A 57,671-nucleotide genomic window follows, 5' to 3' on the forward strand; every position below is an offset into this window, starting at 1 on the left:
AACATCGGCGCCGGTGCCAACGGCCTCACCCTCAACTTCCAGGCGCTCGATCTGCGCTCCTGTGAGCTGAGTAACGTGACCAGCACTACCTTCTAAGCAAGCGGAAAATTAGGCGGCATCGGGGCCCGTCCCCGGTGTCGCCTATCGTCTAATCCACCCAGACGTCCTGCTACTGTCGTGTAGGCCGGTTGCCGCGACGGTGAACGCTACCGTCACCCCCCTTTGCGGTCGAACTCGGCGTGGGCCAAACGGCTGAGGCCTCAGAAAGAAGTCCGTTGGCACGCAGAAGCCCTCGGTTCCACTTCTCAGTCTCCTTCAGTCGATACCTCTCATCTGTCGGCGGCCCAACGCGAGCACCATGCTCTCGCTTCGTGCCGCTACACCCAGCTGCTCAGTGTCTGTACGGAGTAGCACCTTAGAACCCGGGACGGTTCGCAGCAGATGGCGAGAACATCAGAACAAGACTACGAAAGGGTGGAATCACTCGTTGAAGACCTACTCGCTTGCAGCGGCGAGTTGCGCGCAGAGCGACTCAGATCAATTGAGACTGAAACGCCCCACTTGATCGATCGTGTCAAGGCACTGCTGACTGCAGACAAGCGCATAGAGCAACAGGGGGTTTATGGCTGAACCCGCGTCCAACGAGTGGTCGGACGTCGGTGCGGAGCAGGGTGCCTCGACGACGCCAATTCCCGACAAGACCGGTCGCTACCGGATTCTGTGTCACCTGGGGAGCGGCGGCATGGGCAGCGTCTACCTGGCGGAGCAAACTGAACCGGTGCATCGGCGGGTGGCGCTGAAGGTAACCCACGCTTTCGAGTCCGAGCCCGACCGCGCCCGCTTCGCCGTGGAAGCGTAGGCGTTGGCGAGCATGCAACACGTGAACATCGCGACGCCCTACGACAGCGGCACAACATCCACAGGCACGCCCTTCGTGGTGATGGAACTCGTGGCCGACGCAACGAACATCATCCAGTGGTGTGATCAAATCAATGCCACGATCGAGCAACGCCTGCCGCTGTTTGGCCAGGTGTGTTCTGGCATCGCTCACGCTCATCAACGGGGGCTGCTGCATCGGGACATCAAACCCGGGAGCATTCTCGTCACACTGGTGGACGAGCAGCCAGCGGTCAAGGTGATCGACTTCGGCATCGCGCGCAGTTTCACTGCGACCAGCGGCGGCGGCGTAGCGGATGCCTCTGTCGCAGGCTCGCCAACGTTCATGAGCCCCGAAGCACTCGGAGCCGACGGTAACGTTGATCTCGATACGCGCAGCGACATCTACTCGCTCGGCTTGCTGTTGCGCGAACTACTTACCGGCGATCTTCCGTTTCTACCGGATCCATCTCTTGGCGCGTTGTTCGAGCGCCTGCGTAGCGGGCGTAGCATCGGCCCCGCGCAGTGGCTAGCTGGTCAGGATGAGGTGCGCCTGAAGCAGGTTGCCGCGCACCGGCAAATCTCGCCGATCACCCTGCAACGGACGATCGCCGGCGACCTCGACGCCATCGTGCGTAAAGCCATGGCGTACGAGCGACAGCAAAGGTACGGCTAGGTACGCGATTTGGCGAAGGACATCGAACGGCATCCGCAACACAAGCCGATCGAAGCACGCGCGCCGGAGTGGCCGTACCTAGCGCGGCGCATCGTACGCAGGCACCGCGCCGGTGGCGGCGGCCACGCTCGCGCTCGCCACGCTGATGACCTTCGCCGTGAGCATGACGCTGCAAGCAGGTCGTATCGCCGCGCAGCGAGACCGCGCGAACCAGGAGGCCGCTGCGAAGGACATCGTGGCCGACTTCCTCACCGACTTGTTTGCAGAGGCAGAGAGATTTCCGAGCAGGCCGTCGCCCTGAATCACCAACTGTATGGTGATGAGCACGTGGAAACGGCAAGGGCACAGAATGCCCTCGGTTCGCTGTACCATCGCGACGGCAACAGCAGGGAGGCGGAGTCGCTATTACGCCAATCCGTGCGGATACTTCGCGCTCAACTCGGAAACGAGCATCTGGAAACACTGCGCGCGGAGCGCGCGCTGGCGGCCCTGCTGAGTCGCGCGGGTCAGTACGATGAGGGAGAGGAGATTCTGCTGCGGGTAGTGGCAGGGTTCGAACGCCTGCTGGGCGTTGAGGCGAAGGAAACGCTCACTAGCAAGCGCAACCTTGCCGTGCTGCTTGCCCGTCGGGGTCGACTGGAAGAGGCGAGACCGCTCCCTCTCGAGGCCTTGACCGGACTGCAGCGTGTCGTGGGCGAGGACCATCCGCTCACACTGGACGTCCTCTCCATCGTGGCGATTGTCTATGCAAGGCAGGGTGAGTTAACGGAAGCGCAGGCCTACTTCGATCGGGCGTTGGCGGGGTATGGGCGCGCGGCCGGGGTCGACCATCCCTCCACCCTGAGCGCCAAGGCCAACGTGGCGGCCACGCTGATTCAGCAAGGACGGGTCAGTGAAGCGGAACCTCTGCTGCAGGAAACCCTCTCCGAGCGCCGGCGGGTACAGGGGGACGAGCACCCGCAGACGATCACGACATGGCTAAATCTCACCGCGGCTTATCATCACCTGGGTCGCGCGGACAAGGCGCTGAGCGCTTATGTCGATGCGCTTGCGCTGCAAAGACGGGTCATTGGTGAGGGGCATCCCAACACGATAAGGGCCGGCATTGGTCTCGCGGACGTGTATTTGGAGCAAGAGCGCCACGCCGATGCACAAGAGTGGTATCGCGCCGCTACGATAGACCTACCACCACTGATCGGTGAGGATACCCACTCGTGGTGCACTCGCAGTATCGCCTCGCTGTTACGCTCACCAGGCAGGGCCGCCACGCCGACGCTGTTCCGCTCTACGCACAAGCAGCGCAACGATCCAGTCGGGTGCATGGGGGGCGGCACTACTACACGACGCGCATGATGTACGATCAGGCATGTGGCCTGGCAGCGCTAGGTGAAGCCACCGCCGCGATGGAGCGGCTGGCGGCCGCAGTAGCGGCAGGCTTTGCCGATGCGCAGCTGATGCGGGACGAGCCCGGGCTCAGCTCCCTGTACGGTCCGGACTTCGAGGCGCTCGCGCAGCGGGCGGGCCCCAACCCAGACAAAATGCCCGACGATCTCGCCGCCGGCCTCATTCTGGTGCGACGGGAGCACTAAGGAAAGCGCTGCATAAGTCTGGTCGCCAACCCCCGAGAGGATGATTTCAACGCGCGGTACCTGGGATCCACAGGCGCGCTGTTGGGCTTGGATTGGTCTCTCGCGACGGAGCCGACCAACGTGACCGAGGCACAAGAGTTCGGCGGCGGGTTTGTCTTCGGCGCGACGGCCACGGCGGAGCCGGCATCCCTTGGCTTGTTCGGTGTCGGTTTGTTCTCCCTGTACGCGCGCCGCGGGCCGGGGGCGACGTGCGCTTGCGTAGGGCGCGCCAGATCAGGGCAGCGACTCTGACGAGACGGGCTGCTCGGCTGCTTGGGGCACGCACCCCTGGGCAACCGCCATCCCGAGGCCGAGCGACCGCGAAGTTCGCCTACCGGCGCGGCTGTCAACTTCTCTGGCAACCCAATAAGGGGGCGAGCGCGCCTGCCCATGCGCGCGGCACGGCCAATTGGCGCGAGCTGATTCACGCAAATAGACGACGTGCCGGTTGTCATCACTGAACGGAGGGGTGTCGTGGGCGGTGCGACTGCCACCTGGGCGGTCAATTGAGATCCTACTGCGCCGATGACGACTCACATGTACGGTGCCGCGCTTCCGGGCTTGGTCCCACGACAACACAGCCAATATGAATACGGCAGTGGTGGTCTCGTCCGCAAAACGCGATGTGCGGGGTCATTTCCCCTCCACTGCAGTAGACTGCTCGCAAACGCGATTGAAGGGAGATCGACATTATGGGTGGTAACGGATTAGACGGCGAACGGGCTGCCTCAGGGAAGATGGCGAGCATCTGGCATCGAATGCTGCCCGCGGTGGTACTTGGCGCAACACTCCTCGCGCTCGTCCCGTCAGCACGCGCACAGAGTGATGTCTTCATTGACGCCGGGCGCGGCCTAGTAGCCCTGCGACTTCCCACCGCTTTTGACGGCGTGACCCCGTTGCCCCTGGTGCTGAGCCTGCACGGCTACGGCAACGATGGCGATGAGCAGCAGGCGTTGTTCGACCTCTTGCCTCAAACCGACACCCAGGGGCTCATGGTCGCCACTCCCGACGGCGAGGCAGATCTCTTTGGCCAACGCTTTTGGAACGCGACGGATGCCTGCTGTGACCTCTTCCGTCGCAACCCAGACGATTCCGGTTACCTGCGCGGCCTGATCGAGGCGATTGCCGATGTCTACCCAGTAGATGATCTGCGCGTTTACGTCGTTGGTTACTCCAACGGTGGTTTTATGTCCCATCGCATGGCATGCGACCACGCCGACCGGATCGCGGCGATCGCGACCTTTGCCGGCGCGCAGTGGGAAGACCCCAATCAGTGTTTGCCTAGCGAGCCGGTTAGTGTCGCGCAAGTTCACGGCACCGCAGACCAGGTGATCCGCTATAACGGCGGTTGCATCCCCGGCAATGGCTGTTATCCCGCTGCCCGCCAGACCGTACTCACCTGGGTGGATATCAACGGTTGCAGCCTGCAGCCAACACTACGCCGACCTGTCCTGGACCTGGTTCAGGCGCGCCCCGGCAGAGACACATTTGTACAGGAGTACACCGATTGCCTAGGCGGTGCCGCCGAGCTGTGGACGGTGCTGGGTCAGGATCACTTCCCTGACTTTGAGGTGAACTTCGCAGAGGAACTGGTGGGCTTTCTGCTCAGCCATCCCAAGGCCGGCAGCTGACCGGTGGGTCGAAGAACGCGCCCCTAGGAGCACCGACATGACCCCACCAGCCTGCGCCGGCCCTAAAGCACCACGGCACCAGGGTCTGGTGCCGTGGCGCCGGGACCCGCCTCCACGGCACGCCGGCTGCCACGTGATCTGCTTTGACAGACGGCCCACGCTGATCAGCCTAGGCCAGCGCACGGTGGACGTGGCGCTCCACAAAGCCTGACGAAACAAGTCGCCTCCGATCACAGGCAGACGCCAGCATGACCGAGCAGAATTAATAGCTGCCTAGAGAACGTGCGGCGCCCGCCGGGTCAGCGCCAACCCGAAAGTGAGCTTGCCCGCACCGACACCGGGGCAAACGATGGGTGTGCGGCGTAAACGCTCAGCCCTGCGCATGGCACTCATCGCAAAGCGCGGTGACCTCGATCTGGCGATTCGAGGCGAAGCCGCGCGCCGCCGCAGCCTCACCGACCGACCGGCCCAAACGCTCGTCGTCCAGCTCATCCACTCGACCACAATCCGGGCAGATCAAGAACTGCCCAGAGTGCTTGTGCCCCGGCTCCGCGCAAGCGACGAACGCCTGGATTGAGGCGATACGATGGACGAAGCCTTGCGCTTGAAGGAACTCCAAGGCCCGATACACGGTGGGTGGCGCCGTCTTCGGGGCACCGTCGACAGCCTTCTCATCGAGCGCCTGCATAATGTCGTAAGCGCCGACAGGGCCTCCCGCTTCGCACAGGGCCAGAAACACGCGGCGACGCTGCGCCGTGAATCGGACGCCACGCGCCAGACATGACGCTTCGATTCGGTCGAGGGTGGCCTTGCTCATCGCTGACTGATCTCGCGGAGAAAACGCCTGGACCCGACAGCGTAACAGTACGCGTTCAAACGTCCCAAGCGCCCCCCGCGCAGTTACGCAGCCGGGGCGCCGCGGAGCAGCCGCCAGTTGAGCACATGCGCCCCAGCCAGGATGATGGCGCCAAAGACGCTGAAGAGCACCTCGCTGGATCTCCCCTCTGCCCACAGGGCCCCGGCGAGCAATCCCAGCAGGCCCAGCCCGGCGAGGCCAGCAACCCCGACGTGACGATGTTGCAACACACCGCGCGAAACACCGAGGATCGAGATCGGCAGCGCCAGCATCACCGCCCACAGATGAAAGCGCTCATCCGCTACCATGCTCGGGATGAGCCAGGGGGCGACAGAGAGCACCAGCGGCAGGGCGATACAGTGCACGAGACAGATGGCAGACAAACAAACCGCTGCTCCGTCGATCGCGGATTGGCCTGCGGGGGAACTAGACATGGGCACTCACGGTCTCTTGGTAACAGCGGCGATGTTATAATGTTGCAATTCCACTGGCTAGTACTAACGTCGCCTTGCGCAACACCATAGGCTTTTTGGAGAGTTACAGGGATGTCGAATCGCCATCACAAGCCCGCGCGCGCAAGCATTGGGTGTAGCAGCTCTAAGGCATGCGGCAGTACCTTGCGGTGGACAGCCGCGGCGATCGGGGCACTGGCTGCCGCCTGCGCCGCAGCTCAAGGCGCCGGGGAGCGGCATGTGCACGGCGAGGGTGAGCTCACCATCGTGCGTGAGGGGCAGGAGCTAACGGCGACCCTGCGCACCCCAACCTTCAACCTGATCGGATTCGAGCATGCGCCCAGTACCGAGTCTGAGCACGCAGCCTGGGACGCCGCGCTAGCGCGCTTCGCGGCACCGACAGCAGCGGTGCAGCCTGGCCGGCGTGCGCGCTGCACGCTCGAAGCGGTTCAGCTCGAGGACCCGTTTGTCGACGCTCACGAGCACGACGAACACGACGAACACGACGAACACGACGAACACGACGAACACGACGACCATGACGAACGCGGTGACCACGACGAGCACGGTGGCCATGACGAACACGGTGGCCACGACGAGCACGGTGGCCATGACGAAGGCGCGCACGATGACCGTGCGCACGCAGACTTAGAGGTTACGTACCGTTTTAGCTGCGAACGCCCGGAGCAACTCGAGCAGGTGGCCGTCACCGTGTTCGAAGACTACCCCGACCTGATCCGTCTCAATGCAGTGTATCTAGACGACCGAAATCAGGTCGGCGGCACGCTAACCGGCGCCAAGCCCACGCTACGCTGGTAATCACAGGAGCCCCCATGCGACGAAACCTAGTATTCCCGATAGGACCCGCACAACAGGTATGTCTTGCGAGCGCTATCGTATCCGCGAACTTGCTGCTAGGTATCGCAACTGCCCAGGAACCCGAAGCGAACACCCAACCCGCCGACGGACTTTCCGCTGCCGAATTGGCCGAGCCTGCGCCGGACCGCGAGGCCCCCTCCAAAGAGGATGCTCAAGCGGCGAAAGAGACCGCGCCTACGATGGCCGATCAGGCGCCCTTAGATATCTCTTGGGACGATCTCCTGCCGGAAGGCGAACTCGACCGGCTTGAGGAGCTCTACCGGATGTTCTACGAGTCCCAGGGCTACGGCGGTCCAGCGGCTATCCTCGAGGGAGGGCCAGGCGACTCAATGGAGCAAATCGGCACCTTCACCACGGTTGGCGAGCTCGATGCGACGATGGTCCGCATACCGGGCTACATGGTCCCCCTGGACTTCTCTCAAGATCGCAAACTGTCGCGCTTTCTGCTGGTGCCGTACTTCGGTGCATGCATCCATACGCCGCCTCCGCCGCCGAACCAAATCGTGTTCGTTACCGCTGACCCCGCCGTTCGCTTGGACAGCCTCTGGGAACCTGTATCCGCCGTCGGGCTACTGCGAACGACCGCGGCCTACACGGACACCGCGAACGCCGCGTACACGCTCAAGTTGAGTAAGCTCGAAGCGTATGAGTACTGACGGCGGCGACGACGCTGTCGTCGCCCTCGAACGAGTTCGCTTTGGTTACGACCGGGGTAGCGCTCCCGTCTTGACCCTCGACTTCCTGCGGATTCAGCGCGGCGAACGCATCTTCCTGCGTGGCCCGAGTGGCTGCGGCAAGAGCACACTGCTCTCGCTACTATCAGGCGTTGTTGTGCCCTGGTCAGGGGAGATTCGCTTGCTCGGCCACGAGTTGCACACCCTGCGCGGGGGAGCCCGTGACGCCCTTCGTGCCAGCCACATCGGGGTCATCTTCCAGCTCTTCAACCTCGTGCCCTACCTGTCCGTCGTCGCCAACGTCACCCTGCCGTGCCGCTTCTCGGCAGCACGACGCCAGCGGGTGCTCGAAGACGGCGCCACCCTGCAGGAGGAGGCGCGCCGCCTGCTCGCTCGTCTCGGGCTGGGCGAGGACTTGCAGCGCCAGCCGCCCACGGCCCTGAGCGTGGGCCAGCAACAACGGGTTGCAGCGGCGCGGGCCCTGATCGGACGGCCCGAATTGGTGCTAGCCGACGAACCCACCTCTGCTCTGGATGCCCACGCCCGCGATCGTTTCATCACCCTTCTCTCCGAAGAGTGTGCCCGCGGCAACTCGAGCCTCCTGTTTGTGAGCCACGACGGAGCCCTCGCCCACCATTTCGATCGCACCCAAGATCTGGCCACCCTCAACCAGATAGCAACCGAATGAATCTGATAGTTGCAGATTTGGCTTTGCGCAGCGCCTTGAATCGCCGCGCGACCCTGCTGCTCACGGTTCTCGCGATCGCGATCGGCGTTGGCGCGTTCCTGGCTGTGGAGAAGGTGCGCTCGGGGGCGCGCGACGCCTTCGAACGCACAATTTCCGGCACGGATCTGATCGTGGGCACGCGTACCGGTTCGATCAATCTCATGCTGTTCACCGTCTTCCACATCGGCGAAGTGCCCGCCAACATGACGTGGGAGAGCTTCGAGCGCATCGCCGGATACCCCGAGGTGGATTGGGCGGTGCCGATCTCCCTAGGCGACAGCTTCCGCAACTACCGTGTGGTGGGCACCACGCCCGCGTTTCTCGACCACTACCGCTACGGCGATGACCGCCCCCTAGCCCTCGCCGACGGTGTCTGGCCGCAGGACACCTTTGGCGCAGTCCTCGGTGCCGACGTTGCCGCCACCCTAGACCTCGGACTCGACGCGCCGCTCACCCTGTCGCACGGCTTGCGCTCGGCGGATTTCTCCGCCCACGAGAACACCCCTTTTAGGGTCAGCGGCGTCTTGCGCGCCACGGGCACTCCGGTGGATCGCACCGTCTTCGTAGGCCTCGATGGCATCGAGGCCATGCACTTCGGCTGGCGCAGCGGCGCGCCCACGCCGATGGCGCGCCTCGCCACCCCCGAGCGCATCGCGCAAATGGACCTTAGCCCCGATTCGATCACTGCGGCCTACCTTGGCTTGACCTCGCCAATAAGCGTCCTCCAGGTACAACGACGCATCAACACGGACCCGCAGGAGCCCCTGATGGCCGCTCTGCCGGGGGTGAGTCTGTCGCGCCTGTGGGAGGTGGTCGGCGCCACGGAGCGGGTGATGATCGTGATGACCGTGCTCATCGTGGTCGTTGGCCTTGTCTCCATTCTCGTCAGCCTGTTAGCTACCTTAGGTGAGCGCCGGCGCGAGATCGCGGTGCTGCGCGCCGTGGGTGCCAAGCCACGCGACGTGTTCCTGCTCTTAATGGGTGAGGCCGGCATAGTGGCCCTGGCCGGCGCCCTGGTCGGCGTGGTGCTGGTGCAGTTGGCCACCAGCGTGATCTCGCCCCTGATGGCCACACGCTTCGGCCTCACGCTCACGGCCCAGGCGCCCGGCTTGAAGGATCTCTACACGGTCGTGGCCGTGGCCCTGATCGGGGTTGGCCTTGGCACCTTGCCCGGCGCCCTCGCCTATCGGCGGGCCCTGTCCGAAGGCCTCACGGTGCGTATCTAGGGCCCTATCCCCATGATCATCGGCGTACCTGTCAATGTGATTTGCGGCCCGCTCGGGGTCGGCAAGACAACGCTCATCAACCAGCTGCTGGCCCAGCGACCGGCCGCCGAACAGTGGGCCGTGCTCGTCAACGAATACGGCCTCGTTGGTCTGGATGCGGCCTTGATGGAGAGCGCGGGCGGCACGGCATCGGTGGCCGTGAAGGAGGTTGCCGGGGGATGTATCTGCTGCAGCGCCGGCCCCGTCTTCGAAGTGACCCTGATTCAGCTCCTACGGCGCAAGCCTGATCGTCTGCTGATCGAGCCGACGGGTCTCGCCACCCTGTCGGGCATTCTCGATACGCTCAACAAGGAGGGGATTCGCGACGCGGTCGACCTGCGGTCAATCGTCTGCTTGCTCAACCCCGCCACGCTGGAACACGATTTGGCACGGGAGGAAGTGCGCGATCAGGTGGATGCTGCCGATGCGCTGATCGCCAGCCGCGCCGACTTGGCGAGCACGGACGAACTGCAGCACTTTCGACGCTGGGCATCGGCACTGTTCCCCGCGCGATCCCATATCGCCGAGACAGCTCATGGGCGCCTGCCCGCGGCGGTTCTCAACCTTAGGCATCGGATCGGCGGCGCCACCGCCGCGCCCGGGGATGATCACCACCACCATGATCATGGTCACCACGATGATCAGCACACACACACGATCGATCACGGTGTCGATCGCAGCGCCACGGGGCCACAGACGATCGCCTGCGAGCAGACACCGATCGTCCCTCACCTGCACCGTTCCGCGCAGACTACGACGTTCGGTTGGATATGCTGGGCAGGCCTGGTCTTCGACGCCGAACGGGCTGCCAAGTGGATGGAATCGCTCACCGACATCGAGGGCCTCAGGCGGCTGAAGGCCGTGCTCCACACGAGCCGAGGATGGCGCGCGTTCAACGTCACCGAAGACCTCAGCGAGAGCAGAGGCTCAGCCTATCGCCGCGATTCGCGCGTAGAGCTCATCATCGAAGGCGATAGGCCACCCGACCCCGCTGCCCTGGAGGCGTCGCTACGCGGCTGCCTGCATCAGGCGGCCGGGTAGACGGACTCCTCGAACACGCCGCAGCGGCTCGCGCGCGTTCAGCCGTTATCGCGCAGCTTCACCCGCGCCGGCGGACGCCCCGGCACGCTCGGCTGCTCCGCCTCGAGACGCTTCATCACCTCGGCGATTCCGCGTTCGAGCTGCGCATCGCCATCGCTGGTGGGATCGTTGCTCACCTCGATGTCCGGCGACACGCCCTCGCCCTCGATAATCCAGCCCTTGTCCTTCTGCGACATGCCAAACTCCGGCACGAACACGTTGCCGCCATCGATAAGCGGCCCGTGGCTGGTGATGCCAACCACGCCACCCCAGCTGCGCTTACCGATCAGAGGCCCTAGCTTCGCTTCACGGAAGAAGTACGGAAAGATATCGCCGTCCGACGCAGAGTTCTCACTGACCAGCGCCACCATGGGTCCGGTAAACGCCGTGGAGGGATAGGTGTTGGTCCATTCGCTGTGAGCCTGGTGACCGTACGCCAACGGTCGCTGCATCAAGCGCCGCAGGATCATCTGTGAGACGTTGCCGCCGCCGTTACCGCGCACATCGACGATTAGGCCGCGCCTGCGCATCTGCGGGTAGAACCACTTCACGAACTCGTAGATACCGGCCGCACCCATGTCGGGAATGTGCAGGTAGCCGACCTCCCCATTGGTCTTCTCCGCTACGTAGCGCCGGTTCTTCTCCACCCACTCGAGATAGACGAGTGAGGTCTCATCGGCGACCGGGTCGACCAGCACCCGGCGCGTCTCCTGCCCCGTCGGTGTGCTGCTTACGGTGAGCTCCACGGGCTGTGTGCCGCGGTCCGTGAGCAGGTCGTAGGGGTTGTCCGTTAGGGTCAATTCACGACCGTCGATCGCGATCACGTAGTCCCCAGCTTCCACGCCCACACCCACCTCCGTGAGCGGCGAGCGATACTTCGCCTCTGCGTTGTGGCCCGCGTAGATATGACCGATACGGTAGCGTGCCGATTTCTCATCGGCCTCGAAGCGAGCCCCGAGCAAAGCCGCTGACGAGCGCTTCGGTGCCTGCAGATCACCGCCCGCCACGTAGGCGTGGCCCACATTCAGCTCGGCGATCATCTCGCCGATAAGCGTGTTCAGATCCTCTCGCGTAGACACGTGTTGCACCAGCGGGCGGTAGCGCTCGCGCAGGGCATCCCAGTCGTAGCCGTGCATGTTGCGCACGTAGAAGTAGTCTCGGAACCGTCGCCAGACCTCATCGAAGGCGACCAGCCACTCGTCCGTCGGGGCTCGGTAGACAATCAGATTGGCGGTGCTGATCGCCTCCGCTTCGCCAGGCTTGGCGAGCGCGATGCGCTTCAGCCCAGCCGGGGTTCGTACCACTACGACCTTGCCGTCGGCGGATCGCACGACCGCAGAGATGTCGGCCACAATGTCCTTGCTCTTGCGCGTCTTGAAGTCGAGCGCCCGCAAGGTCGTCTTCACGTCCGGGGATCGGCCGTAGTAGAAAGCCCCAGTTGTCACATAGAGGAGCTGATCGGCGAGAGGCATCAGGGCGGCAATGTTGTCCGACTCGACGGGCACGCGGATGACCCGCTGCGACAACCCGTCAAACTCGATCGCCACGCGCACCCCCTCTGACGCCTCGGCGTCTTCGTCTTCCTTCTCGCCGTCGCCCTCCTTTTCAGCCTCGTCCTGGTCGCCATCGCTGTCCGCGGCAGCTACTTCATCGTTGCGCGGTCCGAAGGGATTGCCCGATTCGCCGGTGAGAGCCAGGGCGAAGATGCCGGTCTCGCGGTCGCCAACATAATTCCATTCGAACGCGCCGATCTGCGGCGCGAACTGCCGATCGCTCAGGAAGAACAGGTGCTTGCCATCTTGGCTGAAGGCCGGTCCGAAGGCGTAGAACAACGGCTCACTGACCTGGCGGGTCTCACCGTCTTCACGAGACCAGACGTACACCGCGTCCATGCCCAGATCGGTCTGCCGCGAGTAGGTGATCCAACGCGAGTCAGGCGCCCACCGGTAGTCGTCGATGATGCCGTACGGCGAACTGGCGACGATCTTGTGCTTGCCTTGCAAATCTATCAGGTGAACGTGTCCCTCATGATCGTGAAAGGCCAGCGACTTGCTGTCGGGCGCCCATTGCGGTCCGTACAGGCGCAAGGGCTCCAGGGTGGTGAGAGCACGCGCTTCGCCGCCGCCCCCGCTGTCGATGACGTAGACCTGCTCCTCGCCGCTGCGATCGCTGATGAACGCGATGTGAGCGCCATCCGGCGACCAGGCGACTTCGCGATCATGGGCATTGGCGTTGCGCGTGAGGTTGCGGGTGATGCCGTGTTTGGCGGGAACGCTAAACACATCGCCCCTCGCGGTGATCGCGATGCGCTCGGCCGCTGGCGAGACTGAGTAGTCCTCGATCTGCTTCTGCACATCGATTCGGCGTGCGGTGCGCCGCACGCGATCGTCCGGGACCTCGATGCTGAGCAGCTGCTCTTGGCGGGCAGTTGTATCGTAGAGGCCGATCACTCCCTGGACCTCGTAGACAATGCGCGAGACCCCATCGCCACTGGCCCACTTTACATCCCAGGTATCGTGCGAGGTGAGTTGATCTGCACTGCCATTGTCACCGGCGGCGTAGAGGTTCAATACGCCATCGCGGTCGGAGACGTAGAAGATGCCCGTGGGCAGCCAAACGGGGTCGCGCTCCGTGCGCCGGTCCGTGGCAAGTGGTGCGGCCTTGTCGTTCTTCAGGTCGTATACGTACAGGTCTTGCGCCCAACCGCCCTGATAGCGCTTCCAGGTGCGAAAGTCCCTGAACAGGGGCGAGTAGAGCACCTGGGTGCCATCCGGTGAAAACACGCCGGAGCCCGCTCGGGGCATCGGCAACACGGACGGTAGACCACCACTGATCGCTACCTCGTACAAGCGCGGGTCGTTGAAGTCCTCACGCATGGAGCGAAACAGGACCTTGGCGCCGTCCGGCGTCCAGCCGTACACCTGATGGTCGGTGCCCCAGCGTGCCGGCAGCGGTCCCGGAGTCGGGTAATAGGTGAGCTGCACGGGCTCACCACCAGCGACGTCGATGACGTAGACCTGCTCATCGCCCCGGTACTGCCCCGTGAAGGCAATTTTGGAGCCGTCCGGGGAGAAGCGCGGATAGAGCTCGAGGCCAGGATGGGAAGTTAGACGCCGCGCTTGAGCCCCCCCGTCTACGGGCGCCAGCCACAGATCGCCGGCATAGCCGAACACCACCTGATCGGCGTGCAGATCGGGGAAGCGCAGCATGCGCGTGCCATCTTGTGCCAGGGTGGCGCCGGCGATGAGGCTGGAAAGTAGCAGAGCTGGGGCAGTCAGACGCACTGGTGGATCCTTCTGTTCGTTCGCGCCGGCGGCACGGTCGCGTGGGACCAGGCCCAAGCGCCGTCAGGCGGCATCTCTTCCGTGATAGGCGAGCTATCGGGGCCCACATGCTAACGCCCCCGTAGCGCTCTTGAACATCCTTGGTGCTAGCGCACCAAGTGGATGCGAGATAGGACCGGCCGCAACGAGGAGAGTTCGCCCCAGGAGGCGTGCGACGTGAGCGGCGAGGTGCTAGTTGCGGAACAGCGGGTCGAAGGTGAGGAGCAGGCGTGCGTCGTAGGCGTGGGGCGAGCGATGCACCACCCCTTGGAAATGGTGATCCCAGCGCCCGCCCTTCAGCAGGGACCAGGCACCTGAGTTGAACGTACGTACGTGACCTCCCGTACGCAGGGGGACTTCTCGCGAGTCTCGATCGGCCAGGAGATCGAAGTCCACCTCCTCGTGGGCAATCCACTCGGTGGCCGGGCCACCAAGCGTGATCAGCATCCGACAGCGCACCCTATCGGTATGGAAACGTGGGCACATCGGGCCGCTTAGAGTGGCGGCACGAAGGCCGACGGTGGCGCAGTCGAGCAGGTCCGTGAGTAGGTCGACGCCCTGGGAGATCTCATCACATAGAGAAGATCGCAAGGCTTGGTCGCGAATGGGTGCCAGTGCAATGCCCGCGGCTTCTGGTTCGCTGGCCGATTGCTTCCACTGCGCCTCGATCTTCCCGCCTTGCGCCATCCAGGCGCCAGCCGATGTCGTCGTGACCGAAGTCGGACGGTCCACGCTCACCAACTCCACATCTTCGTACACAGCTGCAAAGTCACCTAACTTATCGCTGAATACCCTGCGCATCACGACGCTAGATCCTCATCTACGCTGTCCGCAGTCCATTGGGGGAAGGGGTCGGAATAGGTGGCCCAGACGCTCGGGCCCGTGGCAAGCTCCGCGTCGTCGAGCAGGCAGGCGTCGAGGGTCCTACGCGCAGAGTCTTCATCGAGGGTCTGGCCGATGAACACGATCTCTTGACGACGATCGCCGAAGGGCGCTTCGAACTGCGAGCGGATCGAGGCGCGTGTTTCCGCGTCCTCCGGCCAAGCCTGCTCTGGCATCGCATCCCAGAACATGCCGGCGAAACCGTGGTTCATGATACCGCCGGCTTGCGACCAGGAGCCGGCCTCGTCGAAGCGCGTGGCCAGCCAGAAGTAGCCCTTGGAGCGCACCAGGTTGCCATAGCGCCACCCGGCGACCAGGAACTCGTACAGGCGTTGGGGGTGGAAAGGCCGACGAGCCCGGTAGACGAAGCTGCCGATCCCGTACTGTTCGGTTTCCGGCACGTGCTCTCCGCGCATCTGCGCGAGCCAGCCCGGGGCACGCTCCGCCTCCTCCATACAGAAGCGCCGGGTGCCGAGGATCGCTTCAGTCGGCAGCCTTCCCTGCTCGGCGGTGATTACCTGCGCGCTCGGGTTGAGGCGGCGCAGGGTAGCGATCAAGGCGTCCGCCGTCTCCTTGGCGACGAGATCAGTCTTAGTCACCACGATCACATTGCTAAACTCAACCTGATCGATGAGTAGATCGGCCACGTTGCGCTCGTCCTCGTCGACCACCTCCATGCCCTTCTGCTTTAGGGTCTGTGCTTCCTCCATAAGGCGGGGAAAGTTGAAGGCATCAACAACCGTGACCATCGTGTCCAGGCGCGCCAGGGACGATAGGGATCGGCCCTGCTCATCCTCGAAGGTGAAGGTCTCAGCTACCGGCAGGGGCTCGGAGACCCCTGTCGACTCGACGAGCAAGTAGTCGAAACGCTGCTCCTGCGCTAGGCGAGCCACCTCTTCGAGCAGGTCTTCGCGCAGGGTGCAGCAGATACAGCCGTTAGTGAGCTCAACCAACTTCTCGTCTACCTGCTGCAGGGAGACGCCACTGCGCAGCAACGAGGCGTCGATGTTTACCTCTCCCATATCATTGACGATAACGGCGACGCGCCGTCCTTCGCGGTTGTTCAATACGTGGTTCATCAAGGTGGTCTTTCCAGCACCTAAAAAGCCAGAAAGCACAGTGACCGGTAGCTGGGCCGCCAATGGTCTCTCCTGTCCGCAGCGTAATGTTATATCGTAACACTATCGTCGCCAGCGCCAGCTAGCCGCCGCCGGGGGTTCCAAGTCTCCCGTGTTGTTCGCGATCAGGGCCCTAGACTTCTAGTGTCCTGGGTTAGAAGTTAGTTGATGAATTCGCGGCCCCTTTTCGCCCCAGAACACGTTGCTCCTCCTCCCGTGGGACCTGCCACGCTCGTCCTCGCGCCGCGCTCAGGCCAACAACTCGCCTGCGAATTCATCAACGAACTTCTAACTCAGGACACTAGCGTCACCCGTGTTTCGCGCAACCAATGACTTGTTGATGCACAGGTCGCACGTCCCGTGCCCCCCCCCTGCGGCTCTATCGCCTAGGCCCCCCCGCACCGGCCAGCTCCTTCTCCGCCCGAGCGAAGAGCCGGTTCGATGCGCGCCAAAGCAGCGCCCCGACTAGTGCCAGCAATAGCACTGGCCAAGCGATGGCTCTCATCAGCTCGCTCACCGTGCGCTCTTGGAAAGTGAAGGGCTCCAAGGCGTCAAACTGCGCCAACGACAGCCGGTTACGCGAGACGATGGCAGGGCCTGCGACCTCAGCAAGGTGGTCGAGGGCGTCGCTCGCCTGGCGCTGGAATCGATGCTGGCGATCGATATCATCGCCGGCCACGATGCTGAACGCCCGCTGGGCGACGATCGCCGGCGATAGGAGCTGAGCAAACTGCAGCGTTCGCGCCCTACCAGACCAGGCCCGCTCGTACGCCTCGACGATCGGTGCAGCACGCTCACGTGCCATCTCGTTGGCGAGGAACGACGCCCGTATGTAGGCAGGCAAGCCCTCGTCCCCCACGGTCAGCTCGGGATGATCCACAAGGAATTCGCCGGTCAGCTCGTCCAGCGCCCGGTTGGTCTGCACCTGACCCCGACGGATCTCCGACAGGTAAGCGAGCCTTGACGGCGTGGGATAAGCGGCCTCTGCAACCGTGTCGACGCTGGCCGGCAGCGCGATGACGAGCAGCAACCACAGCGCGACCAGCGCTGCGGCAGTGCCCGTGGGACCACGAAAGCGCGCGACGCAGCAGGCGATCAACCCTACCCACACTGCCCAGTAGGCGACGAGCACTCCAGCCCATAACGCGAAGCGGCCGTAGCGATCACCTCCTCCGTGGAAAGCGATGAGCACTACGATCATCCCCAGCAACGCGGCCGCCAGGAGCAGGCCATTGCGCAACAGCAGGCGCAGCCAGACCAGGCGCGCGAGCGAGACGGGGTGAGACATGATCATGGCGAGCGTGCCGCGCGCCCGATCTCGCGCCAGCACCTCAAAGGAGACCGCGATCATCAGCACCGGCAGGAGTAGTACGGCAATCAGCGCCAAATCGAAGCGCCCGGCGGCGAGCATGGTCGGGTTGTCGAATTGGTACCTACGGAAGATCGTGCCCGCGTTGCGCCACGGCGAGATCTCCCCGTTTGCAGGCTGCAGCTCGCTATGCCCCACGGCGAAGTCCCCCAGGGAGGAAGGCCGCAGGACCGCGGGAAACGCGATGCTCACGGGTCGAGCGTCGTAGGTCTCTGCCTCCTTTGCGCCGCTTTCGATATCGGCAAGGGCCTGGCGCCACTGCCCCAGCGACTCGAGTCCCTCAGCCTCGACGGCATCCAGGCTCGCTACCCGTGCATCGCGCCAAAGCGCCCCACTCCAGCCGGCAAGCAAGACGGCGACGAATAGGACGCCGATCATCACCATGCCGTTGCCGCGGGTTAGGAAGATCTTTCTCTCCAGGGCAAGGACGGCGCTATCTATCTTCATGGCGCCACCGCCTCACCGCTGGCGGCCCGCCGCACGAACGCCCGTGAGGTGGTCACTGCCGCCGCAAGCCAACCGAGCAGTAGGAGCACATCGAAGGCGTAGCGCCCCAACATCGAGGGAAAAGATGGTGCGCGATACGCGAAGTCACCGAACCGCTCCCATAGGTCACGGCCTGCCGTATAGCCATAGCCAGCCTCCCCGGCGTGGACCATGAAGTCCTCGTTGAGCATCTTAATCATCTGACGCCGGCGCGTCTCTGCAGCCTCGGTAAAGGCCTCGTGGTGAGCGCGATCCGTGCCGGCTAGGGCCCTGGATAAGGAGGTCGTGGGAAGTGATGGTGAAAGCAGGGAGAAGCTGCGCACGACCGACTCCTGTGCGCGGTAGCGCGCCACTAGATCTGCGTAGATGCGGTCGAACACCGGGTTGGAGACCTCTTCGCTCGCCTGCAGAGTGTAGGCCTCGTAGTTGAAGGGCAGCTTTGCCACGTCGTCTACCCCATGCTGCGCCAGTGCGTCCTCGCGCGTGCGCGCCTGCATTTGCTCATCGCCCCACCATAGGTAGGAGGCTTCGCCCAGGCGCGTCTCGGTCGCCCGAGCATCGGGCTGCGGATGCAAGGTCGTGGCGACTCCCGCGCCCAAGCGCGGCACGAGCACTGCCATCAGCACCCAGAGTCCAGCCAGCGTGGACAACGCCGTCAGGCGCCCCCGACAGAGTGCCGACACCCCGATTGCCATCGCCACGAAAATGCTTAGGTAAACTGCGTACGTGACGTACAGAAGGGCCAATCGTAAAAGCACGTCGCCGGCCTGACCGCTCGATGCCCCGCCCACGGCCACGATCGAGATTGGGAGGAACACCAGCGTGTACACGCGCAAGACGATCCATAGGCCGGCCTGGAGCTTGCCTAGGTAGATCTCATCCGCGCCAACGCCGCTCGCCAGCAGCTGGCGCATGGTGCCGTCTTCGCGCTCCCCCGCGATGCTGGCGTAGAGCATGACGAAGATGAGCAGCGGCGCAGCCGTCAGCAGCAGGAAGGCCGGCGAGAGCTGCGCGAACCGACTCAGCTGCGATGCATCCTCCGCGCGGCGAAAGTCAGCAGGGTCCTGGAAGTGCGCCTCCATCCACACGGCGAGCCCCGCGAAGTCGCTCACGCCCGGATCGAGCAACGCCAGGGGCGCTACAGGACGGAACGCGTAGCGCGAAAAGTGCGCTGCCGAGTGCGGATTTCGCTCGCCCTGCTCGAGCCAAACCTCATGATCGGCCGCCTGTGCCGCGGTCCGCTCTTGCGCAAACTGCGCCCCGCGTTGCGCGCCCGAGAACAGGGCCACCAGGAGCAGCACAAGCACGGCGATCAGCAGTGCCCGAAGCAGCGGCTCGCGCTGCATGAGGGCGGCGTCCTTGGCCATCAATACGCCGCTCATGAGACCGCCTCGCTGTCACTCGCTACTGCTGTCGCCTCGCGCAGGTGGGAGAGATAGATCTGCTCGATCTCTCGCGCGTCGAGGTGGCTCGGGCGGAGCGTGTCGAGCAGTCGACCGTGAGCCATGATGCCAATCCGATCGCCGACCTCCTTGGCCCGAAAGATGTCGTGCGTGGCCATCAGCACCGCGCAGCCCTCACCACGCAATCGGGTGATGAGCTCCCCGAGTCCATTGGCAGCCTCTGGATCCAAACCAGACAAGGGCTCATCGAGCAATAGAGCGCGGGCGCCTCGGGCGACGGCGATCGCGATACCCACCTTCTGGCGCATACCCTTCGAGTAGGTGCTGGCGCGTCGGTCGTGCACCTGCGGCGCCAGACCAACGTCCGTTAGGATCTGGCGCAGCTGCTCCTGCGACCCGGGGGACTCGTTGCCTAGAGAATCGAAGAAGGTGAGGTTCTCTAGGCCAGTCAGCATGGGGTATAGGGCCACCGATTCCGGCAGGTAGGCCAGGCGCCGCCGTGCCCCTATGGGATCTACGGCCACCTCGATGCCCTCGACCAGGGCTTTGCCTTCGTCGGGATGAAGGAAGCCGAGGAACAGATTGATGGTAGTGGTCTTGCCAGCGCCATTGGCACCGAGCAGGCACACCACCTCGCCTGAGTCGACGCTGAGATCAAGGGCCAAGAGCGCGGCTTGCTCGGCAAATCGCTTCGTCAGTTTCTCCGCACGCAACAACGCTTGCGACATCGGTTCTCCCCTTAAGGCTGAACGGAGGCTTAGGTTCGATGAGATCTCTGCATGAGCTCATCGCAGGGCTCGCCAATGGGAACACCCCATGAACGCACGGTCGCACCGCACAGCGATGGACGGACATACCGCGCCTCATCGCGCATGGGCACGCAGTCCCCTGAGGGCGCGCCTAGCGGCGATGACGAGCAACCGGTCAGTGCGGTTTAGGGGTGATCCCTTTGCCGTGGCGGGGCGCGGGAGAGATAGGGCAGCGAGCCGACGGCGGCGGTGCGTGAGAAGAGCGTGTAGGTCACGCTCACCGCCGGCATTCGCGCCACGAGAAACGTGGGCGCTTGCGGTGCCACGCAATCGAGCTGGGCCAGGAAAAGGCAGCTGGCGCACTGCTGCTCCTCGCAGTGCTCATGGTCGTGACCGCTCGCGTGGAGAGTGGCCGAGATGCCCCCAATCAGCACAAGAAAGCTGAGCAGCCACACCGCCGAACGATGCCGTGCCCGCCTCATCAGGCTGGAGGATGGCGTCATCATGGCCAAGCGTCCTTGCGTGCTCGCGGCCCCGTACAAGCGCATGATGCCGTCAGCGCACACACGGTCGTAAGGCGACCTGTTGCCGACCAACCCAACGCGCCCAAGTTCCGGAACCCTTCTGCAGTCCCTTGCGATGGCCAGAGCTGTCGCCTGAGCGAGCCCTCTTCGACGGGGAGGGGCTGCCGTCGCAGGAAGTCAATGCGCTCTCCCACGGCACGCCTTTGGCGGTATCAACGTGATCGACACGGTGTGGAGTGGCCTTGGCGAGCCGTCGGCCGCGCGGGCGCCGTCACCCCTCGCCTAGTGGGCCGCTTGGTAAATAGGGTGACGCTCAGCGAGTAGCACGGGCGCCATCGCGGCGTTGCATCGCTTGCCAATGGCGATGCCATTGGCCGCGCGACGCGCCTTGCTGACGCTGCCCACTAGGGCGTGGTCGCCACCCCGGTCTCGAGCTCGAACAGGGCGCGCAGGATCCGGCGCCACTCCGCGTACTGCTCCGACAGGCTGCCTTCGAGCTCCACTAGCGTGCCTTCTACCTCTTGCACGGTCGGCCTGGCCTGCGTGTCCAAGCGCGCGGCCCACGCCGCCATGCGCTGCTCCTGCTCCTTCGCCCAGCGGTAGTCTTCGTAGCTCTGCTTGTAGCTCGCGTAGGTACGTGCCTTGCGCCGGCGCTTGCGCTCCTTCTTGCTCGTGCCGGCGAAACGCCCCTGGCGCTCCTCTACGTACGCCAGCTGTTGCGCATTGAAGCGTCGCCAGGTCTCGTAGCCTTCGGTCACATCGTCCACCGCACGCGCGTACAGCTGGTGCGAGGTGTCTTTCAGTTGTGCCTCCGTGAGGCGCACGCGAGTGATACGGCCGATCATCGGATCTTGCGCTGATGGCAGGCGAACGGCTCGGTAATGCGGCGGCATCAGGGGCGGCAGCACCTCATCGTTTTCCTCGCTACGCGGGGCCCGTTGCGGCGGCACCCACTCTACATACTCGGCAAAGGGCTGCGGGGCGAGCACTGCCGCGTAGCGCAGGAGGGAGATCTCTCGAATTAGAGCGAGCTCACGCTCGTCGTGGGCATCCAGGGCCATCACGAGATCAGCGGTAATGCGCTCGTACAAGCGCTCCAGTGCGTCGGACTGCCGCTCAGTGGTGGCCTTGTCATCCGGCGAGCTGAGGGGCACGGGAGTGGCGATGTAGAAGTCGCGCTCGAGCCAGCGCCGGCCCGTTGCGTCGACCGCCACCAGCGATAGCTCGAGCTCCCGACCGTCGGAGCGCAGGATCTTCCCGCGCAGGGTCAACTCCGCCGTGGAGTCCTCGCTTGGCACCACGCGCACGGAGCCGAAGCGGGCCGTGTCCACGAGTGCGCGAGCGAGCGCGACAGCGAAGTACTGCGCTTCCACTCGGCGGATCTCCGGGTAGATGCCCTGCTCGAGCTGCTGCGCACGGCTTATCGGCAGACCCTGATCGAGCAGGGGCACATCCACATCGAGCAGGGTCTTGGCTGCGGCACTAGTCCAAGTCGCCAGCACGAGCAGCATGGAGCAGGCGCGGACGAGAGAGCGGAACAGCCTAACGAGATCAATCACCGGCACAAACCCGACCGCGCGTCAGCGTATCGGAGCATTCCTCATTTTCCTGGCGCAGCGGCTCGTAGCGGTTGTAGAAGCGGCTCACGGTAAAGGGCGAGGCGGCGCCCGGTCCGCGCAAGGTGGTGGCGATATGCAGCTGATCGCCGTCCGGTGCTAGGGTGAACTGATGAAAGATGGTGAGCCCGTCGGGGAGCCCGGTCTGAAACACGAGGCGCTCATTTACCCAACCGCACAGCTCGCTGCTCATCACGCCTTGTTGGGAGAGCGGTCGGTCGGGGTGGAACACACAGGTGAGCGCGAAGTCCTGGTCGCGTTCGACGGCAATGTCGAACTCGGTCTGAGCGATCTCGAGGACCGGGGAGCGGGTGACCTCATCGGCCAGTTGCGCCAAGCCGACGAGCGCCTCGAGTGAGCCTCGCGAACGGGACAAGGTCACGCCCTGCCCACCAGGGTCGGCCACCGCGTAGCCGCCCTTCTGCAGGCGCAGGAGCAGGCTGCGCAAGCGTCGCTGGACGTTGTCACTGCGCTCGTAGTCGAGCTCCCAGTGCCCGCTGAGGTCCGTGCGCTCATCCTGGGTGAAGATCTCCTCCACCGGCGGCTGGCTGGCACACGCCCCCAACAGGCACAGGACAGCGCCAGGCAGCATCGCCCAACGCGTGTGCGCATGACCCCTATCCATCAACGGTTCGTCCCACGATTCCACCCACGGCGTTCGGTGTCTCTCAGCCAAGAGCTTGGATTACGCCCAGGATGAGAGTTCCCGATCTTTAAGGATCTTTACACGACACGCTCGTCGCCAAGATCCAGCTACCAACGGCCCGACAGTCTACCCGGTTGACCCAGGCGAAGAACCGAGCGGCGCAAACGGTTGCGCCGGGCGTGGCGCGATTCTGAGAGAATCCTGCCGGTGAGGGAGTCCAGTTCCGGCGAGGGCCATGAAAGCACTGCGCATACAGTTACTAGGCGAACTGACCGTGTTCCGCGGCGAGCGACCGATCCCCCTGCCCTCGTCGCGCAAAGCCCGTGCCCTGCTCGCCTACCTCGCCCTGACCGCCCGTCCCCATCGACGCGATCGCTTGTGCGAGCTGCTGTGGGAACTCCCGGACGATCCGCGCGGAGCTCTGCGCTGGGCGCTCAGCAAGCTACGCGCAATCGTCAACGACGAGGAGGCCGAGCGCATCGCGGCAGATCGCGAACGCGCCGCCTTCGTCACCGCCGGTGCGTCCATCGATCTGCATCGTATCGCCGAGCAGCTAGACCACACACTTGCCGAGCAACCGTTGGACACGCTTTGCGCGCTCGACAAGGCCCTGCGCGATCCGCTCCTGGACGGCATCGATCTGCCGAATCAACAGGAATTCCAAGCCTGGCTAGAGGCAGAGCGTCAGCAAGTCCAACGCCTACGCGCCCGAATCGCCGGGGCCTTAGCCCAGCACCCCGAGAGCTCGCCCGAAGACGCGGCCGAAGCCGCCCTGCGCTGGCTGGAGTTCGACGCCTTCTCCCCGTCCGCGGCCAGCGCGGCCGTGTCGTTGCTGCGCCGTATCGGGCGTATGGCGCAGGCTGACGGCCTGGCCGATACCTTATCCGCACGCATGCGCGCAGCGGGCGTGCCGTGGCAAGTCCCCACCAGCCCGGCAGCCGACACGCTGTCCTCAAGCCTGCAGACGCCCACGGCGGAGGACGAGCAACGCGCTTTCCTAGGCCGCCAAACGATCCACTTCTGCACCGCCCATGATGAGGTGCGCATCGCCTACGCCACTGTCGGCGAGGGCACGCCCGTGGTGAAGGCGGCGAACTGGTTGAGTCACCTGGAGCTCGATTGGAACGCGCCAATCTGGAGCCCCTTGTTTCGCCGCTTAGCCCGCCACCACCGCTTCGTGCGTTACGACGAACGAGGTAACGGGCTCTCTGACTGGGACGTCGAGTCGATCGACTTCGACGCCTTCGTCACCGACCTGGAGACGGTGGTCGACGCCCTCGATATCGAACGCTTCGCCCTGCTAGGCATCTCGCAGGGCGCGTCCGTCTCGATCGAGTACGCCGTGCGTCACCCCGAGCGGGTGAGCCACCTAATTCTCTTCGGTGCCTACGCCGCGGGTTGGCGGGTGGATGCGGACGAGGTTACCGTACGCGAGCGCGAGGCGGTCATGACGCTTACCGCGTCGGGCTGGGGCAAGGACCTTCCCACCTACCGACAGATCTTCTCATCCACCTTCATGCCGAGTGCCACCGCGCAGGAGCTGGCGTGGTTCAACGAATTCCAGCGTCAGACTGCCTCACCGGAAAATGCGGTGCGCTTTCTGAGCGCATTTGGCGATATAGACGTACGCCATCGGCTGGGCGAAGTGCGCACGCCCACGCTCGTCTTGCACTCGCGCGGCGACCAGCGCATCCCAGTGGAGACCGGCCGACACATCGCCGCGCGCATCCCCGGCGCCGAGTTCGTGAGCCTAGAGAGCGACGGCCATCTCCTGCTCGGGCGCGAACCCGCCTCGGAACGCTTCCTTAACGAAGTCAACGACTTCCTAGAGCGCTAGGGCGGTCTCCGGCGCGCTTTACTCGGCGATCGCCTGCGACTCGTACATCGCGCGCACGATCTCCGGCAGAGGCTCACCGTACTTGCCGAACCAATCGTGGTAGACACGCTGAATCGTGATACTGCGATAGAGCTCAGCGAGGGCGCTGTCCACCACCAGCCGGAACTCCGTGTCACCGCGCGGGAGCATCAGGGCGTAGGGCTCGAAGGAGAAGACGTTGCGCGTGAGTCGGTAGTCCTTCGGGTCCTCGCCTCGCTGCACCACCTGACCGATCAGCATGGCTCGGTCAGACGCGAAGCCATCCACCTCGCCGGCCTTCAGCAGCTTCATCCCGTCGAGGTGGTTGGAAATGACCCGTAGCTCGATCGCTATATCGTTGGTCTCGCGGAAGCGAAGTAGCGCGTCTTCCGTCGTACTCCCTGTGATCACTGCCAGCTTCTTTCCGGCGAGATCCGACGTCGAAGCCATCTCGGCATCGCTCATCGAGAGCACCGCCCCGCCGGTGATGAACGTCATCAGGGAGAAGTCGACGCGTTCGCGGCGCGAGAGGGTCACGGTGGTGGCACCGCACTCGAGGTCCACTTCCCCCTCTTCGACCGCTCGTAGGCGCGCCCGCGGAGTGACCAGCGGCACGTAGCTCACGCTCATCTCATCGAGCTGAACCGCCTTCTGAATCGCCGCGGCCACGCGCCTGCACAAGGCGATGGAGTAGCCACTCGGCTCCTCCCCCTCGCCCCGGAAAGACATGGGCGGCGCATCGGGCACGTAGCCCACGCGCAGCTCGCCGCGCTCAGCGATACGATCGAGCGTGGTAGAGGCTGCTCCTGCAGGACCGGCGATCAAGGCGCCGAGCGCGAGAGCCGCGCCCAGCGTGGTGAGGCAGCGGGTGAGTTGACTGCAGATCATGGGGCCTCCCGGCACAGGCGATGACGACGGTGTGCGACCGAGTCTGCCATAGGCCTTCGCCTGTCGCGATACGCCCACCGCCCGGCGGCGACAGCCAGCGAGGCGCATCGGTCAACACGCGGTCGGGCGCAACTCGCCGCACGCGTGCGCCAAAGCACCACGGTTCCGAGCGCCAGCCGGGCTTGACCCCCGATCAGCCGTGCAAGCGCCTCTCCATTCCATACGCTCTTTGGTGGTGCCGCCAATGCAGCGCCCAAGGCTTCTAGGGCGAGCGCATTCGCGAGCGGTAGTACTGAATCATGAGAGCGCCACCCAACATACCGCCTAGGTGCGCGAAGTGGGCGATCCCTGGCATCTTGCCGGACAATGCGAGCACCAACTCGATCGCCGCATACAGCAGCACCAACCAGCGCGCCTCTATCGGTATTGGCGGGATCAGCAACAGTACGCGCTGGCGGGGGAACAGCACGCCGAAGGCGAGCAGTAGGCCAGAAGCACCGCCCGAGGCGCCGAGCGTAGGCAGCGCTGGCAAGCCTATCATGGGGGTGACCAAGAGGTGGACGAGCGCCGCGGTGAATACGCACGCCATGTACAGGTGCAGATAGGGACGGGAACCGATGGACCGCTCGATGGGAGAGCCGAACACGCTGAGCGCCAGCATGTTCACCCCGAGGTGCAGTGCCCCACCGTGCAGAAAGCTGTAGGTCACCATCTGCCAGGGCAGAAAGTGCCCAGCGGCACCCCCAAGGGGCCACAGCTGGAAGGCCCCGAGGGGCAAGCCAAGCAGGTACTCCAGGGCGAAGATACCAATATTCGCGAACAACAGGGCCTGGGTCACTGGCGGCATCGACATCTCTGCTCAGCTCTCAATGGATGCTCTGGCAGTCGCCGAGTCCTGTCGGTTCCCGGCATCTGCAATCCTCGCCAAGGGTCGCACACAGGGGCAGCAAGCGGTGCGATCCAGTGCGCCGCGCAGCTTTGTCGCCCCCTGGCCGGTGGGATACTCTGTCCGCTCATCCCTTCGCGAGGCGCTCTCGCTGTGGCCACACCCAGCGCTGCCATCGCGCGCCCTGCGCTCGCCAACGCTAGGCGCGTCGTCGTAAAAGTAGGCACGCGCGTGCTCACGCGCGACGACGGCCGGCCTGCGCTCACCCGTCTGGCGGGCATCATCGAGCAGCTCGCCGACCTTCAGCACGCCGGTCGTGAAGTGCTACTGGTCAGCTCCGGGGCAGTCGGTCTTGGCTGCGAGCGACTCAAGCTGGAGCCACCGCTCACGCCGGCCCAGCGCCAGGCCTGCGCCGCCGTCGGCCAGATGCCGCTGATGGCACTCTACGAACAGGGTTTCTCACGCTTTGGCATCGTCTGCGCCCAGTTGCTACTCACGCGACGGGATTTCAGCCTGCGCCAGAGCTACCTCAGCCTGCAGCACACGATGGGCAGCCTGCTGCGGTCGGCGGTCATCCCCATCATCAACGAAAACGACGTGGTGGCCCGCGAGGAGGTGTCCGAGGCAAGCGCCATGGCCTTTGGCAACAACGACCAGCTGTCCGCCCTAGTGGCCTCCAAGCTCGATGCGGACTTGCTGGTGATGCTAACGGACGTGGATGGCGTGTACGCCACTGACCCGCGTTTGGAGCCCGCCGCGACGCTACTCGAAGAGGTCCGTCCCCTGGAGAGCCCGGAGGATTCACCCGAACTCGGTGGCGGCAACGCGCTGAGCCGCGGCGGTATGCGCAGCAAGGTCGCCGCAGCCCACCTCGCGGCCCACGCGGGTTGCCACGCGGTGATCGCCTCGGGCCTTGCGCACGGCAATTTGGCCCGCATCGCCGAAGGCGAACGCGCAGGCACCTGGTACCACGCCCGCCCCGCCCTCGCGGCGCGGCGGCGCTGGATCGCCTTCGCCTCCGCACCTACGGCGCGACTCTCACTGGATCAGGGCGCGGTACACGCCATCGTGAAGCAAGGCGCCTCCCTGCTCGCCCCTGGGGTCACGGAAATCCTAGGCGACTTCCATCGCGGCGATGTGGTGGAGCTATGTGATCCCTCAGGTGAGGTGATCGCCAGAGGCGTCACCCACTACGACGCCGCCACCGCCCGCGCTTGGATACGCGGCGTGCCGCCCGAACACGTGCGCAGTCACGACGCCCTCGTCCACCGCGACGACCTCGCCCTCGCGCCGAGCGACACCGATCCGCGCGGCTAGCCCCCAAGCCCCAGCCCTATTGCCATGACCCACGATCCCAAGACGCTCCGCGCCCTCGCCCTGCAGGCTCGCCACGGCCAACGCGCACTCGGGGCGGCGCCAGCCGCAGATCGCACCGCCGCGCTGGAGACCCTGGCGTCGCTTCTGGACGCGCGACGCGAGGCTCTGCTTGCCGCAAACCGCGAAGATCTGGCGCGAGCCGAGCGCGATGGGCTGAGCGGTGTGCTCCTAGCTCGCCTCGGTCTCAGTCACGGCAAGCTGGACGCGATGATCGACGGCGTGCGCCAACTCGCCGCCACGCCCGACCCGCTCGGTCGAACCCAACGCGCCACGCAGCTCGACGATGGCCTCATCCTGCGCCAAGTCTCCCATGCCTTGGGCGTGCTACTGATCATCTTCGAAAGCCGGCCCGACGCCGTGATCCAAATCGGCTCCCTTGCCATCCGCAGCGCAAACGCGGTGATCTTGAAGGGCGGACGGGAGGCCAGCGCGTCGAACCGTGCCCTCGCCGGGTGCTTGCGCGATGCGCTCGCCGCTGCCACAGGCAGCGCAGATGCCGTGCAGCTGATCGAGGGCCGCGAGGCGATCGCTCACCTGCTGACACTCGATGACTGCATCGACCTGGTCATCCCCCGCGGCTCTGCGCAGCTCGTGCGCAGCATTCAGGACGCCACGCGCATCGCCGTCCTTGGCCATGCGGATGGGATCTGCCACGTGTATCTCGACGCCGTGGCGGATCCGCAGATGGCGGTGCGCATCGCCATCGATGCGAAGACCGACTACCCTTCCGCGTGCAACGCCATGGAAACCCTGCTAGTGCACGAAGCGTTTCTACCACACCTACCGGATGTGCTCGGCGCACTGGCCGAGGCTGGCGTACGCCTTCGGGGCGACACGCGCTGCCGTGCGGTGGCGGGGCGTGACATGATCTTGGCCACGCAGGCCGATTGGTCCACCGAGTACGGTGACCTCGACCTCTCTGTGCGTTGCGTGGCAAGCCTCGAAGAGGCGGTCGATCACATCCACCGCTACGGCAGCGGGCACACGGACGCCATCGTCACTGCTGACCAGGCGGCGGCCGATACCTTCCTGCGCACGATCGACTCGGCCTCGGTGTTCGTCAACGCCTCGACGCGCTTTGCCGACGGCTACCGCTACGGGCTAGGGGCCGAGGTTGGGATCAGTACTTCGCGCCTGCACGCACGCGGGCCCGTCGGCATCGACGGCTTGCTCACGACTCGGTGGTTGCTGCGTGGAGACGGCCAGGTGGCCGCGGATTTCAACGAGCAAGGCCACCGACGCTTTCAGCATCGACCCCTGCCGGTGGACGGACCCGCGGGGCGCTAGCGCGCATGACCCTCGAGGATTTGCGCGAACTCGCCCTTCGGCTCGCAGATGCTAGCGAGGCGCCCCACCATCATCTCACCTCGTTCCGCAGCAACGGGAAGATCTTCGCCACCGCGATGCGCGACGGGGAGTTCACCAACGTGTTCGTGGATGAGCAGACACGAGAGCAGGCACTCGCCCTGTACCCCGACTGGTGCGACAAGGTGCTGTGGGGTGGGAGAGTGGTGGGCGTGCGCGTCCTGTTGGCGAGCGCGGACGCACACTTCGTGCAACAGTTGCTTGAGAACGCCTGGTCCTTGCGCCAGCCCAGGGCCAAATAGGGGTGACAAGCTTACGGTCTCGCCACGTGCTGCTGCCTACACCGCCTATGACCGCGTGATGCTTCGGAGTGCCCAATGGATGTCTTCATCAGCTACAGCCACAAAGATCGGGAATGGAAAGATCGGATCGTCTCCTTCCTCGAGGGCCTGCGTCGCCAGGGCTACCTCGAGTACCGCACCTGGAGCGACGAGGAGATCCGCCCCGGACAGGAGTGGCCGGCGGTCATCCGCCACGCCATCGATCGGGCGAAAGTTGCGATTCTGTTGCTATCCGCTGACTTTCTCGCCTCCGAATTCATCAACGAGACGGAGATCGAGGCCCTGCTCAAGCGTCGGGAGGAAGGTCACCTCGACCTGGTGCCCGTGGTTGCACGTCCCTGTCCTTGGCAACTCATCGATTGGTTGGCCAAGATTCAACTGCATCCCGCTGGTGCCACCCCGCTCTCCGGCTGTGAGCCGCACGAGATAGAAGAGCACCTTACAGACCTAGCGCTGGAGGTGAATCGGCTCATGGGACACGCGGCTGCGGGCGCTTCGGAGGTGCTCACAGAGAGTGATGTGGTCACCGAACGGGGGCCAAGCGCGGATGCTCACCGAGGGCCAGGAGCGCCAGCCACGCCCCCACCTACCGCGGCGCAGGCGCCTGCGCCAGAGACCTATCGGTTCCTAGGGGAGGACGAGGTGAAGTCCCTAGTGGCGAAGCGCGCCGGCCGAGACAGCCTCGATGGGCTCCTGATCTTCCGCACGCAATCGCAGCGAACGTGGCTGGTGGCCACACCGGGCACGGTGCACTGCGTGCTCGACTCCCAGAAGACGAGTGACAGTGATCGCCTCTACCAATGGCAAGAGGCGGTCGATGCCAATACGCGCGTGCGGGTACGCGAGCAGTCCAGATCCTCCCGCTCCGGCCTGGTGGACGTCGGCCGGCGCCAGAACTGGCTGTACAGCCATCGCGAGCATCCCAGCCCGGTCGAATTGGAAAGGCAGGTACGCCGACTGGTGGCACGCGCAGCGCACTCGTAGACCGCCCTCGACCCTCGAAAGCTTCTGGCGCGCCCTGGGTTTGGGCGCTGCGACCGCCCGCGTTGGCGATTCGCCGACACTGACCCCACGAGGCGGTAACGATGAGACGCGCAGGGCGTGCGCCACGCAGGGCTGCAGCGCTAGAATCGTGGCGTCAACGTTCAGCCTTCCCAGTCCGACCTATGCTCCAGCACCACACTCGTGGCGCGCTGTTCGCCACCATCGCCTGTCTACCTCTCGTCCTGATGGCGCCTGACGCCGAGGCCGCACGCCTCACCGCAGCGGAGCGCGCCACTATCGAACTGTTCGAAGACGCTGCCCCGTCCGTGGTTTACATCACCACCCTGGCCGTGCGCCGCGACTTCTTCACCCTCAACTTGCAGGAGATCCCCCGCGGCACGGGTTCCGGGTTCGTGTGGGACCGAGACGGGCACATCGTCACCAACTACCACGTGATCCAAAACGCTGATCGCGCCCAGGTCACCCTCGCCGACGGCACGGTGCTCCCGGCTACGATCGTCGGCGCGGAGCCGACCAAGGACCTCGCTGTGCTCAAGATCGACGCCGCGCGCGGTCAGCTCAAACCCCTGCCGCGGGGTAAGTCCGACGACCTGCGCGTCGGCCAGTCCGTGTACGCCATCGGCAACCCCTTCGGCCTCGACCAGACCCTCACCACCGGCGTGATCAGCGCCCTCGATCGTGAGATCGAGTCCGTGGCGCGGATCCCGATCCGCGGCATGATCCAAACCGACGCGGCGATCAACCCGGGTAACTCCGGTGGCCCGCTGCTCGACTCAGGCGGCGACCTCATCGCGGTGAACACGGCGATCTACAGTCCCTCTGGCGCTAGCGCGGGAATCGGTTTTTCGATTCCCGTGGACGTGGTGAGCTGGGTCGTGCCGGATCTCATCGAGTTCGGACGCCTGCGTCGACCAACCTTCGGCGCGGACTTTGCCAACCCGCGGGTGGCGTATCGCCTGGGAGTACGTCGTGGCGCTCTGGTGCTTGAAGTGGGACAGGACAGCGCGGCAGAACGGGCGGAGATCCGACCGACGCGACGTGACCGACGGGGGCGTATCATCCTCGGCGACATCGTGATCGCCATCAACGGCGAGGCGATCGAGGCAGCGGGCGATGTGCTGCTGGCCTTGGAGACGTTGCAACCCGGGCAGCGAATCACCGTCACCTTGGCGCGACCGGACGGCACGGTGGACGTGTCACTAGTGCTAGATGCCTGGAACTGAGCTCCCTACTCACGGATCGACGGGGATCGTCGTTGCGGATCCGACGGACCCAGCGGCCTTCGCCGAACGTATCCGTGAGGTCGCAGGGAACACGCCCCTAGCGCCGCTCGCGCTGGTGCGCTCCAGCGCAGACATCGACGATGGCGCCCTCGGCGCCGACGTACTCGTCGGCCCGCCGCAGCTCGTTGCGAGTCTCGTGCCCCAGCTACCGGCGCTGCGCTGGGTGCAGAGCACTTGGGCTGGGGTCGCTCCCGTCCTAGAGGCCATCGCCTCGCATCCCAATCGCCAACTACAACTGACCGCAGCTAAGGGCCTATTCGGACCGCGGATGGCCGAATACGTGTTCGGCTGGCTGCTTACCCTGGAGCGACGGCTGGCGGACTACCGTGCCCAGCAGCGTACCCGCACCTGGGCCACACTCCCCTGGACTGATCTGCAGGGCAGCACGATGTTGCTGCTCGGCACTGGCAGCATCGGCACTCATATCGCAGGCGTCGCCCACGGGTTCGGCATGAATACCCTCGGCGTATCACGGCGCGGCGCTCCCGTGGCGGGCATCGCGAGGACCTTCGCCGTGGACCGCCTGCTCGAGGTCCTGGGCGAGGCGGACTACGTGGTGGCCAGCCTTCCGGACACGCCTGATACCCGTGAGCTGCTAAACGCCGCGGCCTTTCGAGCCCTGCGCGACCACGCGATTCTCATCAACGTCGGGCGCGGCACGCTGATCGAAGAGCAAGCGCTGCTCGACGCGCTCGCGGCGGGGCAACTGCGGGCCGCCGTGATCGATGTGTTCGCCGAAGAGCCATTGCCGTCGGCGCATCGCTTCTGGAGCACCGAGGGCCTGTACCTAACCCCACATATCGCTGCGGTGACCCCTGAAGAGGGCATCGCGGCACTGTTCGTCGACAACTACCGCCGCTACCTCGCGGCAGCCCCGTTGGCGGCACGAGTGGACACGCAACTCGGATACTAGCAGCCTGTTGAAAGAGTCTCAGGCGAGGGCGAGACAAGGCGGAAATCGACGAGAAAGCGCAGTGTACAAGCAGTACATGAGCATTGTGAGTCGATTTCCAACGCCGGATCGTGCCGCCTGAGGCATTTTCAACAGGCTGCTACTAGTGGCCTGTCTCCCCACAATCGGACATGATGAGGGAGTCGTTCGTTGGTAAGACCGATGCCCGCGGACGAGCGTGGACCAAGGTCACCAGGGGCACTCGAAACGCGCACCTCGTCGATTGAGTGCTTGCTCAGCTATTTCGAATCTGCGGGGACGCCGCTAGGAGCGCACACGCATGCAGGACGCCAAACGCTTATCGCTGTACTGGTTTCACGGTTGCCCCTGGTGCGAGCGGGTGCGGGCCGCCATCGCCGACCTCGGCCTAGAGGTAGACGAGCGCAACATCCGCGAGCATCCAGAACACGCCGCCGCCATGCGCGAGGCCACCGGGCGCGGCACGGTGCCCGTGCTCCGTATCGATGCGACCGACGGCACCGAATGGTTGCCGGAGTCCGCTGAGATCGTGCGCCGCTTGTACGCGGACTACGGCGAGCAAAGGCCCACCGCATTCTTCGCCTCGCAGCTGCCCCAGCGCCTCGGCATGGCCGTCGCTGGCGCCCTGCTGCTCAGCGCGTTCGTCATACCTGAGGCCGCGCAACGGTGGGTGTTGCTGGCGGCCGCGGCCGTCTGGTTGCTCCGCACTCGCGCCCCGCTGTTGCGCAAGTGGTTCTAGCGGCCCGCCTGGCGCCCGGTTACAGGTTGACCACGAACACCAAAGTGATCGCCACCGGCGCGACGTAGCGCGTCAGCACCAACCACACTTGGAACGCGCGGGTCGACCCGGTGAAGGCCTGCGCCGACACCTCCCGCCGCAAGCTCCAGGAGGCGAGGATCGCCACCAGCACGCCACCTACGGGCATCATGAAGTTCGACACCACGTAATCCAGACTCTCGAAGATGTTCCTATCCGCGAATACCGGCAAAAACCCGAGCGGATGAAACTCGGCGAGACGATTGAAGGAGTACACGGTGCCGAGGCCCACGAACCACAGGGATACGGTGAGCACTAGACTGATCCGCCAACGCGGCCAGCGGCTGTAGTCCTCCACTGCCGCCACCACGGTCTCCGCAATGGTGATCGCCGAGGTGAGCGCCGCAATCGCCATGAGGGCAAAGAACAGCGGAGCCACCACTAACCCCCCGGGCATCTGGCCGAAGGCCACCGGCAGGGTGGCGAAGATCAAGCCTGGCCCCTCCGCCGGCGAAAGGCCGTTGGCGAACACGATTGGGAAGACGGCCATGCCAGCTAGCAAGGCGACGCCCACATCGGCCGCAGCCACGACGATCCCGGCCCGCACCACGGAGGTCTTGTCATCCATGTAGGCACCCAGCGTGAACAGCACGCCTAACCCAATGCCTAGGGAAAAGAACGCCTGCCCAACCGCCGTCAATACGATGGCACCCGTGATACGCGAGAAGTCCGGCACGAACATAAAGCGCAACCCCGCCGCGAAGTCTCCGGCCACGACGGCGTAGGCCAGCAGGGCCAGCAACAACAAGAAAAGGGTGGGCGTAAGCCATCCGAGGGCGCGCTCCAATCCGCGGCGCACGCCAGCGGCCACGGTCACTCCAGTGGCCGACAGAAATGCCAGCTGCGCCAGCATCATCCGCCCAGGGCTTGCGAACAGGGCATCGAGCTCGGCGGCGGCGCGCTCCACCGTGGTGCCGCTGGCGGGCCGCAAGACTGCGTGGACAAAGTAGTCGACGGTCCAGCCCGCCACCACCGCGTAGAAACTGAGGGCGACGAAGGCACCAATCGCTGCCATTAGGCCGTACCAATGCCAAGCACGGCCGATGCCGTCGCGCTGGTGCAGCAGCGCCATGCCGCGCACCACGCTGGCTCCACCTCGACGGCCCACCAGGAACTCGGCGATCAGCGCCGGTAAGGCGATAAGCGCCACCGCGGCAACGTAGATCAACACGAAGGCCCCGCCGCCATTCTCGCCGGCGACGAAGGTGAACTTCCACACGTTCGAGATACCCACGGCGCTGCCGATGGCAGCGGCGAAGAACATCACGCTCGAGGACCAGCGGCGCTCGCCGCCCGGCGTCACGCTCAAGAAGGCGCTCCGTCTGGGGCCCCAGCGTTCAGGTCGGTCTTCATGATCCGCGCGTGGCGACCGGCGGGATCACGCTCCAGGTCGAACATGTCGCCCGGCGGCACCGGTCGGGCGGCGAGGGCAGCCTGCAGAGCGCGGCGCTCGTCCTCGGCGAGCTCCAGGACAGCGATGTCGAGGTTCTCCTTCGCCCGCGAGCGGCTGCCGACCCCGAGCATAATGGCCGCGACGCAAGGCTGCTCGAGCACCCAGCGCGCCGCCACAGCGGCGATGGACACCTGGTTGGCGGCGGCGATCTCGTGCAGCAGCTCCAGCAGCCCCTGGTAGGCGTCCCAGCCGCCCGCCTCTTCGATGATCAGACGGTACTTAGTCAGCGAGCGATTGGCCTGTGAGGCACTCGCCACCACACCCCGATAGCGATCGGTGAGAAAGCCGCCGGCGAGCACGCCGTAGGGGACGAGCTTGAGGCTGCTCTTCTCAGCCAGCGAGGTCATGGCCCGTTCCGGGCGGCGGTCGAGGAGCGAGTACTGAGACTGCAGGGACACGATGGGCGCGCCATCATCCAGCATCTTGCGCACGTGCGCCGTATCGAAGTTGGTCAGGCCCAGCAGGCGAACATGATCCCTAGCCTGCGCCTCCTGCAGGCACTCGAGCACCATCTCCACGCCCGGCACCTCGTAGCGCCACCAGTGGAATTGCACCAGATCGAGGCTGTCCATCCCAAGGCGGCGGCGAGAGCGATCGATCGCCGCATGCACATCCTGCGGCCGCAGCGTTTCCAACGCGGCCCGATCGGGCACGTACTTAGTGTGGATCTGAATGCCATGCGGGTCTGCCAAGCGCGACCGATAGGCGCCGAGCAGCGACTCCACGCCCGTGTAGATGTCAGCGCCGTCGAAGGTGGTGAAGCCGTGCTCGATAAGCTCATCGAAGATGGCGAACACCGCCCCGCGATCCTGCAGACCGCCCCCGTGATCGGGCGTTAGCTGCCAACAGCCGTTGATCACCTGTGCGATCGAATAGCCCGGCGAGAGCTCGGCACGCGGCGCCATAGCGCCGTCACTCATCGTCGCTCACTCGCGGCAGGGGCACCACCGTGGTCTCGCTGTGGCGAAAGGTGGTGCGTGAGGTGCGCGTGATCCGAAAGCGGGCGCCGCAGTGGGGGTCGGGGCAGGCGATCTCCGCATCGGTGGTCATCCAGTCGTTCTCGTGGGTGACGCGCTGCTTAGCGGGCAATAGCGGCAGGATGGCCGCGAGCGCGTAGAGACTGAAGGGCTGATCCGGGGGGAACACGAGGTTCTCGCCGAGCACCTCGAAGTAATCGCCCAGGTGGTGCGAGCACACCATCGTATCCTCCTCGCCAACCACTTCGACGCGCAGGTTCCACAGCTCGAAGCGATCGTCGCGTAAGCTCATGAGCCCACGCCACCGAAGCGCGCCAACCACTGCTCGCGTGGGCATTCCCAAATCTCGAGGGTCGCCCCCCAAAACTCCCACCGCTCAGCGCTATCACGCTCGCCTATCTTGCGCGCCACGGCCTTGCTCGCCTCATTGCCTGGGTCGATCACGCTGATGATGCGCGTGAGCTCCGGCTGCTGGGCGAAAATCCACCGCACCCCGGCGATGGCCGCCTCACTCGCGTAGCCTTTACCCCAGTAGGGCCGCGCGATCGTCCAACCGCACTCGAGGGCGGGCCAGCCCTCGGGCTGCCAAGGCCCGACGCGGCCGACGAATTGCCCCGTCGCCTTCTCCTCCACGGCAAAGAACCCATAGCCACGCAGGGCCCAGTGGCCGACCACAGTGGCCATGGAGCGCCAGGCATCGCCGCGGCCGATACCCTTGCCCTGGGGCGTGATGAAGCGGGCGACCTCGTCGTTCGCCATCATCTCGCAGAAGGCGTCCGTGTCGCGGTTTTCCAAGCCGCGCAGGATCAGCCGTTCGGTCTCGATTCGGGGTACGTCGAGCATGGCGGTCCTCCTCCTTGATGCGCTGGCCGCGGGTGCGGTGCTTACTGTAGCGTACCCGCTCCCGGCACCGCCCCCAGGACCGCGCCCCGATGACCGACACCGCCTCCCTATCCTCCTTCCGCGCCCTGAGCCGCCTTCTCACCTACGCCCGCAGCTACCGCCGACGGATTGGCCTTGCGAGTCTCTGCTCGGTGGTGAATAAGCTCTTCGACGTGGCGCCGGAGATCCTCATCGGCATCGCCATCGACGTGGTGGTGCGCCAGCAGGACTCCTTCGTCGCCGCCATCGGCATCACCGACGCCCGCGCCCAGATGCTGCTGCTCGCCGGCCTCACGCTTGCCATCTGGGCCGGTGAGTCGCTCTTCGAATACCTCTACCTCGTGCTCTGGCGCAACATCGCCCAGGACCTCCAACACACGATGCGCCTAGACGCCTACGAGCACGTACAGCGCCTCGACCTTGCTTACTTCGAGAACCGCGCCAGCGGCACCCTGGTGGCGATTCTCAACGATGACGTGAACCAGCTGGAGCGCTTCCTAAACGGCGGCGCCAACAACCTGATTCAGGTCGCGACGACGCTCGTGGCCGTGGGCGCTGTCTTCTTCGCCGTCTCGCCCTTGATCGCGCTCATGGCCTTCACGCCGATCCCCCTGATCGTGATCGGCGCCTTCTACTTCCAGCGACGAGCCCAGCCGCTCTACGCCCAGGTGCGCGAGCGCGTGGGCAACCTGTCCGCTCGATTGTCTGCGAACCTAGCGGGCATCACGACCATTAAGAGTTTCACTACCGAGGCCTTTGAGGCCGGACGCATCCGCGATGACAGCGAGGCGTACGTCGACGCTAACCGCCGCGCCATCGCCATCAGCTCGGCCTTTATCCCGGTAATCCGCATGGCGATCCTGGCAGGCTTTCTCGCCACATTCTTGCTCGGCGGGTGGATGACCTTGGAGGGCAAGCTGAACGTCGGTGCCTACGGCGTGCTGGTGTTTCTTACCCAACGATTGCTTTGGCCGTTGACGGGCCTCGCCGAGACGGTCGATCTCTACGAGCGCGCGATGGCCTCGACCCGACGCATCCTGGACCTGATCGAGACGCCCGTGCGCATCCGCGATCGACCGGACGCGCACAGCGTGCAAAACGTGCAGGGACACATCGCCTTCGACCAGGTGAGCTTCGCCTACGAGGCGCAGGGCGCGCCGGTGGTGTCGGACATCACTCTCGACATCCCCGCCAGCAGCACCGTCGCCTTCGTTGGCCAGACGGGCTCGGGCAAGAGCACACTGATCAAACTGCTGATGCGCTTCTACTCCCCCGCCAGCGGCACGATCACCCTCGACGGCCAGCCCCTCGACGCCCTGGCGCTGCGCTCCCTGCGCCAACACATCGGCCTCGTGAGCCAGGACACATTCCTGTTCCAGGGCACGGTGCGGGAGAACATCGCCTACGGCCAACCGCAGGCGCGCGAAGAGGACATCCTCGCAGCCGCCCGGGCCGCGGAAGCGACGGAGTTTATCGAACGCTTGCCGAAGGGCTTTGACACGGTGGTCGGCGAGCGCGGCCAGAAGCTCTCCGGCGGCCAGCGCCAACGCCTGTCCATCGCCCGCGCCCTGCTGCGCGATCCGCGCGTGCTGATCCTCGATGAGGCAACCTCCGCGGTGGATAACGAGACGGAAGCGGCGATCCAGCGCTCCCTGGCCCGTATCTCGCGCTCGCGCACCACCATCGTCATCGCCCACCGCCTGTCCACCATCGTCGGCGCCGACCAGATCTACGTGCTCGACGGCGGCCGCATCATCGAGGCCGGCACGCACGGGGCGCTGCTCGCCGCGGGTGGCCAGTACAGCGCCCTGTGGAACGTGCAGACCGGCCAGGAACTCACCGCCTCCGCATCCTCGTGAGATTGCGCGCAAGAATCGGAGCGCACGGCGCGTAAGCAAGTCCTAGGCTCTTTGTCGTTCTGCACCAGGATAGGAAGACCATGAGCCCAAAGCGTACCCACCCGATGAGCGAGGAGCAGCAATGGCAGGCCGTGTGTTCACGCGATGTCAGCGCGGACGGACGCTTCTTCTACGGCGTCCTTACCACCGGCGTGTACTGCCGCCCGAGCTGCGCGGCCCGCCAACCCAAGCGCGCGAACGTTCGCTTCTACGAGACGGCTAGCGCCGCCGAGGCAGACGGCCTACGCCAGTGCCGGCGGTGCCGTCCAGGGGCCCTCGTCCAGGAGCGAGCGCTGATCCAACGCCTCTGCTGCTTCATCGATGAGCATGCCGAGCAGACCATTACCCTCGCTCGCCTCGGGCGCGAAGCGGGCATGAGCCCCACCCGCGTCCAGCGTTTGTTCACGAAACACGTAGGTGTGAGTCCCAAGGCCTGGCAGGATGCTCGGCGTGTGCGGCGTCTGAAGACACACCTGCGCCACCCGGCGCACGGCGGCGTGGTGGATGCCATCTTCGAGGCGGGCTTCGGCTCCACCTCCCGCGTCTACGAGCGTGTCGACGAGCACATCGGCATGACGCCCTCCGCCTACCGTGCGGGCGGCGCTGGCGAGCAGATCCACTACGCGAGCCGCGAGACGGTCCTTGGGCCGCTGATGATGGCTGCCACGGCACGCGGCGTGTGCTTCGCCCAATTCGGTGCGTCCGCCGCCACCTTGCTCACGCAACTGCGCAAGGAGTTCCCCAACGCCGCCTTAGTGCCGATGCCGACGCGCGCCAATGCGCCGCTGCTTGCGTGGATAGACGCCCTGGACAAGCACCTCGCCGGGGAAACGCCCCGCCCCGATCTGCCGCTGGACCTACGGGGCACTGCCTTTCAACTCAAGGTCTGGAGATTCCTTTGCAGCGTCCGCGAGGGAGATGTGGTGAGTTACGGTGAGGTGGCGAGCGCTATCGAGGCGCCGACGGCCACGCGCGCCGCTGCCAACGCTTGCGGGGCGAATCGAATCGCCGTGCTGGTGCCCTGCCATCGCGTACTGCGTGGCGATGGCAGTTTGGGCGGCTATCGGTGGGGTGTCGAGCGCAAGCGCGCCCTGCTCGATGGTGAACGTCGGCGGCGTACGGTGGTGGCGCAGGACGAGTGAAGTTAGCGGTCGTATCGCAAGAGGCCCTGACGATAGCTTAGGACAATGCCGTCGCCGCCCAAAAGGCACCACCAACCGGACCCACAGCCTACGCCACGCCCTGCTCCCAGCAGCCCGTGCTTTGAGCTTTGCGACCTCGATCCATGGTTGGAACTGCGACGATGCTGACGGCATTGCCACTGCCGACGGGAGCAGTCCTGCGTATCGGCAGAAGAGCGCTCGGACGGTCCTGGGCATGCGACAAATCTAACCCCAGGGCCTGCTAACACTACTTGAGGTAGACTGCTGTAATGGGGACTATCCCAAGCAGCTTGAGCTCATCGAGGATTTGCTGCCAGTTCAACGCGGTAACCTGAAACTGCCAAGTCTTTAGGTCATCAACGCGATTTTCTACGTCGCAGAACACGGCTGTAAATGGCGCGGCCTACCGAAGAGATTCGGAAACTCGCACACGATCTACACTCGCGCGAGGCGCTGGGCGCGCGCTGGCGTGCTCGACCGGATCTTCTCCGCTGCAAGACAGTGACTGATAAGCATTCAAGTCGAGCATGTGTCGCTGGATAGCACGGCGGTGAAGATCCATCCAGATGGAACAGACACTCGAAAAAACGGCGTCCAATCCATCGGCAAGTCGCGGGGCGGATTGACGACTAAGGTTCATATGGTCGCCGCAGACGCCCGGACAGCCGTGAACTTCTCCCTGTCTCCTGGGCAAGCCATGATGCACCAGAGGGTCGCAAGCTCCTCCAAACACTGGAAAACAAGGGCTGGGACGGTACCAAGGTCATTATGGATCGTGCGTATGAAGGTGATGAAACGCGCCAGCTAGTGCTCGACTAAGCGATGGATCCAGTCGTGTCGCCAAGGGTAACCGAGTGTCTCCGTGGAAGTACTGCCATTGTTCCGACGGCTCGAGGGTTACCGCCGAATCTTCTCACGCTTCGACAAGCTCGATGTCATGTTCATGTTCTTCATCCACTTCGCGCTGATCACCGATACGCTGAATTAGCGTTAACGGGCTCTAGTTGGGGAACGGCGTACGCATGTGCTCCGGCTGGCTCACTTGGACTTTACAAGTCAGCGGGACGAGTGCGCGTTTGCGCCGACTTGCAGTCGCTACGGCTGGGGACTGGTGATAGCACCGAGCCAAGCGTGAAAGCCGAGCGGGCGCAGTTGGCCTTGTCGGAGCACTACACCCACCACCACCGAATGGGCCGAGCGTTGCCCCCTGCAACCACCCATTAACATCTTCGCTTCCACGGTACGTCTACGCGTTGCTTCCGGCTGTTTCGGTGGAGCGAAGAACCAGTCCCAGTAGGCAGGCTCTTTACTATACGCAAAAGAATGCGTATGGTTATACGCTGTGGGAAGCGTACAAACCATATTGCCGGCAAGGCGACCGATTCGGCCGATGCCCGGCGGCACCCCCGACCACGAACTTGTCATCGGGCGAGATGATGTCATTGGAGAGATCCTGGCGGCGGCTGCCGCCGGGGTCGACCAACTGCTTGCCGACCCCAGGCGGATGGGCAAAACGTGCGCGATGAAGCGCTTACGCCATCTCACGCCCGACGGATGGGGATCGTCCTTCGCTGACTTTCAGGGCGTATCAACAGTAGGAGAGTTCGTCGCTCGAGCATTTCAGCAAATCAACGAGCAAGCGCATCTTCCCGCCCGAGCGATCGATTCCGTGAGGGGCTTCTTCGCCGGGGCCACGTTAACCGCCGGCGCAGGAGGCATTGTCCAGCTCTCAAAAACCTTCGAGTCCGACGCCATCGAGACGTTCGAACAAGCAGTTCTATCGCTCGACGCAAAGCTGTCCGAAGAACAGCGACACTTACTCCTTTGCTGGGATGAAGTCCCCGATTTGGTTGAAAGCATCGCTGAGCGCGAGGGGATCGCGTCAGCAGCCAGCTTCCTGCAGACCTTCCGTCGGATTAGACAGAGTACGAGATCCATTCGGTGGCTGGTAGCCGGATCAGTCGGCTTCCACCACATCCGCGACCGCATCGGCGTCGAGGTCGACGTGGTAAACGATATGCAAGGCGTTCCATTCGGGCCGCTCAATGAGCCACATGCGCGGTGGCTAGCTGACTGTCTCCTCGACTTCATCGTCCGCGACAGAGTGGTGGAGGTCGGGGAGCGACTGGTCGAACGGTCTGGGCGTATGCCGTTTTTGCTTCACGCCATTGCCCATCAGATATGGCAACGCCGCCCTGCGGCCCTAGCGCAGTCGGATGTGGACGACGCGTTCGTAGCGTACGTAAACGACACCGACAAGAGCCATGCGGTCACACACTTCCTGGCTCGCATTGACGACTACTACGCCGAAAAAGCTAGTTTGGCGCGCGCGATTCTAGACGGCTTGACGCCTCGCGGAACCATCCAGTTCGACACGATTGAAGAATTCACAAAGGCGATATCCGCATCTAGGGACCAGCTGCTCGCGGTGCTCGACCTGCTGAAGCTCGATCACTACCTCATCGAGTCGGTCCGGTCAGGGTTTTCGTGGCGATACCCCGTGCTCGGTGAAATTTGGCATCAGCGGCGTAGGATCTAGCCATGCCAACGGCACGAGCTCGATTTAGTCCGCGGGTGCTTGCCGCCGACACGCTCGAGAGGCTTTTTGTCGCGCGAGAACACCTGCTTGAGGACATTGCTGACTCAATCGATAGGGCAACCGAATCGGATGAGCGTGGCCACCTTCTGTTCGTCGGACCCCGCGGCGCAGGCAAGACTCACCTCATTAGTTTGGCTTATCACCGGGCCGATGCTGCGCGCCTGCAAGGGGATCGGTTCCGAATGGCGTGGCTGGATGAGGACCCTTGGGCCATTGTCAGCTACGCGAGTCTACTGGCTGCGATTCTCGTCGACCTGGGCGTTCACAGCGACCGAGCGGCCGATGAGGCATCGCTCGAGAGCCACCTACGTGCGGCGGCGAACGACGGCGGCCCTGTAGTGGTTTTCGCCGAGAACCTTGATCTTATACTCTCGGCAATCGGTCGGCTCGGCCAGCAGCGGCTCCGAAGCTTGATGCAGAGCTCCGGCTGCCTGTTGTTGATTGCCACATCGACCAGACTTACGCACGACCTCTTGGACGAAGCGAGACCGTTCTACAGTTTCTTCATCACAATCGAGCTGCAGCCCTTCACCACCAAACAAGCGGCGCAAATGCTGCAAGCGATAGCACTTGCAGACGGAAACTATGCTCTTGCCGAGGAGCTTGAATCAAAAGAAGCCTACGCGCGACTTCGAGCGGCCGAGACACTAGCGGGTGGGCAGCCGAGGGTCTGGGCTCTGTTGGCCAATGCGCTAACGCTTCATCGACTCGACGAACTGCTGGAGGTCCTCTTCACACAGCTTGATGACCTCACACCGTACTATCAGGAACAGCTCGGCCGCCTTTCCTCAACGCAAAGGCAACTCGTCGTCGCACTAGTTAACCTTGATCGCGCCGCCAACGTGAAAGAGATCAGCTCCAATGCTCTCGTCGACGAACGCCAGGCAGCGAAAGCACTCAAGGAGCTTGTCGCCAAAGGGTGGGCATCCGAACCATCCACCGCACTAACCAGTAGAGTAGATCGCCGACAGCGATTCTACGAGCTGAGCGAGCCTCTACTCAGGCTATCGTTTGAGCTAAAGGCTTCGCGAGGAGCACCGATCTCGTTGCTGGTGGACTTTCTAATCGCCTGGTTCGATCCCGCCGACCTCACCGACTTAGATGATGATGACGAACTCTCGATGATTGGTGAGTACATTGACGCCGCGGGGAATGCGTTTGGTAAGGACACGGCTGGCGCTGCCTATCGTGTGCTTACCGGGCGCACGCGGATATCTGCGAGATCCGACGAGCATCTGCTCGCGACTGATCGAGCCCTCGCAGAGTTGCAGCGAACTGGCGATCCTGGCGCCGCACTAGCCCTCCCAACGCCGATACGTCGCGTGATTGAGCAGCGTCTATTGAGTGTGGGACTTGACAGGGTGCGACTTGATATCCATCGGGCCGCCCTTACCACGGAAGCCCGACAACACGCGAGCACCTGGCTCCGTCAAGCCGAGTCACTCACTTCAAGCGGGGGAGCAAAGGCAACCGCGGCGCTTTGGCACGTCTTCGATCGAAACGCCGAGGTAGCGATGCAGCTGGTCGAGCCCTACGACCTGTTGCCGTTTCGAAAGGCCCTGGTGAACGCTCTTCTATCTAGCGGTCAGACTGCTTCCGCGGTCAGTCTGGCGGCGGACACCGTTCGCGATGGCGAGCTAGTCTACGGCGCCGACGACGACTTTAGCCTAGGCTCGCGCTACCGCTTGGTTCGAGCGCTCGTGGCGGACGGTCAGCCGACTGCCGCGGTCGCCGAGTGCACACGCCTCATCGCTGACAACAAGCGCGTCCATGGGTTCAACTCGACGCACGTCCTCGCGTCGCGCAACCGCCTAATCGACGCGCTCGTTGCTGACGGCCAGATGGCTAAGGCGGTTGAAGCGGGGAGGCGCCTTTTGGCGGACAACGAGCGAATCAACGGCCCTGATAACGGGCACACCCGCGGTTCTCGCAACCGGCTGGCGCAGGCTCTTATCGCCGACGGTCAGACCGCTTCTGCGGTCGAGTTATGCATGCGTCTTGTTGCGGAAAACGAGCGTATTCACGGTCCTTACGCTTGGCACACACGTTCGTCGCATCTTCGTCTTGTAGATGCTCTCGTCGCTGACAGTCAGACGACTGCTGCCGTCGATCTGTGTAAGCGCCTCGTTGCTGAGGACGAACAACTTTACGGGGTGGATGCAGTCCGACTTGGATCTCGGAGACGGCTTGTAGATGCGCTTATCGCCGATGGGAGGACGGAACAAGCTGTTGTGGAATGCTCACGACTCGTCGTCGACAATGAGCGTATCCACGGACCCGACGCCAGCTTCACACTTACCGCACGGCGTCAGCTCGCGGAGGCGCTCGTTGCTGACGGCTCCACGGCGGAAGCCATCTCCGAACTGACTCGGCTGATGGCTAGTGAGGAACGCGTGCACCCGGAAAGCTCAGAGTTTGCCGAGGACTCGCGGCATCGGCTGGCGGAACTTCGAAAGGAGTGCGCAGCTGCCGAGGCCCCAAGGGGCTAGCCTCATCGAGGCGTCACTACTCGGTGAGCCTGAGCCTGCACACTTGGCTAGATGAGTGATCACGGCGGGGACCCGGCCTGAACTAGCGCTCCTAATGACTACGACTGTGCGGCCGGGGAACCACCAGTGGAGTGGGCGGTCACAGTGTGCCTCACTTGATCAGAATCCGGCAGCAGCGAATAGCGGGTCGTTTCGGAGCCCGGAGACGGACGTGTAGTTGGATCGTCCCGCTGCTCAAGGGATTCTGGACCGCAGACTACAATTGGATGAACTTCCCTTCAGCAGTTCGATGGCAATGAAGACGCCTTGCCATCGACGCAGGTGCGGCGTTCAATCCCCATTTCGGCCAGCCACTCACAAAAGTCTTGGGTGACGGATGGAGCCAACTAGTCGCCGACGAGCGGCGGTTCGCTAAGAGTCAGCGCGACACCCCAGAACCGCCCCGGCATTCGATGGTCTATTCGGGTACGCAGCCTGATCTCTGCCCGTCCAAGGCGCGCATGCATCTATGTCCGCGCAGACTCGCGCCACCTCGGTTGTTGACGCCAACGAAGCGCCGAAGTAACCCGTTATCCAGCCGCAATGGCAAAGAAGCCCGTGTCCTTGCTACGGCAAGGTTTTAGCTAGGGCGATCCTTAACAGTGTAGACCGCAAAGTCGATCGCCAGACCACTCAACTAGATCGCGGGACATGCTCCAGCGCCGGCGACCGACTTCCCCGTGGCTCACACCTACCCCCAGTACCACTCAGCGAAGGACAGGCGCGCCGTGAGCCGAGCGCGGCTGCGCACGGTAGCCGGGAACCACGCCAACTCTCGCCCCTCCCCCTGCGCCGATTGGGCGCAGCGCACGCGCAAGCCCCGCAGGCCCGCCGCCTTCAGGGACGCAGCGATCCCTTGACAGCGATCGTGCCCGATCTGCCTGCCGACCTCATCGATCGGATAGCTTGGCGGCAGGCCCACGGCTGCCAGGCCAGCGGGAGACGTCAGCTGCGCCACCTCCTGCCGGCGCGGCAGCTGGGCGCCGATCAGCACGGGCGCGTGCTCCGTGCGCAGGTCCTCGGGCTCGTACGGCCACCGGGCGATGAACAGGCGCAGGTTCGTGCGCGCCGTCACCTGATCTTCGTTCAGATACAGCGTCGGGAAGCTGTCCGGGGGGTTCCAGCGGGCCCCGGCGCGGGCGGCGTAGTGAGCATCGAGCGGATCGCGCCAGGCGGGGTCAGCAATTCGCCACCAGGTCCAGCCGTCGACCAGCGTCTGCGTCAGCGCCTTGCCGGCCAAGCCATCAGCCCCCTTGGGCGCTGGCGAAGTCGAACATGGCGCGGCAGCAGCTCAGAACTTCCTGTGTGTTCTGCGCCCGTAACAAGTCGACCAGCGAACGCTCGCCTTGGGTGCCCATCGGTCGACGTACCACGGCGGCGATGCGATCGCGTTTGAGATGCTGCACCAGCAGGTCGGTTGCCGCGGCGAGGTCGGCGATGGCTTCGCTGCGCTCTGCGGGGACGCCGCTCGCCACCCACTTAGCCACGGCCTGGCGGCTCACGCCGAACATCCTTGCCGCGTCCGACTGACTTAGACCCCACGCATCCAACACCCGTCCCAGCGACTCGCCGGCGCGGCGGCGGTCCAGGTGCTCTGCAAAGGCATCCAGCCAGCGATCGTCATGCTCGTAGGTGCGCAGCACCGTTTCTGCGGCCTGGCGTGGGTCGATGTCGCCGGTCGCAGCGTCGAAGGGGAGCTCAGCCATGCGGTCTGCTCTTGACTGGGATACCTGCAACCGTATGTCAACCGCTACCTTTTGTCAACCTCGCCCTTGCGCGCCTTCCGTCCGCCCTGGTGATCAGCGCTTATCGTGGTCGGCGATGAGTTCGACCGTCAGCTCACTGCGGTAGGGGCTGCCCTACGCGCACTGGCGCCGGCCGCGGAGTAAGGCGGGCGCTGCGGGGACGAACCCGGGCAGCGCCCTGGTGGTCTATTCGACTGACGCATCCCGTAGGTGCCTGCAGTCGGGACCACTCCGCGCCATTCAAACTGACCGCTGCCTCGGTGCCCGGGCCGTAGCGAGAGCACAATGCCGGAAGCCACTGGGGGTGTTGCCACCTCCCGCAACTCGCAATGCGGCGAGTAAGCTCACCGCACGCCGTGCGCCAGTCGGGCTTGAATGTGGGCCGAGCGACACAAGCGGAAACCAACAACACTGTTGCGGCTGGCTTGATCGTAGTGATTGCGGGCGCCGACGCGCCCAAGGCGGCCAGGATTGTTCCACGAACCACCGCGCACCACGCGCCGCCCGGTTTGCCGGAGCGCCCCACCTCCCTTTCGGAAGGCCCTAGCAGTATGGCGTGGGAGCCTATTCGGCGCAAAGCCTGCCTCGACGAGCGAGGCAGGCTTGTCAGTGGTCAGGGTTCGAGAATGGGGGCCGAGCGACACAAGCGGAAACCAACAACACTGCCGCGGCCGGCTCGACCGGAGCGACTGCGGGCGCCGACGCGCCCAAGGCGGCCAGGATTGAGCCACGAACCACCGCGCACCACGCGCCGCCCGGACGCATCCTCTTGGTCCTGTGCTGCGACACTGGCCCAGCCCTCGCCCTCGCGCCACGGCGAGCATGTCCACTCCCAAACGTTGCCAGACAGATCCAGCAGCCGATCGTCGCTTTGGCCAAACACGCCCACCGCCGTGGTGCGACCCAGGCGAGTTTCCGCCAGGTTCGCCCGCTGTACCTCAACGCCAGAGCCCCACGGATAGCGCTTTCCGTGCGACACGACGGCAGCCGCGGCCTCCCACTCCGCCTCGCTAGGCAGGCGGTAGCGCGCGTTTGTCCGCGCGCTCAGCCAAAGGCAATAGGCTTCAGCCTCGAAGGAACACACCCCTACTACCGGCTGCGCGGGGTTACCGTAGCGGACCGATCTCCAGTATGACGGCTCGGTATTGCGGGACTGTTGTTCCGGGTGCGCCTGCGCTATCAGCCGCTCAAACTCCTGCTCGGGTAAGCGCGTCCACTCGGCCCATTGACGAGCATTGGGTATGGACATCGTGAAAGCCGCGAGAAGATCTTGAACGGCCGACTCCGGTCCACTGATGGCGCCGGCGAACCTGCGACGGCTCGCCCTTAACGACTCGCGCAACGGCTCCGGACTCATGTCGCCGTTGCGCCAGGTCAGCCCCTGACCCGGCCAGTAGCGGTCGTCTTCGTATCCACCGTCCTGGATGAACCGCGAATACTCGGCATTCGTCACCGGATGGCGGGCAAGTTCGAAAGCGGCAAGCTCAACCTGTTGCCGAGGCTGCTCGTCTGCAAAGCCCCCGGGGTCACCACCGATGACGTACACGCCCGCAGGGATGGCTTCGAACACCGGCACCAGCGGACCGTCCTCATGCCTCCCCGCCGCCAGCAACAACCGGGGATCCCCCAGCTCCCCCAAGGCCTCACCGGCAGCCACGCGTGCGCGCAGGTCCGCCGCCGGATCCTGGCTTCGCTCGATCAGCAGTTGCCGTAGCTGGGTCACTATCTCACCCGGTAGCTGGCCCTGTTGAGCTGCCGCGAGCCCAGCCAAGGGCAGATTGACCTCCATCAGCTCCTTGAGGCGCGCCACCGGGTCCTGCGCCAACCCGACAGCCATCAGGGCGCTCTCCTCCCACCCCGTGGTCGGCAAGCCGGGCAGCGGATCATCGCCCCCGCGCGCGAGTAGCGTTTCGGTCGACTCCTCGAGACCGTCACTGCGCCACGCACCCGCCGCGCGTGACAAGCCGCCTGCTTCGGCCAGCACCCAGGCGGCGAAGTATTCCTGCATCTGCTGGTGCACGAAGCGAATACGCTTCGCCTGTAGCGCATCGTCCTCGAATACGCCCAGGTCCCCCGCCGCCGCCAGCACGAGCGCGGCCTCGTCGGCCGACAACTGCATGGAGGCTTGCATCGCCTGGCAGGCATCGCGGCGACGCAGCTCCCCCCAGCGGTCGCCCGTGCTGCCCGCTTCCTGGAGGTGAAAGGCGAGCTGCGCAAGGGCCGGGAACAAGGGCGCGTCATCCGGTAACCATTCAGGAGCCGTCTTGCGCCGCTCCAGCGCGCGGCGATCGTCGTCGCTGAGCAACCCTGGCTGATCAGCGAACCGCGCACGTCCCTCCTGACACTCGCGCCGCAGGCGCTCGCACAGGAGGCTGCTGAAGAGCGCTGCTCGGTTGCGTGGGATACGGTGATCACCGTCTGTGCCGTCGATCTGGGACAGCAGCAAGTTCAGCGCGTAGGGCGAGCTGTAGAGCTGTAAGGCCATCCGGTCGTCCAACTGCTGCCAGATACGAGCGGCCGCCTCGGGCTCGAAACGCGTGTTGATGAAATCGCGCACGCGGCCTGGCTCCATGGCCTGGATCTCGATCTCCGGCAATCCCCCCTCGCGGCCTTGATCGATGCGTGCGGAGTAATCCATGGGGCGGCAGGTGAACAGCAAGCGCACGCCGGGATAGCGCTTCTCCACCCGCTCCACCAGCTGCCGCCAGTGACCGACGCGCGCGCGGTACTGGCCTTCGTCCGCGCGCGGGATCTCGTTGATGCCATCGAGCAGTAAGGTCACCGCCCCCACTTGCAGGAACTCGCTGAGCTTGGGCGCGCCAGCGGTCTGCTCCGCCCACGCGGCCTCCAGCCAGTCGAGGGCCGGGTGCTCCACCTCAGCGGGGCGATAGGCGCGCAGCTGTGCGTAGACCAACAGACGATCGGACGTGGGGTGAGCCAACGCATGCTGCAGCTGAAAGTGACGCAGCAGCGTGCTCTTGCCGCCGCCCGGCGCGGCGAACACCACGCAGGCGGGCGCCAGGTGCTGCTCGAAGACCACCCGGAGCGCCTCCGGTAAAGTATTGAAGGGCAGCTGTCGGCGCGGGGAGGGCTGGCCCGCTTCGTCCAGGTCGCGCACGTGCACGCTGAGCGGGGTGAACTGCGCGTTCACTTCCAGGTGTTCGGGGCTGCCCCAGCGGGCGATCGTCGCCAGCTGCCACTCCTCGTAGCTGGCCGGCCGGTGGCCTTTGACCTGCTCCCAGAGCTGTCGGCGGGTGGCGCCGTCGAGCGCCTCGCCGCGCTCGCGGTACTCGCGCAACTGGGCGTAGCAGCTGGGGCGGGGACCGGCAGCCGGCGGCCACAGCTCGGCCGGCGTGCGCAGCTGGCCGGGTTGGCGCTGATCGTCGTCGGCGCCGGCGTCGGTCAGCGGGGCCGGGCGCTCGTCGGTGATGCCCCACAGCAGGCGGTCGAGGCCCGTATCGGTGAGGCCCGCGCGCAAATCCACCCAAGTTCGCAGCTTGAGGAAGGTGGGCAGCGCTTGCGGGGACGGGCCGCCGGGGAGCAGTACCGGGATCACCGCCTTGCCTTGCCTGGCGGCGTCGCTCAGCAGAACCTGTACCTCTTCGCTCTCCCAGGGGCCAATGCCAGCGGGACCGAGCAGCACCGCGCCGCGCTCAGAGGCTGCGATCCCCCGCGACAGGCCGTCCTGCCAAGGCAACCCCGGCTGCAACTGCTCCTCGTCGAACCAGACCGCGATGTCCGGCCGGCGCGCGCGCAGCCGCTCGAGCAGCTCGCGCACGGCGGGCTTGTCGTCGCTGTTGTGGGAGAGGAAAACGTCGAAGCTCACCGCGCGCTCGCCGGGTCCGTGGATTGCTGCTGGCGCGGAGGGCCGATCCGAACACTACCGCAGACGCATCATAGCCTAGGCGCTCGACGCTTGACCCCGACTCTGCCGGGCGGGTCAATCGCAGGCGTCCGTCACGCCGCTCGGGCCCGGTGCAAGGCCGCGGTGATCGAACAAGCGCCTCGCATCCTGCAGGTCCACCCGCCCGTTGCCATCGAGATCTGCATCGGCATCGGCCGTACCCAGCACATCGCGCATGAGCAACCAGTCCGCAGGCGCTACGACGCAGCTATCGTCCAGGTCCGCATCACAGAGGTTCCCATACCCATCACCGTTGCTATCTCGCTGATCCCCATTCACGGCGAGCTGGCAGTTGTCCTCCACATCTGCAATGCCGTCGCGATCGAGATCCGCTGGCAGCACTCGCCCAAACACGACGTACACCGCTTGGCTGAAGGGGTCAGGAGCACCGAGGATGATGTCGGCAACCCCATCCGCGTTCAGGTCCTTGCCACCGGATACGGCCTGGCCCGTTTGGTCGCCGGGATTGCTCAGCGCTCGAAACCCCTTGAGCCCATCGAACTGCTCCACGAAAACAACGGACTGCTCGCCCAGCAACGGGCTGCCAAAGAGGATCAAGCCGCTGGCTTGCGCACTATCGCCGATGAGTAGATCGTCGACACCGTCCGCGTTGAGGTCTCCTGCGCCTGTGACGTCACCACCGAAGGACGATAGCTGCGGCTCTCCGCGCAGGGTGATGCCCTGGGTGCCGTCGAGGTCGCTGACGAACAGGGTAGCGCCGGGTTGGGCGAGGTCTTGCGCGCCAAATATCAGATAGCTTTCCTCGGGCAACTGAAACGGATCGCCAAGGGCGAGGTCATCGAAGCCATCGCCGTTGATGTCGCCCACCACGCGCGCACCGTAGCCTGGCCGGCTACCCGTTCCATTGGCAGCACGCACGGTCAGCGAGAGCACCTCGCTAAGGGCAGTCGTGTCCACGATGCCGTCCCTGCCGACGTCATCTCCGCCAAAGAGCACGTAGGTGGCGCCATCGCTATCTGACAAGTTCTCGGACGGTGACCCGAGTACAAGGTCGGCAAAACCGTCCCCGTTGAGATCGCCACCGCCGGCGACGCTGTCCAACAGTCGCGGCGTACGCACGACGAACCCATTGCTACCGTCTAGCTCCGCCAGCGGAAAAACGGGGCGATCGCGAAGCGAAGGGTCACCGTAGACGACGAACGCAACGCCCTCGTTTTGGCTGTACTCGCCGCTCACGACGAAATCGTCGAGGCCGTCGCCGTTGACGTCACCAATCGCACCTACTTGGCGACCGAAGCGGTAGGCATCCGTGGGCGCGGGCTGTGCCAGCACCACCACGTCGTCGGTACCGGGGGCGTTGAGATCCAGTTCGTTGCGCTCGCTTAGGGCTTCCGAACCGAAGATCAGGTACGTCTCGCCAGCCTTGGGATCGCCGTACAGCACCACGAAGTTAGGGGCCCCGATCAGGATGTCATCGAGGCCGTCGCCGTCGACATCGCCGGCACCGCTCACGAAAGCCCCGGTTTGTGACTCCGGCCGGCGGCCGAGGATGCTCAACCCCTCGCCCACCGCTAGGCCGGGAATCTGCACCGGACCATCCGCGCCGAGCTCAGTGTTGCCGAAGATGACGTAGGCGACTCCAGCACGTGGACTGTCGCCTACGGGCGTGTAGGGGGCGCCGATCAGCAGATCGTCGATGCCATCACCGTTGACGTCACTCACCATCTCCACGGCGTAGCCAAAGCGCCAGGTACCAGGCCGTTCATTGATGAGCACGCCCTCATCGCTCGGCAGCGCATCGAGGTCGAGCTGGGCAGGAAAGGGATCGGCCGCTGCGGCGAGCTTGCTCAATAGCGCCAGGCCGCCAAAGCCAAGGGCGAGGCGCACGCTGCTAGGGAGATGTAAGTGGGTCATGTCTGTTCGCTTGTTGTATGTGTGGGTGCACAAGCAGCTCGCCTTTTGCGAAGCCTAACGGATCGGCCTATTCGCGCGGGAGGCGCTCGTGAGACTCCGGGCGATCTCGCCCTCGCCCCTGCAGCTTGGCTTGAGAGCACGTGTGGCGGACCGGCTCGTCACGGTGTTCACTCCGGCGCAGCAGTGACCTCGAAGGCGCCGATATCACACCGCTCCTGTAGATCGCCGTCCCCATCCTGCGGTCTTAGGACTCCGCGCTGATCAAAGCTCGGGCACTGCGCCAGCGTACCCATGTCGATCGCGGGGCTGGCGGGGAGCAACGCGTTGGTGAGCGTCGGACCGCCGTTGTTGCGCAAGGCGTCCAGCAGCGGGTCGACGCCAGGCAGATCGTTTGCTGCCGTCAGGTTGCAGCTGTCGTCGCTGTCGAGGTTGGCGCCGGCCGACTCGATCGCGAGATTGCTTGCGAAGCAGTCAGGCGCGGGGGCATTCCCCGCGACGATGGTGTTGGACAGGCGGATGCTGCTCAGCTCACCGTCGTTGGCGATGCCAGCGCCGCCGTTGGGCGCGAAGTTGTTGGCGATCGTGCTGCTGCGCGCCGTGAGCATGGCATTGATACCCACGTGGATCCCGCCGCCACTTATGCCGGCCTGGTTGGCGGAGATCGTACTGCTACTGATGGAGACCGTGGTGGGACCGAAGTCGCCAGTCGTCATCGATAGGGCGCCGCCAATCTCGCTCACCACGTTGTTGGTCAGCGCGCTGCGCGTGAGCTCGAGCACGCCGCCATCGTTGAAGATGGCACCACCGCCCCGCGCGCCGAGAGCGCGATTACTGGTGAAGGACGATTGATCGATCACCAGACTACCGCCGAGCTGGTAGATGCCTCCGCCCGCCTCCCGGGCCGCGTTGCCGGCGATCACCACATTGCTCAGTTCGAGCCCGGCGAACTCGGAGAAGATCGCCCCGCCCTGCTCGGCTCGGCCACCGATCAGACTGAGATCGCTGATGCGTGCATCCGTGCGATCGATAGTGAAGTGTCGGCTGTTCACGGCTTGCAAGGCGAGACCCCTTCCTGGGCCACGGATCGTCAGCGGTTTGTCCAGCACGATCGGGCCCCGGTTGAGCTTGATGGTCGAGCCGGGCGGTAGATCGAAGGTGACCTCGCCGTTGCGGCAAGCTAACGCCACCGCTTGGCGCAGGCTGCCCGGGACGCGCTCGTCGCCGGCTATGGTAACCACAGCGTTCAAGGCGCAGGTCTCCACGGTGGCCGTATCCGAGAACGGCGTGGGGTCTTCGTCACTGATCACCTCGGCCGTGTTGACGACGATGGCGCCAACGGGCGCATCCGCGGCGATGGCCACGGGCACGGTCAGTAACACCGTCTCACCCGGCGCTAGGGAGACGTTGCGGGCCACGGTTGGGAAATCGGCTGCGTCGTCCGCCAGGATCGCATCCGCTTGCGGTGGGTTCAGCGTGACCGGCCCCACGAATATCGTCTCCGGCGGCAACGTATCGGTGATCACGGCGCTAGCCGTGGGGGAAGAGCCGACGTTGGTGATTTCGAGCGTGTAGCGCAACTGCGCGCCAGCGCCGACCGGCACGTCCACGCTGACTCGCTTTCTCAGCACCAGGTCCACCGCCTGAGATTCGAAAGCGCCGATGTCGCAGCCGACGCCCTGCGGTCGAGTGACCCCGCGCTGATCCGTCGGTGCGCAGTTGTTCGGGTCGCCCGCATCCAAGGTAAGTACGTCCGGCAGCAGGGCCACCGTGTCCGTGGGGCCGCCGTAGCGACCGAGGGGCAGCAGCGCCGGCACCCGTGTCGTGCGATCCCCCGGCTCGAAGGGGCCGCAGGTGCCGTCGTTGAACACGTTGAAGTCGAGCGAGCGCAGCACGGTCGGCTCGCTGCAGGTGCGCGACACCGTGTTCCCTGCGGCGATCGAGTTCCTCAGGGTGATGAGACCTCCGCTAGCAAACACATTGGCGAACAGAAAACCCGTCGCCGTGTTGTTGGTGATCGTGCTCTGCTCGATCGTGATCAGCCCGCCTGATTTGTTGGCGATGATGGCAGTAGAGAGGTCGGTGGAGGTGGTGGCGTTGCCGGACACAGTGGTGTTGCGAAGCGTCACTTCACCGCCTTGGTTGAGCAGGGCGGCCACCGCGGAAAACCCCGAGCCGCGCGCCTCGTTGCGGTCCAAGGTGCTATCGACGATCAGCACTCGTCCGCGCATGTTGTAGATCGCCGCGCCTTCCACCGTGGCGGGGAACGTGGCCGTCACCGTATTGCGGGCGATGGTCACCCGCTCAATCGTCAGCGAGCCGGTGTTGTAGATCCCGGCGCCCTCGGCAAGGCCGAATCCATCGATGAAATTGTCCCTCACTACGGCGTCGGTCAGGGTGAGTTGACCGCGGTTGAAGATGCCGCCACCGGAGGAGAAGTTGGTGCCGCCGGCCAGGGTGACGCCTCGCACCACCACACTCGCCTGACCTATCTCGATGAGTCGATCACCGTTGGGACCGATGGTGAGCAGCTCCGCGCCCGGGCCATCGATGGAAAGTGATTTGTTGATCTCGAGCGGATCACCGGCGAGCGCGATGCTAGCGGGAAACGGAAGATCGAAGTCGATGGTCCCCGAGGGGCAAACCACTTGGATCGCACGACGCAAGGTCCCCGGGCCATCATCTTGCGCGGACACAACGGTGACCCGCGGCAAACACTCGCCCCCAAGTGACTCGCTGGCCAATGCGGGGGAGAGCGCAGAGCATCCCATCAATATCCAGACCGTGAAGCGTGCGTGAAGCGTCATCCGTGATACCTCAGTGAGTTTCTGGCTATTAGCCTAGATGGCTGCCCATAGCCCTCGCAACCTACCCCCTCGGGCTGGCCAGGCGCTAGTGGCGTGCAGTTGTCTGGACATCTGCGGTCGGCGGACCTGTGTAACGCATGTCGGTTGACGCATAGACCTCGATACTGCGAGCCTTAGGCGCGCGGTGTCGTTAAGCAGCTTGTCCGAGCGTTGCGCCGCGTGCCTGACATCACTTGTTACTAGGCAGGTGAGCTCGCTGTCAGTCGACCGGTCGCCGCCACGTGGAAAGCTAAGGAGTGCTTCGATGCGTTGCCAAACGACTCCCCCCACCTTATTGAACGCGTTCTGCCAGGTTAGCTTTGCCCTTGCGGGGTTCTGGCCCCTCGTGCCTTTGGCCTCGTCCTTCCCCGCTGAGATCGACGTGCTCGATCTGCTGCCAGAGAACGGCGGCGACGGCAGTGTGGGCGTGGTCCTAGTCGGCGCCCAGGCCGACGACCGCGCCGGGATCGCCGTAAGCGCCGCTCAGGATCTGAACAACGACGGCGTCGCCGATATTGCCGTCGGCGCGGATGCCTACGATTTTCCTGATCGTACTCGGGCTGGCGGGCTGTTCGTGGTCTACGGCGGCCCTACGCTCGGCGCTGAGTTCGACCTGTCGCGACTGGAGGCTGAGCAGCTACCTGACGGTTCCCTTGGCTTTCTAATCCTAGGTGCATCGGGGCAGGTGGGTTTGGGAGAGACGGCTGCCGATGTCGGCGACATCAGCGGTGACGGCATCGGCGATCTGCTCTTCGCGAGCCCCGAGTTCGGCTCCGTAGGCGTTAGCTACTTACTGAACGGATTCGACGGTGTGCAGCCATTTCCCTTCGGTCCCATCGTCGATGCCGATGAGTTCAATTTCTTCGACATCGGCTCCAATTACGTGGGATCGGTGCCCGGTGGAGAACCTCCCCCCGGAGGCCAGGATGAAAAGTCAGGCTCGGCGATCGCGAACGTGGGTGATGTCAACGGGGACGGGTTTGACGATCTCGGTATCGGCGGACCCGGGGCGGCCCTGCCGAGCGTGCCGCGACCGCAGGCCACGGGGCGAGCATACGTGGTGTTCGGACCGACGGACGCTCGCTTGAACGGCAACGACCTCCTCGAGATCACACCCGGCGGCGGCAACGACGGGAGTCGCGGCTTCGTCGTAGACGGCTATTTCCAGCGCAGCACGGTGGGCTCCTCGATCACCGGCGCGGGCGATATCAACAACGATGGCGTCGACGATGTGGCGGTCGGTGCGGGCGGACTGGGCCAGGTGTTCGTGGTCTACGGCAGCAGCGTGTTCAATCCTGCGCGCTACGACGTGCGGCAGTTCGCGGAAGGTGCGAACGATGGCACCTTCGGTTTCCTGATCAAGGCCGAGGTGGAGCCCGCCGGACTGGGGGGGCCGATCTTGGGGGGAGTCGACTTCAACCAGGACGGCCTATCGGACTTGGTGATCACGGCGTCTCGCGGGCGCAACGAGGCGCCCGAGGTGTTCGTGCTGTATGGGCGCGACGGGGATTTTCCGCCAGCACTCGACCTATCGGAGTTGCGCGACGGCGACGGTTCCCTGGGCACGCATATCATCGCCACCATCGAGGACGTGCTGGCACTGAGCGACCTCGCGACGGGCGACGTCAACAACGATGGGCTGGTGGACCTGGTGATCGGCGCCGGCAGTGATACGAGCGCGGACGGTCGTGCCTACGTGCTCTTCGGTCAGCCCGGGGGATTTGCGCCAACAATCAATCTCGCTGGCCTCTTTGAGGCTAACGGCGGCGACGGTACCGATGGCTTCGTGGTCGTGAGCAGTGAGGGTGCCCGCGGGCGGGTCGGTGCCTCCGTATCGGCGGGCGGTGACGTGAATGGCGACGGACTGCAAGATCTCGTCGTCGGCTCACCTACCGCTGGCGAGAACGGCGCGGCCTACGTCGTGTACGGGCGCCAAGACTCCGATCTCGATGAGGATGGCATCGCGAACGACGCGGACAATTGCACCCTAGTTGCGAACGCGGATCAGCGCGACTCGAACGGCGATGGCTACGGCAATCGCTGCGACGCTGATCTGGATGACAACTGCGTGGTCGACGCTCGGGACTGGTTCATCATGCGAGACGTTATCGGCACCGATGATCCGGATGCAGATCTCGATGGCGACGGCATCGTCAACGGTGCCGATGCGTTGAGGCTCTTCTCCCTTCGGTTCTCGCCGCCCGGTCCCTCGGGGGTGACGGACGCCTGCGAAGCCACCTAGCTACCTAGGGGTTG

General features: G+C 64.7%; 46 protein-coding genes and 2 pseudogenes. 26 read left to right on the plus strand and 22 right to left on the minus strand.

Features of this window, described 5'->3' with window-relative positions; genetic code table 11:
* Positions 1-622: 622 nt before the first annotated feature.
* The 7 genes and pseudogenes from AAGA68_20335 to AAGA68_20365 all read left to right on the plus strand — a co-directional run bounded on the left by AAGA68_20335 (position 623) and on the right by AAGA68_20365 (position 4,811).
* On the plus strand, positions 623-859 hold the full coding sequence (locus tag AAGA68_20335) for a hypothetical protein (GenBank protein MEM9387416.1): 237 nt from the start codon (positions 623-625) through the stop codon (positions 857-859).
* Positions 860-871: 12 nt separating this feature from the next.
* Positions 872-1,552, plus strand: coding sequence for a protein kinase (locus AAGA68_20340; GenBank protein ID MEM9387417.1), 681 nt, complete (start codon positions 872-874; stop codon positions 1,550-1,552).
* A 112-nt stretch (positions 1,553-1,664) separates the two neighbouring features.
* On the plus strand, positions 1,665-1,853 hold the full coding sequence (locus AAGA68_20345) for a hypothetical protein (GenBank protein ID MEM9387418.1): 189 nt from the start codon (positions 1,665-1,667) through the stop codon (positions 1,851-1,853).
* A gap of 26 nt (positions 1,854-1,879) precedes the next feature.
* A pseudogene (locus AAGA68_20350) lies at positions 1,880-2,713 on the plus strand (tetratricopeptide repeat protein).
* Between the two features lie 56 nt (positions 2,714-2,769).
* Positions 2,770-3,141: a tetratricopeptide repeat protein gene (locus AAGA68_20355; protein MEM9387419.1), complete on the plus strand. Its 372-nt coding sequence runs from the start codon at positions 2,770-2,772 to the stop codon at positions 3,139-3,141.
* A gap of 120 nt (positions 3,142-3,261) precedes the next feature.
* The gene (locus tag AAGA68_20360) at positions 3,262-3,432 is read left to right on the plus strand and encodes a PEP-CTERM sorting domain-containing protein (protein ID MEM9387420.1); all 171 of its coding nucleotides are present in this window, start codon (positions 3,262-3,264) and stop codon (positions 3,430-3,432) included.
* Positions 3,433-3,872: 440 nt separating this feature from the next.
* A complete protein-coding gene (locus AAGA68_20365) occupies positions 3,873-4,811 on the plus strand; it encodes a PHB depolymerase family esterase (GenBank protein MEM9387421.1) in 939 nt (312 codons plus the stop codon).
* Positions 4,812-5,181: 370 nt separating this feature from the next.
* Here AAGA68_20365 and AAGA68_20370 read toward each other — a convergent pair whose 3' ends face one another.
* Positions 5,182-5,628: a Fur family transcriptional regulator gene (locus AAGA68_20370; protein ID MEM9387422.1), complete on the minus strand. Its 447-nt coding sequence runs from the start codon at positions 5,626-5,628 to the stop codon at positions 5,182-5,184.
* A gap of 83 nt (positions 5,629-5,711) precedes the next feature.
* Positions 5,712-6,101, minus strand: coding sequence for a MerC domain-containing protein (locus AAGA68_20375; protein ID MEM9387423.1), 390 nt, complete (start codon positions 6,099-6,101; stop codon positions 5,712-5,714).
* Between the two features lie 183 nt (positions 6,102-6,284).
* Here AAGA68_20375 and AAGA68_20380 point away from each other — a divergent pair, with 183 nt between their 5' ends.
* Genes AAGA68_20380 through AAGA68_20400 form a run of 5 tightly spaced genes read left to right on the plus strand, consistent with a single transcriptional unit; the run spans position 6,285 to position 10,705 of the window.
* Positions 6,285-6,938 carry a DUF2796 domain-containing protein gene (locus AAGA68_20380; protein ID MEM9387424.1) on the plus strand — a complete coding sequence of 218 codons (654 nt, stop codon included), beginning with the start codon at positions 6,285-6,287 and terminating at the stop codon, positions 6,936-6,938.
* 14 nt (positions 6,939-6,952) lie between these two features.
* Positions 6,953-7,654, plus strand: a complete 702-nt coding sequence (locus AAGA68_20385) for a DUF3299 domain-containing protein (GenBank protein ID MEM9387425.1) — start codon at positions 6,953-6,955, stop codon at positions 7,652-7,654.
* Positions 7,644-8,360 carry an ATP-binding cassette domain-containing protein gene (locus AAGA68_20390; GenBank protein MEM9387426.1) on the plus strand — a complete coding sequence of 239 codons (717 nt, stop codon included), beginning with the start codon at positions 7,644-7,646 and terminating at the stop codon, positions 8,358-8,360. The genes AAGA68_20385 and AAGA68_20390 overlap by 11 nt, the downstream gene beginning before the upstream one ends.
* Positions 8,357-9,625: an FtsX-like permease family protein gene (locus AAGA68_20395; GenBank protein ID MEM9387427.1), complete on the plus strand. Its 1,269-nt coding sequence runs from the start codon at positions 8,357-8,359 to the stop codon at positions 9,623-9,625. Before AAGA68_20390 ends, AAGA68_20395 begins: the two co-directional genes overlap by 4 nt.
* Positions 9,626-9,637: 12 nt before the next feature.
* The gene (locus tag AAGA68_20400; GenBank protein MEM9387428.1) at positions 9,638-10,705 is read left to right on the plus strand and encodes a CobW family GTP-binding protein; all 1,068 of its coding nucleotides are present in this window, start codon (positions 9,638-9,640) and stop codon (positions 10,703-10,705) included.
* Between the two features lie 38 nt (positions 10,706-10,743).
* Here AAGA68_20400 and AAGA68_20405 read toward each other — a convergent pair whose 3' ends face one another.
* The 9 genes from AAGA68_20405 to AAGA68_20445 form a co-directional block, all read right to left on the minus strand.
* On the minus strand, positions 10,744-14,028 hold the full coding sequence (locus tag AAGA68_20405; GenBank protein MEM9387429.1) for a S41 family peptidase: 3,285 nt from the start codon (positions 14,026-14,028) through the stop codon (positions 10,744-10,746).
* A 231-nt stretch (positions 14,029-14,259) separates the two neighbouring features.
* Positions 14,260-14,868, minus strand: a complete 609-nt coding sequence (locus AAGA68_20410; GenBank protein ID MEM9387430.1) for a DUF1826 domain-containing protein — start codon at positions 14,866-14,868, stop codon at positions 14,260-14,262.
* Entirely contained in the window at positions 14,868-16,091 is a 1,224-nt protein-coding gene (gene zigA, locus AAGA68_20415; GenBank protein ID MEM9387431.1) for a zinc metallochaperone GTPase ZigA, read from the minus strand. Before zigA ends, AAGA68_20410 begins: the two co-directional genes overlap by 1 nt.
* 355 nt (positions 16,092-16,446) lie before the next feature.
* Positions 16,447-17,883, minus strand: a complete 1,437-nt coding sequence (locus AAGA68_20420) for a DUF3526 domain-containing protein (GenBank protein MEM9387432.1) — start codon at positions 17,881-17,883, stop codon at positions 16,447-16,449.
* Complete coding sequence (locus AAGA68_20425) at positions 17,880-19,304, minus strand: DUF3526 domain-containing protein (GenBank protein ID MEM9387433.1); 1,425 nt, start codon at positions 19,302-19,304, stop codon at positions 17,880-17,882. The genes AAGA68_20420 and AAGA68_20425 overlap by 4 nt, the downstream gene beginning before the upstream one ends.
* Positions 19,301-20,053, minus strand: a complete 753-nt coding sequence (locus AAGA68_20430) for an ABC transporter ATP-binding protein (GenBank protein ID MEM9387434.1) — start codon at positions 20,051-20,053, stop codon at positions 19,301-19,303. Before AAGA68_20430 ends, AAGA68_20425 begins: the two co-directional genes overlap by 4 nt.
* 206 nt (positions 20,054-20,259) lie before the next feature.
* Positions 20,260-20,580 (minus strand): hypothetical protein, encoded by a 321-nt coding sequence (locus AAGA68_20435; protein ID MEM9387435.1) that lies wholly within the window; start codon positions 20,578-20,580, stop codon positions 20,260-20,262.
* Positions 20,581-21,002: 422 nt separating this feature from the next.
* On the minus strand, positions 21,003-22,157 hold the full coding sequence (locus AAGA68_20440) for a hypothetical protein (protein ID MEM9387436.1): 1,155 nt from the start codon (positions 22,155-22,157) through the stop codon (positions 21,003-21,005).
* Positions 22,150-22,839 (minus strand): hypothetical protein, encoded by a 690-nt coding sequence (locus AAGA68_20445; GenBank protein MEM9387437.1) that lies wholly within the window; start codon positions 22,837-22,839, stop codon positions 22,150-22,152. The genes AAGA68_20440 and AAGA68_20445 overlap by 8 nt, the downstream gene beginning before the upstream one ends.
* A gap of 256 nt (positions 22,840-23,095) precedes the next feature.
* On the opposite strand from AAGA68_20445, the gene AAGA68_20450 reads away from it, so the two are divergent.
* Positions 23,096-24,697 (plus strand): alpha/beta fold hydrolase, encoded by a 1,602-nt coding sequence (locus tag AAGA68_20450; protein ID MEM9387438.1) that lies wholly within the window; start codon positions 23,096-23,098, stop codon positions 24,695-24,697.
* Between the two features lie 18 nt (positions 24,698-24,715).
* Here the strand turns inward: AAGA68_20450 and AAGA68_20455 are convergent, their stop codons facing one another.
* Both AAGA68_20455 and AAGA68_20460 read right to left on the minus strand, forming a co-directional pair.
* A complete protein-coding gene (locus tag AAGA68_20455; GenBank protein MEM9387439.1) occupies positions 24,716-25,603 on the minus strand; it encodes an amino acid ABC transporter substrate-binding protein in 888 nt (295 codons plus the stop codon).
* A gap of 262 nt (positions 25,604-25,865) precedes the next feature.
* Positions 25,866-26,456, minus strand: a complete 591-nt coding sequence (locus tag AAGA68_20460) for a rhomboid family intramembrane serine protease (GenBank protein ID MEM9387440.1) — start codon at positions 26,454-26,456, stop codon at positions 25,866-25,868.
* 186 nt (positions 26,457-26,642) lie between these two features.
* On the opposite strand from AAGA68_20460, the gene proB reads away from it, so the two are divergent.
* The 7 genes from proB to AAGA68_20495 all read left to right on the plus strand — a co-directional run bounded on the left by proB (position 26,643) and on the right by AAGA68_20495 (position 33,470).
* The gene (gene proB, locus AAGA68_20465) at positions 26,643-27,806 is read left to right on the plus strand and encodes a glutamate 5-kinase (protein MEM9387441.1); all 1,164 of its coding nucleotides are present in this window, start codon (positions 26,643-26,645) and stop codon (positions 27,804-27,806) included.
* Between the two features lie 24 nt (positions 27,807-27,830).
* Positions 27,831-29,153 carry a glutamate-5-semialdehyde dehydrogenase gene (locus tag AAGA68_20470; GenBank protein ID MEM9387442.1) on the plus strand — a complete coding sequence of 441 codons (1,323 nt, stop codon included), beginning with the start codon at positions 27,831-27,833 and terminating at the stop codon, positions 29,151-29,153.
* A 5-nt stretch (positions 29,154-29,158) separates the two neighbouring features.
* Positions 29,159-29,473 (plus strand): MmcQ/YjbR family DNA-binding protein, encoded by a 315-nt coding sequence (locus AAGA68_20475; GenBank protein ID MEM9387443.1) that lies wholly within the window; start codon positions 29,159-29,161, stop codon positions 29,471-29,473.
* Between the two features lie 75 nt (positions 29,474-29,548).
* On the plus strand, positions 29,549-30,496 hold the full coding sequence (locus AAGA68_20480; GenBank protein ID MEM9387444.1) for a toll/interleukin-1 receptor domain-containing protein: 948 nt from the start codon (positions 29,549-29,551) through the stop codon (positions 30,494-30,496).
* A 182-nt stretch (positions 30,497-30,678) separates the two neighbouring features.
* Positions 30,679-31,740: a trypsin-like peptidase domain-containing protein gene (locus AAGA68_20485; GenBank protein MEM9387445.1), complete on the plus strand. Its 1,062-nt coding sequence runs from the start codon at positions 30,679-30,681 to the stop codon at positions 31,738-31,740.
* A complete protein-coding gene (locus AAGA68_20490; GenBank protein MEM9387446.1) occupies positions 31,727-32,713 on the plus strand; it encodes a D-2-hydroxyacid dehydrogenase in 987 nt (328 codons plus the stop codon). The genes AAGA68_20485 and AAGA68_20490 overlap by 14 nt, the downstream gene beginning before the upstream one ends.
* 319 nt (positions 32,714-33,032) lie before the next feature.
* The gene (locus tag AAGA68_20495) at positions 33,033-33,470 is read left to right on the plus strand and encodes a glutathione S-transferase N-terminal domain-containing protein (protein MEM9387447.1); all 438 of its coding nucleotides are present in this window, start codon (positions 33,033-33,035) and stop codon (positions 33,468-33,470) included.
* 19 nt (positions 33,471-33,489) lie between these two features.
* On the opposite strand, the gene AAGA68_20500 is transcribed toward AAGA68_20495, so the two are convergent.
* Genes AAGA68_20500 through AAGA68_20515 form a run of 4 tightly spaced genes read right to left on the minus strand, consistent with a single transcriptional unit; the run spans position 33,490 to position 36,821 of the window.
* Positions 33,490-34,851 carry a sodium-dependent transporter gene (locus tag AAGA68_20500; GenBank protein MEM9387448.1) on the minus strand — a complete coding sequence of 454 codons (1,362 nt, stop codon included), beginning with the start codon at positions 34,849-34,851 and terminating at the stop codon, positions 33,490-33,492.
* Positions 34,852-34,853: 2 nt separating this feature from the next.
* Positions 34,854-35,921: an aldo/keto reductase gene (locus AAGA68_20505; GenBank protein MEM9387449.1), complete on the minus strand. Its 1,068-nt coding sequence runs from the start codon at positions 35,919-35,921 to the stop codon at positions 34,854-34,856.
* Positions 35,914-36,270 (minus strand): TIGR04076 family protein, encoded by a 357-nt coding sequence (locus tag AAGA68_20510; GenBank protein ID MEM9387450.1) that lies wholly within the window; start codon positions 36,268-36,270, stop codon positions 35,914-35,916. Before AAGA68_20510 ends, AAGA68_20505 begins: the two co-directional genes overlap by 8 nt.
* Entirely contained in the window at positions 36,267-36,821 is a 555-nt protein-coding gene (locus tag AAGA68_20515; protein MEM9387451.1) for a GNAT family N-acetyltransferase, read from the minus strand. Before AAGA68_20515 ends, AAGA68_20510 begins: the two co-directional genes overlap by 4 nt.
* Positions 36,822-36,910: 89 nt before the next feature.
* Here AAGA68_20515 and AAGA68_20520 point away from each other — a divergent pair, with 89 nt between their 5' ends.
* The 5 genes and pseudogenes from AAGA68_20520 (at position 36,911) to AAGA68_20540 (ending at position 45,009) form a co-directional block, all read left to right on the plus strand.
* A complete protein-coding gene (locus AAGA68_20520; GenBank protein MEM9387452.1) occupies positions 36,911-38,719 on the plus strand; it encodes an ABC transporter ATP-binding protein in 1,809 nt (602 codons plus the stop codon).
* 80 nt (positions 38,720-38,799) lie between these two features.
* Entirely contained in the window at positions 38,800-39,900 is a 1,101-nt protein-coding gene (locus AAGA68_20525) for a methylated-DNA--[protein]-cysteine S-methyltransferase (GenBank protein ID MEM9387453.1), read from the plus strand.
* 319 nt (positions 39,901-40,219) lie between these two features.
* A pseudogene (locus AAGA68_20530) lies at positions 40,220-40,909 on the plus strand (IS5 family transposase).
* Positions 40,910-41,590: 681 nt separating this feature from the next.
* The gene (locus tag AAGA68_20535) at positions 41,591-42,460 is read left to right on the plus strand and encodes a hypothetical protein (GenBank protein ID MEM9387454.1); all 870 of its coding nucleotides are present in this window, start codon (positions 41,591-41,593) and stop codon (positions 42,458-42,460) included.
* Positions 42,461-42,462: 2 nt separating this feature from the next.
* Complete coding sequence (locus tag AAGA68_20540) at positions 42,463-45,009, plus strand: ATP-binding protein (GenBank protein ID MEM9387455.1); 2,547 nt, start codon at positions 42,463-42,465, stop codon at positions 45,007-45,009.
* A gap of 730 nt (positions 45,010-45,739) precedes the next feature.
* Here AAGA68_20540 and AAGA68_20545 read toward each other — a convergent pair.
* The 5 genes from AAGA68_20545 to AAGA68_20565 form a co-directional block, all read right to left on the minus strand.
* A complete protein-coding gene (locus AAGA68_20545) occupies positions 45,740-46,288 on the minus strand; it encodes an RES family NAD+ phosphorylase (GenBank protein ID MEM9387456.1) in 549 nt (182 codons plus the stop codon).
* Positions 46,289-46,292: 4 nt separating this feature from the next.
* Positions 46,293-46,754 (minus strand): hypothetical protein, encoded by a 462-nt coding sequence (locus tag AAGA68_20550; GenBank protein ID MEM9387457.1) that lies wholly within the window; start codon positions 46,752-46,754, stop codon positions 46,293-46,295.
* Positions 46,755-47,406: 652 nt separating this feature from the next.
* Entirely contained in the window at positions 47,407-50,619 is a 3,213-nt protein-coding gene (locus AAGA68_20555; GenBank protein ID MEM9387458.1) for an SUMF1/EgtB/PvdO family nonheme iron enzyme, read from the minus strand.
* A gap of 114 nt (positions 50,620-50,733) precedes the next feature.
* Positions 50,734-52,572 carry an integrin alpha gene (locus AAGA68_20560; protein ID MEM9387459.1) on the minus strand — a complete coding sequence of 613 codons (1,839 nt, stop codon included), beginning with the start codon at positions 52,570-52,572 and terminating at the stop codon, positions 50,734-50,736.
* Between the two features lie 167 nt (positions 52,573-52,739).
* A complete protein-coding gene (locus tag AAGA68_20565) occupies positions 52,740-55,376 on the minus strand; it encodes a choice-of-anchor Q domain-containing protein (protein MEM9387460.1) in 2,637 nt (878 codons plus the stop codon).
* 304 nt (positions 55,377-55,680) lie between these two features.
* On the opposite strand from AAGA68_20565, the gene AAGA68_20570 reads away from it, so the two are divergent.
* Positions 55,681-57,657 (plus strand): hypothetical protein, encoded by a 1,977-nt coding sequence (locus AAGA68_20570; GenBank protein MEM9387461.1) that lies wholly within the window; start codon positions 55,681-55,683, stop codon positions 57,655-57,657.
* Positions 57,658-57,671: the final 14 nt, after the last annotated feature.

The organism is Pseudomonadota bacterium (assembly GCA_039193195.1).
Lineage (GTDB): Bacteria > Pseudomonadota > Gammaproteobacteria > Steroidobacterales > JBCBZW01 > JBCBZW01.

Excerpts from the sequence above, each read along its gene's own strand:
- AAGA68_20425 (MEM9387433.1), bottom strand. The coding sequence starts at position 19,304 with ATGAGCGGCGTATTGATGGCCAAGGACGCCGCCCTCATGCAGCGCGAG.
- AAGA68_20480 (MEM9387444.1), top strand. The coding sequence starts at position 29,549 with ATGGATGTCTTCATCAGCTACAGCCACAAAGATCGGGAATGGAAAGAT.
- AAGA68_20335 (MEM9387416.1), top strand. The coding sequence starts at position 623 with ATGGCTGAACCCGCGTCCAACGAGTGGTCGGACGTCGGTGCGGAGCAG.
- AAGA68_20390 (MEM9387426.1), top strand. The coding sequence starts at position 7,644 with ATGAGTACTGACGGCGGCGACGACGCTGTCGTCGCCCTCGAACGAGTT.
- AAGA68_20435 (MEM9387435.1), bottom strand. The coding sequence starts at position 20,580 with ATGATGACGCCATCCTCCAGCCTGATGAGGCGGGCACGGCATCGTTCG.
- AAGA68_20515 (MEM9387451.1), bottom strand. The coding sequence starts at position 36,821 with ATGCTCGACGTACCCCGAATCGAGACCGAACGGCTGATCCTGCGCGGC.
- AAGA68_20450 (MEM9387438.1), top strand. The coding sequence starts at position 23,096 with ATGAAAGCACTGCGCATACAGTTACTAGGCGAACTGACCGTGTTCCGC.
- AAGA68_20385 (MEM9387425.1), top strand. The coding sequence starts at position 6,953 with ATGCGACGAAACCTAGTATTCCCGATAGGACCCGCACAACAGGTATGT.
- AAGA68_20410 (MEM9387430.1), bottom strand. The coding sequence starts at position 14,868 with ATGCGCAGGGTATTCAGCGATAAGTTAGGTGACTTTGCAGCTGTGTAC.
- AAGA68_20495 (MEM9387447.1), top strand. The coding sequence starts at position 33,033 with ATGCAGGACGCCAAACGCTTATCGCTGTACTGGTTTCACGGTTGCCCC.
- AAGA68_20395 (MEM9387427.1), top strand. The coding sequence starts at position 8,357 with ATGAATCTGATAGTTGCAGATTTGGCTTTGCGCAGCGCCTTGAATCGC.
- AAGA68_20340 (MEM9387417.1), top strand. The coding sequence starts at position 872 with ATGCAACACGTGAACATCGCGACGCCCTACGACAGCGGCACAACATCC.
- AAGA68_20520 (MEM9387452.1), top strand. The coding sequence starts at position 36,911 with ATGACCGACACCGCCTCCCTATCCTCCTTCCGCGCCCTGAGCCGCCTT.
- AAGA68_20570 (MEM9387461.1), top strand. The coding sequence starts at position 55,681 with ATGCGTTGCCAAACGACTCCCCCCACCTTATTGAACGCGTTCTGCCAG.
- AAGA68_20525 (MEM9387453.1), top strand. The coding sequence starts at position 38,800 with ATGAGCCCAAAGCGTACCCACCCGATGAGCGAGGAGCAGCAATGGCAG.
- AAGA68_20455 (MEM9387439.1), bottom strand. The coding sequence starts at position 25,603 with ATGATCTGCAGTCAACTCACCCGCTGCCTCACCACGCTGGGCGCGGCT.
- AAGA68_20460 (MEM9387440.1), bottom strand. The coding sequence starts at position 26,456 with ATGTCGATGCCGCCAGTGACCCAGGCCCTGTTGTTCGCGAATATTGGT.
- AAGA68_20560 (MEM9387459.1), bottom strand. The coding sequence starts at position 52,572 with ATGACCCACTTACATCTCCCTAGCAGCGTGCGCCTCGCCCTTGGCTTT.
- AAGA68_20565 (MEM9387460.1), bottom strand. The coding sequence starts at position 55,376 with ATGACGCTTCACGCACGCTTCACGGTCTGGATATTGATGGGATGCTCT.
- AAGA68_20420 (MEM9387432.1), bottom strand. The coding sequence starts at position 17,883 with ATGAAGATAGATAGCGCCGTCCTTGCCCTGGAGAGAAAGATCTTCCTA.
- AAGA68_20485 (MEM9387445.1), top strand. The coding sequence starts at position 30,679 with ATGCTCCAGCACCACACTCGTGGCGCGCTGTTCGCCACCATCGCCTGT.
- AAGA68_20475 (MEM9387443.1), top strand. The coding sequence starts at position 29,159 with ATGACCCTCGAGGATTTGCGCGAACTCGCCCTTCGGCTCGCAGATGCT.
- AAGA68_20505 (MEM9387449.1), bottom strand. The coding sequence starts at position 35,921 with ATGAGTGACGGCGCTATGGCGCCGCGTGCCGAGCTCTCGCCGGGCTAT.
- AAGA68_20400 (MEM9387428.1), top strand. The coding sequence starts at position 9,638 with ATGATCATCGGCGTACCTGTCAATGTGATTTGCGGCCCGCTCGGGGTC.
- AAGA68_20430 (MEM9387434.1), bottom strand. The coding sequence starts at position 20,053 with ATGTCGCAAGCGTTGTTGCGTGCGGAGAAACTGACGAAGCGATTTGCC.
- AAGA68_20370 (MEM9387422.1), bottom strand. The coding sequence starts at position 5,628 with ATGAGCAAGGCCACCCTCGACCGAATCGAAGCGTCATGTCTGGCGCGT.
- AAGA68_20470 (MEM9387442.1), top strand. The coding sequence starts at position 27,831 with ATGACCCACGATCCCAAGACGCTCCGCGCCCTCGCCCTGCAGGCTCGC.
- AAGA68_20540 (MEM9387455.1), top strand. The coding sequence starts at position 42,463 with ATGCCAACGGCACGAGCTCGATTTAGTCCGCGGGTGCTTGCCGCCGAC.
- AAGA68_20445 (MEM9387437.1), bottom strand. The coding sequence starts at position 22,839 with ATGGATAGGGGTCATGCGCACACGCGTTGGGCGATGCTGCCTGGCGCT.
- AAGA68_20550 (MEM9387457.1), bottom strand. The coding sequence starts at position 46,754 with ATGGCTGAGCTCCCCTTCGACGCTGCGACCGGCGACATCGACCCACGC.
- AAGA68_20375 (MEM9387423.1), bottom strand. The coding sequence starts at position 6,101 with ATGTCTAGTTCCCCCGCAGGCCAATCCGCGATCGACGGAGCAGCGGTT.
- AAGA68_20365 (MEM9387421.1), top strand. The coding sequence starts at position 3,873 with ATGGGTGGTAACGGATTAGACGGCGAACGGGCTGCCTCAGGGAAGATG.
- AAGA68_20490 (MEM9387446.1), top strand. The coding sequence starts at position 31,727 with ATGCCTGGAACTGAGCTCCCTACTCACGGATCGACGGGGATCGTCGTT.
- AAGA68_20510 (MEM9387450.1), bottom strand. The coding sequence starts at position 36,270 with ATGAGCTTACGCGACGATCGCTTCGAGCTGTGGAACCTGCGCGTCGAA.